The sequence below is a fragment of the Gottfriedia sp. S16(2024) genome (assembly GCF_050473765.1).
In the GTDB taxonomy this organism is placed as follows: Bacteria; Bacillota; Bacilli; order Bacillales; family Bacillaceae_G; genus Gottfriedia.
Genome location: NZ_JBFLUO010000001.1, coordinates 2,591,615 through 2,649,285 on the forward strand (window position 1 = coordinate 2,591,615; position 57,671 = coordinate 2,649,285).

The following is a 57,671-nucleotide window of genomic DNA, read 5'->3' on the forward strand; positions in this document are numbered from 1 at the left end:
TGCTGGATAAGAAACGTTTTTTCTTCAAGTGGTAAATAATTCTTTAAGTCAATATATCTTGGAATAAAATCGTGAATCCTGAATGAATTATAATTTGTTTATCGTATATATAAATTAAACAATCAGTTTCCTATTACACCAATCACCCTACCTCGTGAACAAAACTTTTCGATTGCACATAAATTGCACAGACATATTGGAAACTATAGAATTAATAGATTTATGATGAATAAATTTCATCGACCGCTTGATTTACTGGACTCTATTGACCTAAAATATTCATAAATAATGAATTATACTCGTACTCTGTAATTGACAGGGTAGGGGTCGCTGGTTCAAGTCCAGTTGGGATCATACCTAAACCTCTTGTATATCAAGAGGTTTTTTGTTTTATAACAGTACTTGATTTATAGGGAAACAGTTATATGGGGCAGAATTGGGGCAGAAAGACTTTATTTTATTAAAATTCGTAAAATTTCTTATGTAACTAAATGGCAGTTTTGTTCCGAAAGAAATTAATGGAAATTATGGCATTTTTTAAGTGTATCGAGGTTTCAAATGCAAGAAACAGGGGTGTGTAGTAGAATAGAAAATACTGGAGGGGGATTGATGAAAGAATATATTTATGTGGAAAACGAAAAAAAATCGAAATTGAAATTTGGAATTTTAAAAAAAGACATTGTATTTACCATATCACTCTTGTTAGCAATCGTTAGCTGTTTATTCCATCCACCTAAACTGGATTATATAAATTTTAAAGTATTAATCAGTTTATTTAATCTTATGCTCGTAGTTAAGGCTCTGGAAGATCTTAAACTATTGGATAAGTTCGCCATTGCTATACTGAGTAAATGTCATAATAGTAAAAGTGTTTCAGCAATCCTAATTTTATTATGCCTTTTTAGTTCCATGCTTGTAACAAATGATGTGGCATTAATAACATTTGTACCATTAACACTTATAATTAGTAAGATAATACAAGCTTCTATGTTAGATACTATTATACTAGAGACAATTGCTGCTAACATTGGAAGCAGCCTAACTCCAATGGGAAATCCACAAAATCTTTTCATATTTACTTACTACGAAATAAGGCCTATACAATTTTTTACAACAATTCTTCTATTAGTGGTTCTGGGAATTGTTCTGTTATTCTTTTTTAATCAAAGATTGAAAAGTAAAACATTGGAAATGGAACTTCCATATATTCTTATAAAAAATAAAAAAAAGGCAACAGTATGGGGAGTACTATTTGGAATCATATCTGCATCCATACTAGGGGTTTTAAACTACAAACTTGCGTTTATCATTGCATTTGGAACCGCGTGTATACTTGATATCAAATTATTGAAAAAAATTGATTATTTATTGCTTATTACTTTTATCTGTTTTTTTATATTTATAGGAAACATATCCGAATTAAAGGTAGTACACACATTTGCCAGCGAAAATCTCAAAAGTCCCACATCAATCTTCTTCAGTTCCATATTTTTAAGCCAACTGATAAGTAATGTACCAGCTGCGATCTTTTTATCAAAATTCTCCGTGAATTGGCAGCCTTTATTAGTAGGTGTAAATTTAGGTGGACTTGGTACGATTGTTGCTTCTCTCGCAAGTGTAATTTCATTTAAACTTTTTATTAAGAGAGAGCCACTAAAAAGTAAAATGTACCTTATAAGATTTAGCTTTTATAACTTTTCGATTTTAGCTCTTTTAACTCTTGTTTATTATTTTACAATGAAATATCAAAATTTCTTTTAATACAAAGTAATAGGTTTAAATAGCTTTGGATCTTATCAATATAAAAGAACCTTTAACTCAGATGCACCGGTTTATAATAGCGTTACACAGCCAAATCTCAATCTTAACGTAGACTCTGGTGTATATGAATATAACCCAGATCAACCAACGATAACACTTACAGGTTCTGTTTACGATCCAGATATAGAAAAAATGAAAGCTGGCAGTATGAATGTGTCTCAAGCCAATAATAAATTTGTCTATACGTTGCCTGGTAGAGGCGGGAAAGTATCCGTTCCATTAGACGAAAACGGTAACTTTACAACACAATTCAAAGTGAACACAGCTATGCAACCATTCCAGGTCAACATGTATGCAGAAAACATGTCAACAGTACAGAACTATTCTAGTTATAAAGTTGTAAATTTCGTGAAACAAGGCACGCCTTATGGAACTGCTATTGCCGATAAACAGAGAGTAAAAGCTGGTGATACGGTGACGATTACCCTTGCCATGAACAACATGACAAACATGAAGCAAGCAGTGTATTCCTTTTTTGATACAACTATATCCCAAGGTGCGCAACTGGTAAGTATCAAACCACACCCAACATTGGAGGGGAAATTGAATATTCAGACAGTAAGTATGGATCCAGACGGAACTGGAGTGGTCATGGAAAGGAAGATTACTGCGACATTAACTGACAAGGCAACACAAACAGGTGTATCCGGAAAAGTTCCAATGGTAGATATCACATTCAAAATGAAAGATGATGCCCCTGAAGGATATCTATCTTTTGACGAATTAAATGTATCATACACAAATACAGATGATACGTCCAACTCCACATTTGGTATCGGTGTGCCATAACTTGTGAATCGAAATTACTCGTTCATGAAACCGTGGGTTTATGCAGAAGCATTTACGCTCCTTCCAAGTCTTGATGAACCATCAACTATAAAATATGTAGAGGCGGGCGCAAAAGTCAAAGTGACAGATGAAACAGGGAAAGAATAACCAAACACACTTGAAAGCAATAGGTGGATGTTTCCTTTTTCGTTATCATCTAATCTGCCACTAACAGATAAACCATTTACACTGGAAGTAGATATGCCGGGGCATTTCACTGTAAAGAAAACCTTTACGATTGGATTGAAAGAAGATGGTGTAATTAAACCATACTCGAAAGCACTCTACTATGACTATGCACCTGCAGGAGATGTGAACAAAGATATTGTAATTGATATTCAAGATGCGCTTTTCATTCAGGCCAATTGGAAAGCAAACAATTGTGATGCCGACATCAATTTTGATCGTGTCGTAGATAAGCAAGATATGCAGTATGTGGTGAATAATTACTTAATGCAAAACCCATGGTTGCTAGACAAGGCTCCAAAACCAAACACAAAAGCGCATTTTTGAACTTGCTTCTTAGACTAAAGCAAGAGTGAGTAAGCCACCTTATAGAACAATTATGACTATAGTTAATTTACTAAATGAATTGTGATATTTGAATATATCGTTTTAATAAAAAAAGCTCAATCGAGTTGAAGTTCTTGTTCAACTACCATGGGAATACGATATAAACTTCCATTCACTGTTGTGAATCTGAGGATTCATGGATGGCTAACGCATGCAAATCAAATTTTAATTTAACAGAGCCTACTAAAAAAGAAAAAAGATGGTGAATAACCATCTTTTAAGTTTGTAGACACAGCTCTATATGGAGTATAACCATCATTTTATTGAAACTTTTTTAATTCTCTAAAAGTAGGAATTGCTTGTTTTAGCGCATGTAAAACAGCTGCACCAGTAAATGTTATAAAAGAAATAAATTCAGCTAATCCATATTCAACTTTCGATATTGGTACAATTAATGGCATTATGCCTAAGCATAGAAAAGTAGCACCAAATGCAAGCCATTTAAATTTTACAAGATCTGGATTCTGTTTATCATTTGATTCTTGTAAGGAAATAAAGAAATCTACAAAAAAATAAAAAAAGGAACTAATTGCAACTGCAATTACTATGTTATCCTGCGGATTGAAACACCAGATCATAAAGTAAGCAATAATAAAAATAGCAAATAAAAAATGCGGAGTTAAGAATACCGCCCATAATGCATCGTTTTTTAAAACTTTTTGTGAATTCTCCATCAAAAACCCTCCTTATTTTATTTTTTATAATATCAAAACAAATAAATAAAAAGTGGCTTATGCTGAATACTTAATATTTTATATATAATATTAATCTGTGTGTCTTCTAGTATAAAGAAATTTACATAGAAGTAATAGAATGCGAATTTTTTATAAATCAGATACAGTATTTTTACATAACTACCTTTTGACATGACTGTTTAATTAGAATAGAACGGTTAATTCGGATCTACACTAAATTTTATTTCTTTAACCTTCTTTGAAAATGTTGGTTTATAAACTAGTTCATATTGATCGGATTTAGAAATTAATCGTTTCCCCAGTTTTATAAATCTTATCTGTGATGACAGTTATTCCCCGGTTTTTGGTGTTCATTTACTTGGTTATACAGTATTAAATTGAGTTTTTTAAGTCTAGGATTTTTACTTCTAGATATATCTTAATTTATACAACTATCGTATGCGTTTGTTGTATAACGAATATGCTGATTTGTAGACTTTTTTATTTTACTAACGGATTTTTATCTACAAAAAACCAACGTAATTTTTGAATTGATATTATAGTTCTTAACGAGGTGATTTTTATTAAATCATGATCATAGGAGGAAGACAGAGTGTCAAATGAAATTAAGAGTTACATTGACTATCAAATGGTAAAAATTCCAGGGGGAAATATAGAATTAAGAGACGATAGAATAAAAAGTAAATGGAAAACTGAAATAAGACCATTTCTTCTTGCCCAGTATCCTGTAACTATGGGTATATACAATACTATTACAAATACATCACTTAATACTTTTGTCAGAGATCTAAAACCAGTTGTGAATGTTTCTTGGAATGATGCAATTTCTTTTTGTAATCTACTTTCACAGAAAGCAGGACTGAAAGAGTGTTATTCAATAAGTAATGATGGTGAAAACATATTTTGTGATTGGGAATCAGATGGCTATAGACTTCCTACAGAAGCAGAGTGGCAATATGCGTGTAAAGCAGGGACGACGGGTTATAGATACGGTGAACTTGATAAAATTGCCTGGTATAATGAAAATTCTGGAGATAAAATACATGAAGTAGGAAGAAAGGAAGCGAATGCATGGGGTCTGTATGATATGTTAGGAAATGTTTGGGAGTGGTGTTGGGATTTATATGATGAACAGGTCTATGGGTCATATCGAATTTTTCGAGGTGGTAGCTGGGCAGAGGTAGCAAGAGGTTGTGGCGCTTCATGTCGTCGTCGTAGCCATCCGTCATTTTGCATAGACGACCTTGGATTCCGTCTTGCACGGTCTTTTTAATTTCCTGAAAGGATGGGGACAGTTATTAGTCAATGCTTAAACGTTCTTATGCAACTGATATGAACGAAACTGTCAAACCACCAAACCAAAAAGGTTTTAATTTAGGGATTTTTAATTTTTTAGACAGACTTAAATTAAGACTACCAACCTAGAATTTAAAAATTAGATTTTCTAAGTCTGTGAATGACAACTCTATAATAGTAGATTTTTTTGTATTATGTCTTAAAAGCTTGGCACGAAGGCAAATAAATTAACGGAAATGTGAGTTCTTGTTCAACTAAAGCAATGCGATACTTCAATAGAAGGTCGCTTTTTAATTGAACTAAAAAGCAAATTATTGAAAGAAATGATTTGAGAATCTTTTGAACTACTTTAGTTTGATTTGTTACAATTACTGGAGGAACATTAGGAAGAGGTAATATTAATGATAAAATTTATGTATATTTTTTGCTTGATTGTATGGGGACTTAATTTTATTGCTGTAAAAATTCAAGGAACTCCAGTAAGCTTAGAATTATCCTTAACTTTTCGACTAGTTATGACAGCCTTTTTATTTTTAGTTCTTGTTTTGTTCATTCGACCAAAGGGGAGACCAACAACTAAAGATCTCCCGTTTGTAATGGCATTTGGTATATGTAACTTTGCATTAAGCTATCTGTGTCTTTATTACGCTACAATTTTGAGTTCTGCAGCAATCGTAACATTGGTATTTTCTTTAAAAGTGATTTTAACGCCGATTGCTCTCCGGATTTTTTTAAAAGAAAAATTACATTCGAGAGTTCTAATTGGAGGTATTCTTGGTGTAGTGGGAGTGTGTATTCTAATTTATCCGACAATGGAAAATTTTCAAGGGTTCCATGACATAAAAGGAATTATTTTCGCTTTCCTAGGTACTCTCCTAACAGCAGTTGGTGACGCATGCTCGGCAAGAAATGCAAATCGCAAGGTTGATCCCATTTATGCAAATGCAATTGGATTTACAGTGGGCAGTTTATTGATGGGAGCAATAATATTGTTTCAAGGGAAAGAATTTATTTTTCCAACATCTTTTACGTACTTATCTGCGTTGTTATATTTAACGTTGGTTGCTTCTTTTGCTGCATGGTTATTCTATTTGAAGCTAGTAGAAAAAATTGGAGGATCTCAAAGCGGCTATATGGTCGCCCTTTTCCCCGCAATTGGTGGAGTAGCCTCTGTTTTAATTGGCGAGTCTGATCCATCAGTGTATTTGTTTGCTGGTTGTTCTTTTTGCTGTATTGGCGCAGCGATTGCATTAGGTTTTGGAACGAGAAATCAGAATATGAAATTGCCTATACAGGGTTAACTAAGGCTTTTCTTGTGTAACTAATGTATTGCTTTAGTTATATACCGGTGGAAAAGACTTCCAACAAGAAAGGCGAATAACTAATACAATACATAATAATTTTTATATAATAAAGTACAGTTACATTTTTCTTTTTTACCAATATCACCTATTTTTTAGGGAAACTCTTTATCCTGTGAGTTTCTCTTTTTTGTCAGTCTAAACATAACAATTTTAATAGATAAAAATAGCCTGTATCGAAAATTACTTGGTATTTGAAGATACAGGCTTTTAATTTAAACGATTAATTGTTGTTATATAGATTAGTTGATTACAAGAAGAAGAGCTTGATCTAAAAAATCGAAAGGCTTAAGAAATGTAGTCAATGCATGCAATTTTAGTAGTCGGTGAATCTAGTCTACTCAATTTATCATGTTAAGAAAGATTATGCTACATTTGTTTGTTTACCGGAATCAAGTGATTTAATATAAGCTTGCGCTTTTTGTTTATCGAATTGACCTTCTGATTTAGAAATAACAACTGCCGCTAGCGAGTTACCTACGACGTTAACTGCTGTTCTCGCCATATCTAAAAGACGGTCAATACCTGCGATAAACGCTAATCCTTCTACCGGAATTCCAACTGTACCGAGCGTTGCCAACAATACAACAAACGACACTCCCGGAACCCCTGCAATTCCTTTAGATGTTACTATCAATACAAGTACTAATGAGATTTGGTCGCTAATCGATAAATTAATACCATACATTTGCGCAATAAAAATGGCCGCTAATGCTTGATATAACGTAGAACCATCTAAGTTGAAAGAATATCCTGTTGGGATAACGAACGATGTGATTCCTTTAGGGCATCCAAATTTCTCCATTTTATTCATAATACGAGGTAAAACAGTCTCAGAACTAGCCGTTGAATAAGCAAGGATCAGTTCATCTTTTAATAACTTAATAAAATGAATAATGTTAATGCCTGCCCATCTTGCAACAAGTCCTAAAACAACTAACACAAAGAAAATCATCGTTGAATAAACAAGAATTGTTAACTTACTTAATGGAATAAGTGATTGGACACCGAATTTTGATACCGTTATACCAATTAATGCAAATACACCAAATGGAGCAAACTTCATAATTAGATTTGTCACATAGAACATTGCTTCAGCTGTTCCCTCGAAAAACTTTATGACCGGTTTTCCTTTTTCACCGATCGCTGCCAAACCTAGTCCGAATAAAACAGAGAAGAAAATAATGGCTAACATGTTGCCTTCTGTCATTGCTGAAATGATATTTGGTGGAACGATATTGACGAAAGTTTCAGCAAAACCGTGGCTTTTCGTCATTTCGGTTGTTTGTATATAGCTTCCGATATCTGTTTTCTGTAATGATGACATATCAACGCCGCTACCGGGATGAAAGATATTTGCCGCTAGCAATCCAACAAGAATGGCAATAGTTGTGATGATTTCAAAATATAAAATCGTTTTACCACCGAGTTTACCAAGCTTTTTCATATTCCCAACGCCGGCAACACCGACAATTAAGCTTGAGACAACAATAGGAATAACAATCATTTTGATTAAACGAATAAAAATATCTCCAATCGGTTTAAGGAATCCTTCAATATTTGGATTTCCATAAAAGGCAGCTCCAACTGCGATACCTAAAATGAGACCAATTACAATCTGCCAAGCTAACCCAAGTTTTATTTTTTTCATCCCATACACCCCTTCAAGTTTATTAAGAATATGAATGTAAGCGATTCCACTCAAAATCATACCGAATCATACAAAAACCTACAAATAAAAAATAAAAAATAAATAATTTTCTCACAACTATTTCAATTTTCCAAAGGTTTGAGTAAAATGTTTAATGTTTGGAGGTGTGGAACTGAAGGAACGAATTTTAGCAGTTGTATTTTTGATGATTACCGTTCCGCTCGCTGGAGAGTTTAAATTCTATCCGTTCAATGATGCATTCCGTGTCAGCCTGGGGACACCGGCATTTTTCTTATTTTTGTTATTGGGAAGGGGCATTCACCCAAATATTGCAGGAATTTTGACTGGGACAAGTGTGTTTGTATTTCGATTTTTTTTGGCGGTCCTAATCAGTGACATACCGGTTGATGAGGCATTTTACAGTCATTTTCCAGTACTCTTTTATTACGTCGTGTTCGCTTTCATCTTTCATTTTACAAAGATGAATGAGCAGCATAACAAGCCATTTATGATTGGATTACTAGGAATGGTCATAGAAATTGGTGCAAGTTTAGTTGAAATGGTGATTCGATACTCGATAGCGGATAAAATCATTGCATTTCACTCAATCGAACAGATTATCTTTATCTCGTTTATTCGAAGTTTTTTTGTACTTGGCTTTTTTAACATTTTTAAACTGAGAGAATCAAAATTGGCAGTGGAAGAGCAGCGTAGACAAAACGAGCAAATGCTGTTGTTCATTTCGAATTTGTATGAGGAATCGGTACAGCTTAAGAAAACAATGCAAAATGCGGAAGAAATCACCCGCATAAGTTATGATTTTTATCGTAGGTTGAAATCGGAAGTTTCTCATGTCCATTTTTCCCAAACCGCACTGCAAATTGCAAGTCTCGTGCATGAAGTAAAAAAAGATAATCAGCGAATTTATGCTGGACTATCACAGTTGATTTCTACTGAAAAGCTAGAGGACTACATGGGCATTGAGTTACTGAGTAACATTATCCTTGTTTCCAATAGACGGTATGCAGAGTTATTGAATAAACACATTTCGTTTTCTATGCACGTCGAAGGGGAACATCCGCCATATCATGTCTATAGGGTATTATCTTTGATCAATAACTTGATCGCAAATGCGGTGGAAGCCATCGAGCAAGAGGGACATGTATCGTTGTATGTCATTCGAAGAGACTGGATTGTAGAATTTCATGTCTGTGATAATGGACCAGGCATTGCACCGAAGTTGAAAGAAGTCATTTTTAAAGAGGGGTTTACATCTAAGTATGATGCTTCCGGCAATCCTTCTACAGGAATTGGACTTTCATATGTGAAACTAACCGTGGACAAGCTTGGCGGACATATTAAGCTAAAAGAAAGTCATAAAGAAACAGTATTTGTTATCGAGCTCCCGATTAATGCGATGATACAGAAAGGATAAATTAAATGAATTATTTTATAATTGACGATGATCCAGCTATTAGAGCGATGCTGATAGACTTGATTGAGGATGAGGATTTAGGCAAAGTGATGGGTGAAGCAGAAGACGGATCATTGGTAGACAATGACTTGCTTGCGCTCAAAAAAGTAGACGTAGTACTTATTGATTTACTGATGCCAAAGAGGGATGGAATTGAAACAATTCGTGTTCTTTCTTCTGAATTCAAGGGGAAATTCGTGATGATTTCGCAAGTAGAGGCAAAGGAGCTCATAGGGGAAGTATATAGTTTAGGAGCAGAATACTACATCACTAAGCCGTTAAACCGCATTGAAATCTCAGGAGTGTTAAAAAAGGTTAACGAACGGGTGATTCTGGAAAAATCAATTCGAGGCATACAAGAATCGTTAACTTTATTAAAAGGTCATCAGTCGCCACCATTCGGCGCTTCTCATACAAAAAACATAATCGAAGCCGGCCGTTCATTGATTTCGGATTTAGGGATTATCGGAGAAAGCGGAAGTGAAGACTTGATGAATATTTTAGAATTCCTGCAGGACCAAAAACAAAAGTTTGGATCCTTCTACATCTTTCCGTCTCTAAAAGAAATATTTTATGGATATGCCAAAAAATCGCTTGGAGAACAGGCTACCGAGGCGGAAATACAAAAAGAATCGAAAGCCTCCGAACAACGAGTTCGCAGAGCTATTTACCATGTGCTCATCCATATTGCCTCATTAGGATTAACAGATTACACGAATCCAAAATTCGAAGCGTATTCATCCACGTTTTTCGATTTCTCGGAAGTCCGAAAGAAAATGTTAGAGCTTGAAGGTAAAAGTGAAAAAAGCACTAATCAAAGCCGAATCAACATGAAAAAATTCATTCAATCGCTCTATTTAGAATCAAAGCAGTTGGTGGATTAGCCAATAAATTTGTTTCTTCAAATCAGGGATTGTAAAAGTGTTGTAGTCAGGTTGTAACAAGGGTAGGGATAATAAGCCCATGCTGTCTTTGCTTATTTAATTTTTGCAAGTTTTATATAAAGGAGAAATTTAGTAATAAAGGATCTGAATATAGTCGTTATGCACATTTTCTGAATATTTTTTTTTGTTGAAAAATGCTCTGTATAGTTACAAATCGTATGATAAGATAAAAATCGTTTAATTCTAACAGTTAAATTTTTCTGGTTTTAGTTATCGGAATTTTCTATTTTTTACAAACAAATATGAAACTATTAAAAAATTAAAAAAGTAGTACAAGAATTTAGAGGAGGCTCATATGAATTTATTTCGAAAAAAATCAGTTTCAAGCAGTTCGCCTAGTTCACTTAAACAAGTTCTAGGAGCGTTTGATCTTACAATGTTAGGTATCGGTGCCATCATCGGTACAGGTATATTCGTTTTAACTGGTGTAGCAGCAGCTGATTACGCTGGTCCAGCACTTATTCTTTCATTTATAATTGCAGGTTTAGCCTGTACATTTGCTGCATTATGTTACTCTGAATTTGCATCAATGATTCCAGAAGCTGGTAGTGCTTACACTTATAGTTATGTTGCTTTTGGTGAAGTCATTGCTTGGATATTAGGTTGGGATATGGTACTAGAGTATGGACTTGCATCTTCAGCAGTAGCAAGTGGATGGTCTGGCTATTTCCAAAGTTTATTACATGGTTTTGGAGTAAACCTTCCAACAGCTTTAACAAGTGCATTTGATCCATCTAAACATACATTCATTGATTTACCGGCAGTAATCATTGTTTTACTAGTAACGTTCATTCTTACTAGAGGTGTTAGAGAATCAGCAAAACTTAACACAATTATGGTAATTGTAAAATTAGCAGTAGTAGCACTTTTCATCGTAGTTGGTGTTTGGTATGTTCAACCGCATAACTGGACTCCATTTATGCCAATGGGATTCCATGGGGTAACAGCTGGTGCTGCAGTAGTAGTATTTGCTTACTTTGGATTTGATGCAGTATCAACTGCAGCTGAGGAAGTTAAAAACCCTCAACGTAACTTACCAATCGGTATTATTTCTGCATTAACAATTTGTACAATCTTATATATCGTTGTTTCCTTAATTCTTACGGGTATCGTGCCGTTCGATCAACTTGGTGTTAAAGATCCTGTTGCTTTTGCACTAGCATTTATTCACCAAGATTGGGCTGCTGGTTTCATTTCTTTAGGCGCAATCATCGGTATTACAACTGTATTAATCGTAATGATGTTTGGACAAACTCGTCTATTCTATGCAATCAGTAAAGACGGTTTATTACCAGGTAAATTATCAAAAGTTAACAAGAAAACTGCAGTTCCTGTAACAAGTACTTGGGTAACTGGCGGACTAGTTGCTTTATTCGCTGGCTTAATTCCATTAAACAAATTAGCTGAATTAACAAATATCGGTACTCTATTCGCTTTCTCTGCTGTTTCTCTTGGTGTACTAGTATTAAGAAAAACTCGCCCAGACTTAAAGCGTGGATTCAAAACTCCTTGGGTACCAGTAGTACCAGTATTAGCTGTTGTATTCTGTGTATATTTAATGCTACAACTTTCAGCATTTACTTGGAAGGGATTCTTGGTTTGGTTAGTAATCGGTTTAGTAATTTATGTTACTTACGGTTATAAAAACAGTAAATTAAATCAGAGTAACAGTACTGAAGCACCACAAATAAAAATGTATAAATAAAAATTGGGCTATCCCTTAAGTTAGGAGAACTGACTTTTGGGAAGGCCTTTTAAATACAAAAAATCACCTATTACTAAGTGGATTGCACATACTCCCTATGCAAGTTCTTTCCTTCATAACAAAATAAAACTGTTTTCCCTTCAAATTAGTTCCAATATGTATTGGTCGTCCCCATAGCTGATAAGTCATAGACATTTTCCCAAATCGTATCATTGATTTTGTTTTCCTTGACTTGTTTTGGAACAGGTACATATGTTCTTGTATGATCAGTTCTTTCGAAGATTTGAGTATTTGGTAATATTATTTTTCGGAAAGAACGCCACCGAACTATGAACATAAACAAATTACAGATGTAGCCGATGAAATTGTTAACTATTCTTTTCAATTTGACTCTGTTCAATAATTTTTAGAAGATTGGTATCTGCATGTATTGTCTTCCAATCGTCCTAATTTAACAAATCCTTCCAGCATAAATGGTAAGCCCATAAAAATGTAGTCTCTTCCTTCATACCAGGCAAGGTATTGATCTAAATACTCAAGCTGTCCAAATTCAATATATGTGACTAAACGATTTCCTGTTGCAAATTCGGCATGAAGTTCACTAACTTGAGCAGACCGCTCGATAAGTTCTAATATTTCATTTAAAGTACCACCCAAACGTCTTAATACAATCGACTGGATCATTAGAGCCTCTCCATACCAAATTCCTTCTATAGCTATTTGCTCTAATATCCTTGCATAATCTAAGGCTTTGGCCCAATCTTCACGATGAACATACGACCATAAGCCGTGTTATAATCCACGTCATGTTAATGTTGGTCGATAATACACCTCCGAAAGTGACGTTAGATCGACCACCTGGTTTGTATCAAATCAGTGATGATGAATATACAGTGGAAGAGGGGTATGATCCTGCACTTTGGATTCACGGTCATATTGATTTGAGACCATGTGTTGATATTCATGTTGTCTTATTATCTGTTCAATTAATTCAAATTTCTCGGCTTTTGTTAACGTTTCTTTTTCTTCGCCGCCTGCCTTTCTAGTTCGTCGAGCTTTTTTAAAAACTCTACCTCTGCCTCAAGAAAAGCTATTCGTGCTTCAGCTTTCTTTAATTTTTCTTCAGCTGTTTGAACCTTTGAAGTAGGTCTTCCGGTTGAACCTTTCCCTCGTCTTTCAGTATAAAAACCTTCTTCTCCATAGATTTTATAAGTAGTTCTCCAGCGTTCTAAACATTGACCTGGTTTATCTTTACCTATCATTTCTATATCAAATCCATTTTCAATAAAGATTTGAAGAGGGCCTTTTCCTTTGAGATTTTCTAATACAGCCTTTAATTTAAACTCTGGTTTATAGCTTATTGAACGATCTGATACTTTAATCACATTACTATTTTTTTCAAGTTGTTTTATTTGAAAACTACTAAAAATAATTTTACTCATTTTTCCCCGACCTCATCTATTTATATTTTTATTATAAACGGGATTTGAATGTCGAGGACATAAAAATACCCGAATAATAGACCCTTTTTTTTAAGTGTCTATTATTCGGGTAACAATTCATTTTTGAAACTGCTTACTTTTTTTATTTACAAAAAGAATTATTAAACTTTCATAAACTATGAAAACAGTTTTTATCCGAATATGATAGACAGGTAACAAAACATGGGTGATTAAGATATAGTAAGCAAGGGAATTGGAACCGCTTTCTACAATTATTTGAACGATTGGTATAACAATGGATTCATTCGAGATTATAAAACTATTTTAGGAGGGTTAAAAATGCAAATTCCAATAAAGAAAACGCTTGATAAAATTCCAGGTGGTCTGATGGTTGTTCCACTTTTTTTAGGAGTATTAACGAATACCTTTTTCCCGCAATTTTTACAAATTGGAAGTTTTACAACGGCATTATTTAGTAAAGAAGCGTCATCTACTATTTTGGCGTGTTTTATGTTTTTAATTGGTTCACAAATTAATTTCAAATTGGCACCCAAGGCATTAAAAAAAGGTGCAATATTATTAACAGGAAAATTTATAGTGGGTGCAGGTATAGGTTTAACTGTAGCAATGCTTTTTGGGCCTGCCGGAATATTAGGTTTATCACCATTAGCGATCCTTGCAGCGTTATTAAATGCTAATGGTGGATTATATGCATCTCTTGCTTCATCATATGGTGACGAAACCGATGTAGGCGCATATGCGTTATTTTCTTTAAAAGATGGTCCATTTTTCACATTAGTTGCACTAGGTGCATCTGGACTTGCCACAATTCCTTTTCAAACACTTTTAGGAGTATTAATTCCAATTGTAATAGGAATGATTTTAGGAAATATTGATTCTGATATGAGAAAGTTCCTTGGAAGCAGTAAATTATTATTAATCCCATTCTTCTCATTTCCATTAGGTGCAGGAATGAATTTTTCAACTATTATAAAAGCGGGAGGTCCTGGCATATTACTAGGATTAATAGCTGCATTCACTGGAATTGGAGCTTACTTACTTTTAAAGTTATTTAAAGAAAATCCGATCGTTGGTTTAGCAACAGGGTCAACTGCAGGGAATGCTGTAGCTACACCAGCTGTTGTTGCTGCAGCAGATCCAACCTTAGCTGCAATAGCACCAGGAGCTACTGCGCAAGTTGCAGCAGCATGTGTAATATCTGCAATAGTCTGTCCTATTATTGTTAATTATGTATTTAAAATGTCCGAAAAGAATAAAGCTAATAAATCAATTGCAAGGGCATCCTGACAATAAAATAAAAATCTACTGTTTTCCTGGCTAATATGCTTCCGAAGCCTTGAAGCCAATTTGAAAATGTAACAAGTACAAAGCAGTCAGTGGTTTCACTTACTGCTTTTTTTAGTTACAAAAAAGGGTATTTAGTTAAAAAAATAATGAGATAAGGAAAATTTTATTAAAATGGTTGCGTTAGGAATAGCCATTTTAAGATAGAAGGAAGGAAACATCATGAATGTACATGAGAATGTTATTATAACTACAATAAAAGGAAAAGAAGTTCTCACCAATCCTTTTTTGAATAAAGGAACAGCTTTTACGAAAGAGGAAAGAGAAGAACTTGGACTTGAGGGTCTGTTACCGCCACAAGTAATCACCCTTGATGAACAAGTGAATAGGGTCTATGAACAATATTCATTGCGGACGACTAATCTGTTCAAAAACGGGCTGCTTTATGATTTATATAACCGTAATGTTGTCTTGTTTTACCGTCTTTTGAAAGATCATCTGGCAGAAATGCTCCCAATCATCTACACTCCTACTGTTGGCGATGCAATTCAGTCATACTCCCATAGATACCGTCGCCCAGATGGCTTATATCTTTCGATTGATAATCCTGAGGGTATTGAAAAGGCATTTAATAATCTTGGAAAGCCAAAGAATGGTATTGATTTAATCGTCGTGACCGACTCTGAAAGCATTCTTGGTATTGGGGACCAAGGGGTAGGCGGTATTAATATTGCGATTGGCAAACTTGCCGTGTACACGGCTGCAGTTGGTATTGATCCAAACCGTGTTCTACCAATCGTGTTGGATGTTGGCACGAACAATCAGGCTTTGATTGCAGATCCTATGTATATCGGTAACAAATTCGCACGTGTCCGAGGTGATCGTTATGATCAATTCATTGATTTATTCGTTCAAACTGCAAGAAAGTTCTTTCCAGAGGTTCTCATTCACTGGGAGGACCTTGGCAACGTCAATGCGCGAAAAATTATGGACAAATATGGTGACAAAATCCTTACCTTCAACGATGACATCCAGGGGACAGGTGCTGTTACTCTTGCTGCTATGATGTCTGCTTTGAAAGTAACAGGAGAATCCCTGAAGGACCAACGCATTGTTGTCTTTGGACCAGGGGCTGCCGGCATCGGTAACGCAGACCAAATGGCAGATGCCATGGTTCTAGAAGGATTAACAAGAGAAGAAGCATTAGATCGTTTCTGGGCTGTAGACTATCGGGGTCTACTAACAGATGAAACAGCAGATGTTCTGCACTTCCAGAAGCCTTATGCAAGAAAAGTAGATGAAGTTAAGGACTGGGATAAGGATGAGAAAGGGATCATTTCATTAATGGAAGTAGTTCAAAGGGTAAAGCCAACAATCCTGATTGGTACTTCTGGACAAGCCGGCGCGTTCACTGAAGAAATTATTAAAGAAATGGCCAAGCACGTTGAGCGTCCCATCATCTTGCCTATGTCCAACCCTACTGCATTGACTGAAGCAGTGCCGGAAAATCTGATTAAGTGGACCGATGGCAAGGCTCTAATTGCAACAGGCAGCCCGTTTGCCAATGTGGAATACAAAGGTGTTTCTTATGAAATTGGACAATCAAATAACGCATTTGTCTTCCCAGGCCTAGGATTGGGAGCGATTGTTGCAAAAGCTGAAGTGATCTCAAAAGGAATGTTTGCAGCGGCTGCTAATGCGGTTGCAAGTATGTCTGACACCAGTAAAGTTGGAGCATCCCTTCTGCCATCCATTGAAAAGCTTCATGAAGTCTCAAAATACGTAGCCATTGAAGTAGCCCATGCTGCAATACATGAAGGAATTGCAAAGATAGATATTCAAGATGTTGAAAATGCGATTGAAGAAGCAATGTGGAAACCTGAGTATAAAGAAATAAAAAGGGTAGCTTTAGAAGTATAGAAGTTACGGGTAATGCTAATAACAGTTAGTCCTTAATAATAAAACAGAGCCTAAATATTGGATAAAAATAAAGATGGAGCAAAGTTTTACGTTGACTCCATCTTTATTTCGTTACAATTGCATTCTTTAACCAATTGTGGCGGGGGAAATTTTACTAATAAGAGAGACTGCAAACCTCTTTCCAGAGAGCTTTGCGGTCTCTTAGTATGTAATGGATAAACCTTATTCATACTATAATTATGCAGATAACCTGGAGGAGAATATGAAAAAGGGCAGATTTAGTTTACAAGCCATCATCATTTTTTTTGTATGCCTTGTTGTCGCTTTGTCACTAGGTATAACCGATTTGCTAATCAGTAAAAGAATTACCTCCAGTGTAGAAGAGACACAGAAAGAAAAGGTACTTAATATTGCAAAGATCGTTTCTCTTAACCCGCAAGTGATTGGGTCTCTTGAGGGGAAAACAAATTCGACAGTAGTAGAGGTTATTGCTAATCAAATAAAAGATTTAACGCATGTTAACTTTATTGTCGTCATGGATATGAAAGGAATTCGGCTTTCCCATCCAGATCCCAGTGAAATTGGAAAGAGATTCAGAGGAGGAGATGAAGGCCCAGTCCTTCGAGGGAAAGAGTATGTATCTAACTCAAAGGGGATTCTCGGCCCTTCCATGCGGGCATTTACACCAATAAAGAATTCAAAAGGAAAACAAGTCGGCGCTGTTGCTGTAGGAATTTCTTTGGAAAACGTAACGAAGGCTGTACATAAAGGCCGGATGGGGATGCTGATTGGAACAATAATCGGAATATTAATCGGGGTAACCGGTGCGGTGGGTTTGGCCAGGTTTATCAAAAAAATCCTATTGGGCCTTGAGCCGTTCGCTATTGCCAGGCTGCTTGAAGAGCGGAGTTCCATGCTCCAGTCTGTGCGAGAGGGAATTATAGCCATTGACCAAGAAGGAAAAATTACCCTTGTAAATAGGGCAGCCCAAAAGCTTTTTAAAAAAGCTGGCCTAGAAGGGAATCCAAAGGGACTCAAAATAGAAGATTATTTGCCTGAGACACGCTTAACCCGTATTTTGAAATCTGGAGAAACTGAGGTTGATCAGGAACAGGATTTGCATGGGGTTACTATTTTGGTAAACAGGGTACCGGTAGTGGTGGATAATCAACCGGTTGGAGCAATTGCGACATTCCGTGATAAAACGGAAGTTCAGTTATTGGCCGAACAGCTCACAGGTGTGAAGAATTATGCGGATGCCCTCCGTGCCCATGCCCATGAATTCATGAATAAGATGCATGTTATTCTTGGCCTTGTCCGTACTGAACAATATGATACACTTGCGAACTATGTGAGTGAAACGGTTAACCACCGGGAAATGGAAATGGGTTTTGTAACCAAGAATGTCCAGGATCCGGTTCTAGCAGGATTTTTGATTGGCAAGCTAAGCTTTGCAAGAGAATCAGGTGCATCACTAACATTTGATTGCTCCAATAAGATTCCCCAACCTGTGAACCCGGGAATCACCCAAGAACTAATAACGATTATTGGAAATCTCGTCGATAATGCAATGGAAGCGATAGCGAACAGTCCTGTCAAGAAAGTTGACTTAAAGCTTGATTACGCAGAGGATATTTTAACAATCGAAGTGAAGGATACAGGTATGGGAATGACGAATGCAATGCAAAATAAAATATTCGATAAAGGCTTCTCCACGAAAGGAGATAACCGCGGGGTCGGACTGTATCTTTTAGCTCAGAGTATTGAAAGACTTGAAGGGGACCTAATCATTTCTTCTAAGCCGGGAAAAGGAACGAATTTTGCGGTGTATATACCTTATAAAGCAGAGGATGAAAAGGCATGATCAATGTAATGATAGTTGAAGATGACCCTATGGTGGCGGAAATCAATAAACGATACCTTTCTAGGATTGGTGGTTTCCGTTTGATTACAGTAGCCAATTCAGTTGATGATGCGATCCTTTTGCTTGGAAAGGAAGAGATACAGCTTATACTTCTGGATATTTTTATGCCGGGCAAACAGGGGTTAGAGCTATTAACGTACCTCCGGAAAAATGAACTTGAAATTGATGTAATCATTATTTCGGCAGCATCGGATTTAGAGCGAATCAAAAAGGCATTAAGGTATGGTGTTGTCGATTATTTAATAAAGCCTTTTGAATTTGAACGGTTCAACGCTGCTCTTGTCAGCTATCAGCAAAAGACACGGTTTACCGATAAACTGGAAGCAGTTAGCCAACAGGAGCTTGATAATTATCTTTTTCACAGAGATGAAGCTCCAATAGTTGAAGAGCTCCCAAAAGGGTTGACTAAAGATACCTTAAAGCAAGTATGGGAAGCGATTCAGGAATTGAAGGAGGTGCCATTTTCCACCGAAGAAGTGGCAAATGTTGTGGGCATTTCAAGGGTCTCAGCGAGAAAGTATCTGAACTTCTTAAAGGATTTAGGAATCCTTGATGTAAAGGTTATATATGGGACCATCGGAAGACCTGTTTACCAGCATGAATATAACCAAATTAAAGAATACTTAATAAAAAATTTTCTGTAAGTGTTTAAAGTGAGTTTAGAAGCTAGTGGTTCTCACTTATTAATAATTTGCTTAAGTAATAGCAAATAGATTAAATAGAAAATGGTAGCGTGGGTGCTTATGCCTGCGCTACCATTTTACAGATTAACCATATTTTTAGCTACGAGAAAGTTGTCTCATCCGTGAACTAGCCTACTTTTTGGCCAATCTCTTTTTTGTTTTCTATTTTTTCGTACTAACCAAATATATTATCGTTTAAAGATGGTTTTTTGGAGATTCCAATACATGGTTATGGAATGCAAACGTCAGATGAGCTTTGCTTCTAATTTAACAAAGAGAACTGATTAAATCAGCGCTAAATTTATGCATTTTGTTTACTGAAATCTCGTTGAGCTCCTCTATAACTTCCAATTATATTTTGATAACCTGGAAGATTACTAGCAAGCAAATTACCAAAACCTTCGACATCATTGCGCCAATCGCGTTGTAATTCGCACGCTACACTAAACCAGTTCAAAAGTTGCACGCCACTATGTGCCATACGCGTATTGGCCGCATCTGCAACTTGTTTGCTGAAAGTTCCTGAAGCATCAGTAACAGCAAATACTTCATACCCAGCATTTATAGCGGAAAGTGCCGGGAAAGCAACGCACACATCTGTAACTACACCCGCGATAATAAGTTGTTTTTTTCCAGTTTCTTCGATTGCTTTTACAAAATCATCATTATCCCAAGCGTTAATTTGTCCAGGACGAGCTATTTTTGGCGCGTTAGGAAAAAGATCAACTAATTCTTGCATTAATGGTCCATTAGGTCCGTTTTCAAAGCTTGTTGTTAAAATAACCGGTAAATCAAAAAACTTAGCAGTGTGAGCAAGAGCTAAAACATTGTTCTTGAATTCGTCAACACCATAATCACGAACTAGTCCAGCCATAAGACCAGTTTGATGATCCACTAAAAGAACGACAGCATCATCTTTATTAATACGAGAATAGAGATCAGACATTATGTATTCCTCCTAAAAATTAAGTAATCGAACAAAGTTTAAAACTGGAATATTATCATAAAATTCTTCGTTTGTGCACGTCAGTCAGTTTCTCAAAAATCAGAAAAAAATGCACTCCTTCTATTAATCTAAAAAAGGAGTTTTATCTATCCAATTTATAAATTGTTGTAAATAACGATGAAGATAACGTTTTGTTTTTTCGTCAGTAAGTACTTTATGATCAGAATCAATCTTTTCATGTACTTGGGAAATCAGCATTTTTTGAAATGGAAGAACATGAGCTTGCATAGTTTCTAGTATTTCTCTGATTTGTATTTGAGCATAAACAGTACCTAGTCCTCCAGGAGTTGCACCAATTAAACCAACCGGTTTTCTACTAAGAACAGCAGATTCCCGAGGTCTTGATGCCCAGTCCAATGCATTCTTTAATACGCCTGGAATTCCAGAATTGTACTCTGGACTTGCAATAATGATACCATCAACGTCTTTGATAGCAGACTTAAATGATGTCACTGCTTCTGGAACATCTGTTTCTAAATCTTCATTGAATAAAGGTAGTTCATTAATCTCGATCCAACGAAATTGATGGGAATCAGCCATCTCTGTTAATGATTGAGCAATGATTCGATTATAAGAGTTTTTTCGTAAACTACCACAAATAAGACCTATTGTTTTAACCATATACGCCCTCCTTTTGTCAAAATCATCCTAATATTACCATAATATACCATAATGGAAAATGTGGCTTTATACCTAATCTTTTGACTATTTAATTTCGATAAGTGTTTATCACAAAAAATCTAGGAACTAAGGGCAACAAGCTTATTGTTATGAAAGACAATTACCTAACTGTTAAAGAAATTAAAGGGATTCATCTCCATCACTTGATGGTACCGAGAATGGCTTATACAAATAAACTGTAATTTAAAATAGTAATTGATTTGATATATTTGGAATAATTTTACAATTTTAATAGAAGGGAATATAATCATCTTATAAACATTTTGCAAAAAAATATTTTAATGTTTTGGAGTAAAAAGTTTTTTTCATCAGAGAAGCAAGGACATAGGTTTAATAATGAAAATTCATAGGAGGAAAATTAGATGGCAAAATTTACTGTAGGTAATGAAAATCATGCTCCAATTGAACTTTATTATGAGGACCATGGTTCAGGGAAACCTGTAGTCTTAATACATGGTTGGCCTTTAAGTGGACGCTCTTGGGAGTATCAGGTACTAGCTCTTATTGAAGCAGGTTACAGAGTCATTACATATGATCGTCGAGGCTTTGGAAAATCATCACAGCCGTGGGAAGGATATGAATATGATACATTTGCTTCTGATTTACATAAACTGTTAGAACATTTAGATCTTCAAAATGTCACACTTGTTGGTTTTTCTATGGGTGGAGGCGAGGTAGCTCGATACATTAGTACGTATGGTACAGATCGTATTGAAAAGGCTGTTTTTGCTGGTGCAGTTCCTCCTTATTTATACAAAACAGAGGATCATCCAGAAGGAGCATTTGATGATGCAACAATTGAAGAATTCAAAAGTGGCGTGATAAACGACCGCCTAGCATTTCTTGACAAATTTACGAAGGGATTTTTCGCGGCGGGTAATCAAACAGATTTAGTTAGTGAGCCATTCCGTATATATAATCGGGATATTGCAGCTAGTGCCTCACCTAAGGGAACACTAGATTGTATAACGGCATTTAGTAAGACTGATTTTAGAAAGGACTTGGAAAAGTTCAATATACCTACTCTTATTATTCACGGTGACTCTGATGCAACTGTACCATTTGAGTTAAGTGGAAAACGTACATATGATTCCATTCCTAATAGTAAGCTGACTTTAATAAAAGGTGGTCCGCATGGATTAAACGCAACTCATCCAAAAGAATTTAATGAATCGTTATTAACATTTTTAAATGACTAATTAAAATAGTTTTTATATAAACGAAAACAAGCAGGTCCGCGATTATTAAGGGCCTGTTTATTTTAACGTAAAAGAGACTATAGAATATTATATTTAAAAATTCTTTTAGCCTCTTTTCTACATATATAAGTTGTTGGATCCACTTCCTCGATAGAATGTTCCTCTTTCATTACATGGTTTTATGTTTTTTAATATATAGATTTAATTTCTTAGTTAGCAACTTGAACTGCATCTAGATTGTTATCAAAATTTCTTTGACTTAATAAATTTACATATTTATTTTACGAATATGTTTATCTACGATTACTTTCTTATTAAAATAATTTACAGCAACAACCCCAAAGATAATAAGAAAACTACCGATTATATGATAATAGTGGAATGATTCTTTGAGATACAAAACACCTACTAAAATTGTAATAAGTGTAGATAGATTTTGAAATACACTTATCTGAAAAGTTGGTAATTTTGATAAAGCATAATTTGAAAGAAAGGATGTACCTAAAGAAGAAAAAATCCCTAAATATAATATAGCAATTATAAAATCATTGTGTTTAAGAGGCAGGATAAATTGTTGAATTGTTCCGTTCCTTAAATGCAAATATAGAGTAATTCCATTAAATACAATAAACCCAATAAGAGTAATGAAATATGTGATCGTAAATAATGAATATTGTTGAATGAGTTTTTTTGTTAAAACATTATATATTGAATTTGCAAGCGCTGATAGTAAGATTAACATACTACCTACAATACTAGTATTAATGTTCTTAACTCCATTCATATACATAATATACATGACCCCAAGTACGGAAATGAATATCGCAATTTTTTGTACAATTGTTGATGATTCATTTAATAGTAAGCTGGCTAGTATCAAAGTAAATATTGGAACTGTTGCCTGTATAACACCTGCTTCAGAGGAGGTTGTATGCATTAGTCCAAAAATTTGCAATGAGAAAAATAGTACTGGATAAAATGTGGCAAGAAATGAAATTTTAATTAAATCACCTTTCTTAATCCTGATACTTTCTTTTTTACAGATTAAAATGATCGTGGCAACAAGCCAAGCAATTGTAAAACGATGTGCTAAGGTATCAAGTGGTGATGCTATTGTTAACGTTTGTTTTACAAAAAGAAATGATAACCCAATGATTAATGAACAAATAGTAATCGCTAAATAAGCTTTTCTATTATCTGTCATAATGTTTTCCCCCTATTAATCAGAACTGTTAATGCTAATTTTATGTAAAAAAGTAACCCTTATCGAGGTAAATAATTTGTATCTGTATCGGTACAGGAGGATTCAAACATAAGGGAGAAAGGAGCAGGTTTAAAAAGCCTGCTCCTTCTTATTAATGAAAAGTAATAATTTTATTTAAATCAAAACGATGATGTTCATAACCATCTGAGTCTGGGTGGCCAAATGGTACCATTGCAGCAAAAGCTACATGCTCGGGAAGACCTAACAGTTCTTTAACTTTCGCTTGATCAAAACCCAACATTGGCACGCTTGAATAACCAAGACCTTGAATTGCTAGTAAAAGAAAACCAAGTGCAATATTTGCCTGTGTTAGACCCCATGCTATTTGTTCTCCTTTACTCATCTTTTCAAATACAGATGTAAGATTAGCTACTTCAATTTGTTTTCGATCTTCAGAAATACCAGGATGAATTGTTTCGGATAAACGGCTAATCGAATTCTCCATATCAACTGAAATAATTACAACAGCTGGAGCAGAGGTTACTTGTCTCTGACCATAAGCTGCTTCTTGAAGTTTTTCCTTAAGTTGAATATCCTTGATAATATGAAAATGCCATGGTTGAATATTCCATGCACTAGGTGTTAATCTAACAAGGTTGAAAATTTCTTGGATTTCTTCGTCTTGAATTGTTTCTTGAATAAATTTTCGAATACTACGACGTGATTCGATTGAATCTTTCAATGAAAGAGTTTGTTTTGATTTTTGAATTCGCAAAATACATCTCTCCCTATACTAAATTTTGAACCGGCCAATGCTTATATTTTATGTGCATTTTAAAATTGTAACGTTTAAAAATTAGACATCTGTACCGATACAGGAAAAATACAGGATCCTTTAAAGGAGTTATATAATGCTCAAATATGAATATGTATATCAATCTTTACTTACTCAAATTCAAACTGGAGAGTTAAAAGCGGGATCAAAGATTCCATCAATACGAAACTTAGCGAAACATTTTTCTTGTAGTAATAGTAGTATCCTTACTGCACTTGAGAAATTAGAAAATCAACACCTTATTTATGCAAGACCCAAAAGTGGTTTTTATGTAGTTGAGCATAAGATGTTTAAACAACCATTTAAAACGAGTAAAATTGATTTTGCGACTTCAGCTCCTAATTGGCATTCGTTTCCGTATCAAGATTTCCAACATTGTTTAAATAAAGCAGCTGATACGTTTCAAGCGGACTTATTTCGATACGGTACCGATAAGGGCTTACCGTCTTTAATAAATGAGGTTGAAAAATTATTAAAATCATATCAAGTATTTGCTCAAAAAAAACAAATATTTATAACTTCAGGCGTTCAGCAAGCTCTTTTTTTACTGAGTACTATGCCTTTTTCAAATAATAAAACTAAGATTTTAGTAGAGCAGCCAAGTTATCATTTATACATTGACTTAGTAAAACTATATAAATTACCTGTAATAGGGATAAAGCGAACAATAGAGGGGATTAATCTACAAGAACTCGAACAAATTTTCCGTGAGGGTGATATAAAATTTTTTTACACTATGCCTAGATTTCAAAACCCATTAGGAACTTCCTATAATAAAAAAGAAAAATTAGAAATCTTAAAATTAGCTTATAAATACAATGTTTATATAGTAGAGGATGATTATTTAGCAGATTTTGAATATATGAATAAAAATGATCCTATGTTTGCAAATGATCTGCATGGTCGTGTTATTTACTTGAAAAGTTTTTCAAAAATTATGTTCCCAGGTTTACGTATTGGTATAGCAGTTTTACCTGATTCGTTAATAGAAACTTTTCAGCAATTTAAAACAGTAATTGATATAGATAGTTCAATGATTTCACAAGCAGCTATAGAGTTGTATTTAAAAAGTGGTATGTTTGAACACTATCAAAAACAAGTCAGAGATAAATATCTAGCTCGTGCTCAAATACTTCAAACGTCGTTAAAAACTCATCTAATAAATTTCAAGTACGCAACCGAACTCGTAATGCACAGTCATATTGTTTTGCCCAAGCAAGTTGATATGACTGCATTAATTAAACAATTAAATGAACATAATATTCAGGTTAAATCAATTAAGCAAAACTATTTAGATAATTTTTTTCAAGAAAAAATATTAAAAATCAACGTTTCAAATTGTGAACCTACAGATATTGAAAAAGGAATAAAACAAATTGCTAGGTCATTAAATAACACTAACAATTACTTTGTATGAAAAATGATACTTATCGGTTAAGTAATCTATTAAATTACAAAAAGCACCAATTAGTAGACTGTACCCCTTATAGTAGATGATAAAAAAAATAGTCCAGAGAATCTAAATGATTCGATGGACTATTCAATATTATTAATAACATGAGGATATATGTGATGGCTAAGTGAATATATAATGATGTTTTTTAACTTATATAATATTGTAATTCAGATTTAATAAACTGGATTAAGTGTTTCTCTATTTTTGAAGGACTTCTATTCTTTCCATGAATAATTCCAAGTGCAACATTTACAGGTTCATAGTTTATAAGGTCAATTTCAACAATCTTGTTTTCAATAACATAAGGGTTACTTTTAGTAGCAAAATCTGGGGCAAAGCCAATTGCAAATCCTTCGGAGATTAATCGTGATAATTCTTCCGTTTGATTGGATGATAAAAGAATATTCATTTTTCCAAATTTAAGTTGAAAATTATTAACAAACCAATTGATATAATCACCATTGTATAATACTACTGCCTGCTGAAGGACTTCCTCTGGTGTAATTTTTTTCTTTTTAGCAAAAGGAGAATCGCTACTTACATAAACCTTTAGTTTCCCCTCGAGAATCCTTTCAAAATTTAAAAGCCCAATATTTTTCAAAATATTTTCATATATACATATAAGTCCGATCTCTGCTTTATTTTGTTGAACCGCTTCAACTGTATGTTCAGTTATATTTTCTAAAATTTCTATGTTTAAATTTGCATATAAATTCTTAAATTCAATTAATGGTTTTAATAAATAAGTAAAGAAAGCAGGTATAGTTGAAACTCTTAGATTTCCAGAATGTATTTCTAGAATCATTCTTGCTTCTTCAAACATTTCTTCATATTTTAACAATACCTCATTTGCTTTATTTACAATTTTGGCTCCTTCATTTGATAGAACAACCCCATATCGAGAGCGATCGAAAATTTTTATTCCTAATTCATCTTCTATTTTTTTTATATCCTGACTAATACCAGATTGGGTTATATGAAGATTTTGACCTGCAATAGAAAAAGATCCAGTTTTAGCAACTTCAGAAAGTATCTTAAGTTTTTGAATGTGCATATGGTGACCACCTTTTTAAAGATTACTATATTAGAAATAAGTTTGGATAATAAAAAACCTCTATTTTTAGATATTAAAAAATGCGAACAAGGTATTACAAATCCTAATTTTACTTAGTGATTGTGAAGTTATACAATCAATTCAGATAATTCTTAATTTTTAAATTAAGACAAGTCCTTAAGATTATTTTCTAAGTATTTCTTTTAATTTGCAAGCGTTTTCTCAAAAGGGGGTCAGGTATAACTGTATTTCCTACTTAACTAATTTAATAACTATTTTAGGAGGTTTTTAAATGCAAACGACTCAAAAATTATTGGAATTTCCGCTTTATATTGATGGTAGATGGACACCTGCAAAAAGTGGTGAAACGTTTAGTGTGAAAAATCCAGCAACAGGGGAAGTAGTCGCTCTAGTAGCTAAAGCTGGAAGAGAAGATACCGAAGCAGCTATTACTTCTGCTCGTAATGCTTTTGATTCAGGAGTTTGGTCAAAAAAATCTCCAAAAGAAAGAGCTCAAATCTTAATTAATTTCGGGAATAAGATTGTTGAACATTCGGTGGAACTTGCATTCTTGGAATCTGTTAGTTCTGGAGCTACTGTAAGACGAATCTCAAATTTGGATATTTTATATTTAGTAGATTTACTACAGCAAACAGCCAAATTTACTGTTGAGTATCCATTTGTTGAGTCTTTGCCAATTCTACCTTTTCCAGGACCAAGCAACAATCAAGTATGGCGAGAAGGCGTTGGTGTCGTAGCTGCAATTACACCTTGGAATCTACCAATGCTTTTAGCAATGTGGAAAATTGCACCTGCGCTAGCAATGGGAAATTCAATTGTTGTTAAACCTGCATCAAATACACCACTTTCCGCTTTGAAACTAGCAGAATTAGCTACTGAAGCTGGAATCCCGGCAGGAGTTTTCAATGTTGTTTCAGGACCGGGAGCTACTGTTGGCGAAGTGCTAGCAACTCATCCACATGTAGATAAGGTAGCATTTACGGGATCTACTGAAGTAGGAAGACGGATTATGGAGTTAGCTTCTGGAACAGTTAAAAGAGTCACTCTAGAATTAGGAGGAAAATCACCATCGATCGTATTACCTGATGCTGATTTAGATATTACTATTCCAGGTAGTTTATTCGGTTTCTGTCTTCATTCTGGACAACTATGTGAATCAGGAACGCGCCTTTTAGTACATGATTCGATTTATGATGAAGTAGTTGAGCGATTAGCGAATTTAGCCTCTTCAATTACGATTGGAAACCAGCTTGATATGACGACTGGAATGGGGCCAATGGCTTCAGAACAACAACTAAACACTGTTTTATCTTATATTGATGCTGGAATCCAAGAAGGAGCTCGTTTAGTTTGTGGTGGTAAACGTTTAATAGGTAAGGGATATGATAATGGATATTTTGTTGAACCAACGATATTCGCGGATGTTAATAATAAAATGAAAATCGCTCAAGAAGAGATTTTTGGACCTGTTCTTTGTGTCATTCGATATTCGACGATTGAAGAAGCGATTGAAATTGCTAATGATACGATTTATGGGTTAGCAGCTGGTATTTGGTCTAAAGATGTAAATAAAGCTCTTAAAATATCAAAAGATTTAAAGGCGGGAACAGTTTGGATTAATGACTGGCATATGTTAAGAAGCGACGCACCATTTGGAGGATATAAACAAAGTGGATTTGGTCGTGAGCTTGGTCGGTATGCGTTAGACGAGTACACGCAAGTAAAACATGTTCATTGCTCACTTACTCCTGAACTAAGTCAAAAACCTTGGTATGGCATCTTATTATAAAAATAGAAAAAAACAAATGAATATAGATTAGATTAAACAAACTTAAACAGAAAAGAGAAGGTGATTTCATGATAACATCATTTTTCCAGTTTTCGGTTCGAACAGTTGTAAACAGTGGAGCTGGAGCTCGCTCTTTGTTACCTGAAATGATTAAAGGGCTTGGTGGTAAAAGAGCTGTTCTTTATGTGGATAAAGGAATAACACAAGCAGGAATTACAGATAAAATTAAGGAGTTATTTGAAACAATACCTAGCGATGTACAAATAGTGGGTGTTTTTGAGGACATAGAACAGGATGCTAAAGGTGAAATCATAAACCGCGGAGCTAAGTTCTATAAAGAATGTAATGGAGATGCATTAATTGCTGTTGGTGGCGGAAGTGTTTTAGATACAGTAAAAGCAATTAAATGGATGCTACATAATAAAGTTCATGACATTCGTGAAGAACTTCTTGTAGGAAATGTAATGGAATTTTGGCCAAAAGCTCAGTATATTCCAATTCCACATGTTGCAATTGCAACGACTGCAGGTACTGGAGCGGAAGTGTCACCTATCGCTGTAGTATTCAATGAAAAGGTCGGAATTAAAACGAATATCCTAAACACATTTATAAGCCCTGATATGGCGATATTAGATCCAGAACTTACAATTGGTTTACCACCGAAAATTACAGCTTTTACAGGATTTGATGCATTAACTCATGCGATTGAGGCCTATTTCTCACCTCAGTCGAATCCAATGACAGATGCATATGCAATTCAAGCGATTCGTATGATTGTAGATAATTTACCTACTGCTGTTCATGAAGGACATAATCTTGCTTCACGATCAAATATGTTAATGGCTAGTTCGATGGCAATTTCTGCTTTCAGTCTTTCAGTTAATGCAATTCCAGTTCACAATATTGCTCATGTATTTGGAGCGAAATTTGGAATTCCACATGGACTAGCAAATGCAGTGTTATTACCAAATGTAATGGAATCACTAGCACCATATTATTTGAAACGAATTCAGGGTTTTGCACAAGCTTTAGGTTTAAAAGATATACCGGAAAAAACAGAAGAGTGCCTTGCAGAAGTCGTTTTATTCATCCGTAATTTACGTGAAAAAGTTGGTCTTCCTAGTACATTTGCTGATTTTGAGGTGAATGTCGATAATATGGCATACATTGTAGCGATGGTTCATAGTGATCCTTGCGGAATATTCTTCAAAATTCCACCTGAAGTAATAGCAAAAGTTTCCAATGAAGTTGCAGGTTCTGGCTTAGTAATTTCATAATTTTTATTTATAGTTACCAGGCACCGTCAAAATTTTTGATGGTGCCTCAATTATATTTTAATTTTATGTATAAAGTTGGAACGAAATAATAAAAGAGTCTATCTTTAGTATAACAATTTCAATCTAGCTCTCTTAATTCAGTAATTTACTAGAATGTAGCCTACTAATGGTATGTAGTTATCAGGAGGAGAAATTTTTATGAATTGGAATTTAAATGAAGTACTAAGAAAAAGTGCAGAAAAATATCCAAATCGTAATGCAATTACATTTGAAAATAAAAATATAACGTATAGTGAATTATATTCAAAAGTTGAATGTGTAGCTTCTAGTTTAGCACATGATGGAATTAGAAAAGGTGATAAAGTAGCCTTGGTATTAGGGAATTGTCCGGAATTTGTCATCGCTTATTATGGAATTCTTCGTGCAGGTGGTGTAGTTGTACCAGTTAACCCGATCTTTACGAAAGATGAAATTTCATATATTTTATCGAATAGCCAAGCAAAAGCTGTCATCGCTAATTTTACAATGGAACCAATCATTGCTTCGATTAAATTAGAATTAAAACAGATCGAAATGCATTATTACGTGGGATCGAAAAAAGCTGAATTCAATTGGCAGCAGTTGATTGTAAATAACTCAAAAAACTATGACACTGCTTTAGTTATGGAAGAAGATCTTGCTGTTATTTTATATACTTCTGGAACAACAGGAAGACCAAAAGGAGCTATGCTAAGTCACAGAAATATGGCATCAAATGCAGAGTCAATTATTAAATTAGTAGAGTTTAATGAAGACGATCGCATGTTAGCTGCCCTTCCAATGTTCCATGTATTTAGCATGACAGTTTGTATTAATACACCAATTATGAGTGGTGCTAATATCGTAATAGTTCAAAAATTTAATCCTATTGAAGTCATTCATACTATTTTTAATGAGAAAGTGACATTATTTGCTGGTGTTCCAACGATGTTTAACTTTTTATTACAATTAAAAGATTATTCAACTGAGTACTTCGCATCTATGCGAGTCTGTTTATCAGGTGGAGCATCATTACCAGTTGAATTACTTCAACGATTTGAAGAAAAATATAAGACTACTATAGCTGAAGGATTTGGACTTTCTGAAACAGCTCCTGTAACGGCATTTAACCCTATAAAAGGAATAAGAAAAATTGGGTCTGTCGGAGTAGATATTCCAGGCGTCATAAATAGGGTTGTCGACAAATTTGGAAATGAAGTTCCAAGGGGTGAGATAGGTGAACTAATTGTAAAAGGTCCAAACGTCATGATTGGCTATCTAGGTATGCACGAGGCAACAGCTAACGCCATTAAAAATGATTGGTTTTATACTGGTGACTTAGCAAAAATGGATAAAGACGGATATATCTATATTGTTGATCGAATAAAGGACATGATTATTGTAAATGGATACAATGTATATCCAAGAGAAGTAGAGGAAGTAATCTATCAACACCCAGCGATTGTTGAAGTAGCTGTATTAGGAATAAGTGATCAAGATTACGGAGAAATCGTAAAGGCTTTCGTTGTATCAAATGATGAAAGCTTAACAGAGGACGACATCTTACATTTCTGCAAGGACAAGCTTGCAAAATACAAGTTACCTAAACAAATAGAATTTAAGAATGAATTACCTAAGAATAGTACAGGTAAGATTTTAAAAAGAGCTTTAAATGTTGAACAAGTGAAGGTTAATTAGTTTAATAGAGTATTTTTCTGATAATAGCTTTTGAATTTATATCAAATCATGGAGGTTCTTATGACAAATAACATTTTAACTCAATCGATGGCGGCAACATCTTTTACAAAAAAAGCAAATTTAGCAGTATATGATTCTCTAAATTTTGATGATCGGCAGGACTTCTTGGATGCAAATAGAGGATTGATTGCACCACTAGAAGCCAAAATTATTAAAGATGATTCTGGAGAAGCTGTTTGGGACATCGAAAAGTTAAACTATTTAAATGACGCTGCTCCTGAGACTGTGAACCCTAGCTTATGGAGAAATGCACAATTACAGGCTATTTCTGGTTTGTTTGAAGTTGTAGAAGGAGTATATCAAGTTCGTGGACAATCATTTGTAACTAACTTTTTTATTGAAGGAAAACAGGGAGTGATTGTCGTTGATGCTTTAGGAAGTAATGAATCAGCTAAAGCCGCGATGGAATTATATTATAAGCATCGACCACAAAAGCCAGTAACGGCCATTATAATCAGTCAAAGTCATGCTGATCATTTTGGCGGTATTCAAGCTGTGCTTAATTATGCTGAGAATCCTAATATTCCGATTATAGTTCCTCAATATTTTACAGAAGAAGCTTTAAGTGAGAATGCACTTTTAGGTACAATCATGGCGCGTCGTGCGGAATATCAGTTTGGGAAAGATTTACCAGACGGTACAAAAGGCTCAGTATCAGTGGGACTTGGACCAACAATGGGTTCAGGTACTATGAGTTTTCAGTTACCAAATGTTGAAATAGAAAATGAAATCCAATCGATGGAGGTCGATGGTGTAACTTTTGAATTTTTATTAACGCCAAACACCGAAGCACCAGCTGAAATGCATTTTTATATTAGGGATTACAAATTATTATTTGTATCAGAGAATGCTAATAAATTTATGCATCAAATTTATACTGTAAGAGGAGCAAAAACGAGAGATGCATTACATTGGGCTAATTCACTAGATAAAACAATCGAATTATTTGAAAATGAAGAGATTGATGCATTACTAATGATTCATGCATGGCCTGTATGGGAGAAAGATAATGCAATCAATCATTTAAAATTGCAACGTGATTTATATAAATATATGCACGATCAGACAGTGCGATTAGCCAATCATGGATATACGATGGATGAGATAGCTGAAACAATCAAACTTCCAACAGAATTGGATACTTACTGGGGAAATCGAGGGTATTATGGAACTTTAAAGCATAATTCAAAAGGTATTTACAATTATTATTTAGGTTATTATAGTGCTCATCCTTCCGATTTAGATCCACTACCACAAGTGGAAACTGGCCAAAAATATGTTGAATACATGGGTGGATCAACAAATATTTTGAGACAAGCAAAAGCTGATATTGAAAAAGGTGAATATCGTTGGGTCGCTCAAGTATTAAAAAATGTCATTATGGCTGAACCAGAAAATTCAGATGCTAAACATTTATTAGCAGATGCATTTGAGCAATTAGGGTATCAAGCTGAATCAGCTAATTGGCGAAATATTTATCTTGTAGGTGCATCTGAACTAAGAAATGGAATTAATAAAGAAAATGCACCACTAGATGTCTCGGGAATCATTAAGAATATGCCAGTCAACGAATTCTTAAAATTAATAGCCGTTAAATTAAATGGTCCAAAAGCAGAAGGCAAAAAAATAACGATAAATGTAATATTATCAGACACTAAGCAAGTATACGCTTTATATTTGGAAAATTCTGTTTTATTTTCGAGAGCAAAAAAGTTAGATGACAATGCAGATGTTTCATTAACAATTGATCAATTTGCATTTTATGGAACTTTACTAGGACTTCTTTCACCCGAACAAGCAGTGGGAGCAGGAAAATTGATCATTTCTGGTGATCAAACAAAATTGAATGAATTTTTATCACTTTTAGATGAGTTCGAACGCTGTATAAATATCGTAACTCCTTAATTAACAGAAAAAATAATGAATGATTCAATTTTAAAAAAAAGCATCTGCTCAATCATGTAGGAAAAAATATAGATTGTGCAGATGTTTTTCCAAAAGTATGTTTACTAAGGATTAGCGAAAAAGGATAGATTTGTTGAGAGGCAGGAGTTTGGATGAAAAGCTTGGCGAAATGGATCATATTATTTTCACTTTTTATTATGGCTATTATTAATTTTGCTGACAAATCAATTTTAGGTTTAGCTGGAATTCATATTACGAAAGATTTGAACTTAACCTCTACCGAGTTTGGTATTTTAGGTAGTAGCTTTTTTTGGTTATTTTCAATATTTGGAATAATAGGTGGCTCATTATCAGATCGTATTGGTACTGGTAAATCACTTGCTATTATGGCAATTGTTTGGACAATCGCACAATCTTTGGCTTTGTTTGCATCAAGTCTACCGGTTCTAATTATCAGTAGATTACTATTAGGTGCAGGAGAAGGCGCATTTCTGGCAACTGCAATTAGTCATATTAGTAATTGGTTTAAGCCAGAATCACGTGGGTTAGCCATATCCATCATTAATTTTGGAAATGTTGTTGGAATAGCTGTTACAGCTCCTATTATCGTTTCCCTAATATCAAATTATGGTTGGAGACAAGCATTTTTTATTTCTGGCATTTTTAGCTTTGTCTGGTTCATTTGTTGGCTTTGGTTAGGAAGAATGAAACCAACTGTTACTTTTGAAGAAGAAGTTAGTACGATGGAAAACATAAAAGAGAATAATAGAAAAGATGTTTGGAAAGCTTTACGATCTCCTATTTTCATCTTTACAACTTTAATTGCATTTATTGCTTACTCCTTCATTGTCTTTGGACTTACGTTTAATCCTTCGTATTTAATAAAAGTAAAGGGGTTATCTGAACAACAGTCAGCATCGGTTATTGCTATTTCTGGATTAATTGGGGCTATTTTAGCAATCGTACTATCGATTATTTCAGATCGTTTATACAAAAAAACACATAGTTTATGGAAATCGCGCATTTTATTTTCTGCTATCAGTGTTTTACTAGCAGGGATTTTGTACTTATTATATCCACTAATGAATGGGTCGGGTTCAATTATCATCGTACTTTCATTAGTAAATACACTGGTGATTACTGTAAACACACTTAGTCCAGCTATTGTAGTTAGTATACTTCCACAGCAAAGAGGTGTTATGACAGGAACGTATTTTGGAATAATGACTTCATCGGGAATTATTACTCCGATTATTTTTGGGAAACTTATTCAAAATTCTGGTGCAAATGCAGCAGATGGATATAGCATCGCAATTTATGGAATGTCAATTGCGATGGTAATTGCAGCGCTATTAATATTCCTTTTTGGAAACCGAAATAAACAAGTATCAACAAGAAAGGATAATAAGTTAGTGAACCTTTAATGAGAGTCGAGGTTATATTGAAGAAAGATATAGAAACAGAGGTATGTATATGAATAATGCATTAGAAAAGCAGAAAGAAACAATTGATTCTAAATATATACAACAGCATTTAGCAAATGAAAGAACTTATCTTGCTTGGGTAAGAACAAGTATAACCATTATGGGGGTTGGTTTTTTAATCACTAATCTTCATTTTTCAACTCTGGCTTCTAATGCAAATATAGGAGGCGTATTATCAAAAATCATTGGATTATCATCGATTATAGTTGGAATTTTTGCTTTAATCATTTCAACGATCAGTTATTTTATCAAGGGAAATGATATTAATAATCAGACGTTTAAATTTTCAAGGATCTTGGTTGTTTATTTATCGATAGCTTCAATCCTTATTTTTCTTATTTTCGGTGCGTATTATTTAGATGTTTGGGGCTTGTTTTAAATTTTATAAGCATTGTTATCAAGAACTAAAAAAAATGATCTTCTACAAGAGGATCATTTTTTTCATGCTGTTAAAAAAAGAATTTGTAAAAAAATAATATAGTCACCTAAATCACTTGTTTATCAATAAGATTAGTTTTATTAATGATGATGATGATGATGAGCGGATGGTTCATTCTTTATTTGACAAAGTATGGAATTATCGTGTTTATGAGCAGCAGTTTCTAATTGAATTGTGACATGCATAATACCTTTATGTTCGAGGTCATGTTCAATTTTACGTAAAATTATTTCGCTTTCTTCAATTGTTAATTGATCATCCACCACAGCGTGACAAGAAAGGGCATTTAGACCACTTGTAATCGTCCAAAGATGTAAATCATGTACGCTTTGAATCCCATCTGTTTTTTCTATTAATTGAATCACTTCGTTTAGATTGACTTCTTTTGGTGTTCCTTCCATCAACACATGAATAGAGGCTTTTGTGACATAATAACCACTTCTCAGTACTAAAGCGGCTACAATCACGCTCGCCAACGGATCTGCCCATCCCCACCCAAAGAAAATCATTAATAATGCAGCAATAATCGCACCAACTGAACCAAGCATATCACTTAAGACATGTAAATAAGCACCGCGCATATTTATATTTTCTTCGGTGTCTGCACCACGCATCATAATCCAGGCCACCAGTATATTGACTAATAAACCAATTACACTGATTATTAGCATATCCGTTGAGGCTATTTTAGGTGGATTTGTGAAACGATTGATCGACTCGTAGAATATATAGAGTGCAATCAAAATTAACGTGACACCATTTAATACTGCTGCAAGTATTTCGAATCGTTTATAGCCAAATGTTTTACTTTTGCTTGCGGCTTTTTCACCTAATTTAAATGCGACTAACGCGATTGCTAGGGAGATTGAATCACTTAACATATGACCAGCATCCGATAATAGTGCAAGACTATTCGTTAGATAACCGCCAATTGCCTCAATAATCATATACCCTGTAATAATGATAAATGAAATTAGTAATACTTTTTTATTTGTATTGTGGGTATGAGTATGTTCATGATTATGCCCCATTTTCATTCCCCCTATTTAAAAATGTCATTTTAGGTATGTGTAGCATGCTCAATTGACTGTTTTAATAAATTCATAATGTGGTCATCGTCATGTGAATAGAAGAGTGTAGTACCTTCACGTCTAAACTTGACTAGTCGTAAATTTTTTAAAAATCGCAATTGATGTGAAACTGTCGATTGACCCAAATCTAAAATGTCTGCAATCTCATTTACGGAATGTTCTTTCGTACATAATAAATTTAAGATCCGTATTCTAGTAGGGTCACTTAAAGCTTTAAATGTTTGAGATACCATGAACACTGTTTCTTCATCGAGATGTTGTTCGCATGGTTGAATATTTTCATTCGTCAAATAGAGTTCCTCCATTTTTCTGTCAAATTATACACGTGTATATATGAGCATCTATTCATATATATAACATTATTATATGAGCATATATTCATATAAGTCAAATGTTTTTCTATTTCTATTTTTGTGATCTCCACAACATTTTATAACAGGAAGAATAATCCTTTACTTCAAAAGTACAGTTGATCTGTATAACTTATTTTTATTTCTGTCCGTATAAAAAAGATAGCATTTTAGTGCTATCTTTTTATAATATATTATTGCTCGTGTTTCCAACTTGTTGGATGACCAGATGAAGGACAATTTGGGAATGTTTGTCCTGCTTTTAATTCAATATGTTCGCCATCTGCGTCAATATAATGACCTGTTTCCATTACTGGTTCACCTGTTTTATGAGAATGCTGATGTTGTGTCATAAGTATTTTCCTCCTATTATATGTTAGTGAAAATTTAATACTAAAATTTCAACAATAGTTAGAATGCCCTCTCATTGAGCCTGTATTCAAACGGTGGATTACTTTTGCAAAGCCCTATCTTCAATAATATGTAAGAAGTTGATAACATTTAGATATACGCCATGTAAGTAGTTAGTTAATAAATGCCTCTTTGATTCGTTTACATTACCATTCACTTTAATTGGTAAAACAAAACAACTTTAATTTTTTTTAACAACTTGATAATTAGCACTACTTAGTGTTACTATGTAATGGTATTAAGTAATACTGAATATCTGTAATACTAAATAGTAGGAAATGTTTATAAAATTTTTTTTATAAAATGGTTCACATTTTCTCTACTTAGTAATACAATATACTATTACTAAGTAACACTGAATATCAGTCACGCTAGATAGCTGAAAAGAGTTCATGTAAAAATTATCATTTGAAATCCTTGATCCATTGGCTATTTTAGATATTTTTTTATCCGGTACTAAGTGAGACTGAATATCTGTATTACTAATTAGCTTGAAAAACGGTTTTATCTATTCAATATAGACCGAAAACTAATTTAACCAACGAATAGAGGAGGTGTAAGCAATGGAAAATTTAACAGAAATGCTCAAAGGTTCATTAGAAGGTTGTGTACTGGAAATCATTAGTCGAGGTGATACTTACGGCTATGAAATTACGCGTCTCCTTAATGATCTAGGTTTTACAGAGGTTGTCGAAGGTACGGTCTACACAATTTTGATAAGGCTCGAAAAGAAAGAATTAGTAAATATTGAGAAAAAACGTTCTGAAATGGGTCCACCTCGAAAGTTTTATTCATTAACCGAAGCTGGACTTGAGGAATTACAGCAATTTTGGAAAAAATGGGACTTTGTTTCATCAAAAATAAATATCCTAAAAGGGGAGAAGTAATTATGAAGAAATTTATAGAGCTAATCATTGGCGATTTAGAAAGCAAGAAAGAATATAAAGCATTTATGAAAAAAGTCAATTCTCTACCGAGCGATTACGCTTTTGTGTTTAAAAAGATTCAAAAATACATGTGGAATTTCGGTTATGGATTTGGTGAAGAAATCATCAATTTGTATGAACTGTTTGAAGCAAGTTCAGCAGAAGGCAAGCATGTACTAGATGTTACCGGTGAAGACGTGGCGGCATTTGCTGACGAATTAATGGCTCTTTCAAAATTAGATGGAGAATCAGCGAGTATATTTGGAGGGCAAGTAGATTTGAAAAAAGACATTGAGAGTAGAGTTGAGCAGCAAGTAAAAATTTGGACGAATAAAAAATAAATTAGGGGGCTAAAAATCATGATAAATTTTATCAAAAAGATACTTGATGACAAAAAAGAATACAAAGAAATGATGGCGCGTGTGGAAGCTTTGCCTGAAAACTACTCAGAAGCATACAAAACAATCTGTAACTATATGTGGAGTTTCGCCTCTGGAAGTGGCATGGATATGCTGAGAATCCAATATGATCTCATTGATTTGTTTGAAGATGGTGCGGCAGATGGCAAAGACGTATTGGAATTGACAGGTGAAGACTTGACAGCATTCGCTAATGGGCTTACCGATCAAGCGAAAAGATGGGATGATAAGTTACGCAATAATTTGAACAAAAGCGTTCTAGATCGTGTGGGTAAGAAAAAATAAGCGCTAGATTAATTGTCATTCAATATAGAAAAAACAGTTGCAGGCGCTACTACGCTGTTGAGAACGCGCCTTCAACTTCATATATGGGAGGGAAATAATTATGAATAGTACAGCAATTTCAGTGAAAGGACTGAAAAAATCCTTCAAAGAAATTGAGGTTCTCAAGGGTGTAGATTTTGAAGTGGAAAAAGGCAGTGTTTTCGCTTTACTTGGGTCAAATGGTGCCGGTAAAACAACTATTATAAAAATTTTGACTACACTATCGCAAGCAGATCAGGGTGAAATTGAAGTTTGTAATGCCAACCTTCAAACAAACCCACAACAAGTACGTGAGAAAATCAGCCTAACCGGACAAAACGTTGCAGTAGATGATATTTTGACAGGGCGCGAAAACCTCGAGCTAGTAGCAAAACTTCGCCATTTGCCTAATCGGAAAGAAGCAGTAGAAGAAAGTCTACGTCGCTTTGATTTAGTCGAAGCTGGTAATCGTGCTCTTGCTACTTATTCAGGCGGTATGAAACGACGCTTGGATTTAGCAATGACAGTACTTGGGTCACCTGAACTTGTTTTTCTTGATGAGCCTTCAGTTGGACTTGATCCTGAAGCACGTTTAGCTTTGTGGGAAGTGATTCGTGATATGGCGAAAGCTGGTATTACCGTTTTTCTCACTACTCAATATTTAGAAGAAGCCGAACAACTAGCAGACCGTATTGCGATTTTACATGAAGGAAAGATTCTCGTTCAAGGAACATTGGATGAATTAAAAGCAATTCTTCCACCTAAAAAAGTGGAATACGTAGAAAAGCAACCGAACCTTGAGGAAATTTTCCTCGCTGTTACCGGAAAGAAAGGAGAATAGTAATGAGTGGAAACCATTTTTTCAGCGATACAATTACAATGAGCAGTCGGGTGATGAAGCATTCACTAAGAAGTATTGACACAATTATCACAACAATTCTCATGCCGATTATGCTAATGCTTGCTTTTGTCTATATTTTCGGTAGTGCCATGACAATGGATAAAGTAGATTATGTGAATTTTATCGTTCCAGGTGTGTTGCTTATGTGTATTGGAATGGGGATTTCATATACAGCAGTTCGAGTGAACACAGACATGACTAGAGGTATCTTTGATCGATTTCATTCCATGCCAATCGCTAAATCATCGATATTGGGAGGGCATGTCATCTCAACTTTAATATTAAACATTTTATCAGTTGCTGCCGTGATTCTCATTTCTTTTATCATGGGATTCCGTCCTCACGCTAATTTCGTGGAATGGCTATTAGCAGCTGGTATGATCCTGCTTACCGTATTTTCTTTCACTTGGATAGCAGTAGCATGCGGGCTAATGTCAAAATCGTATGAAGGTGCGAGCGTGTTCTCTTATCTACTAATGGGCTTAATGTTTGTAAGTTCTGCCTTTGTCCCAACAAATAATATGGGTAACAAGCTTCGTGCTTTTGCAGAAAATCAGCCAATGACCCCAATCGCCGAAAGTGTGCGTTCCCTTTTAGCTGGTCAGCCGGATTATGGTACGATTGTAACAGCAGTGTTATGGTTAGTGGGAATTGGGATATTGTTTTATATGATTTCGATGAAGGTATATAAAAAACGAATGAAATAAAAATGGCGTAGTACAGGTTGGGGGATTATTTCAGTCTGTACTTTTTTCTTGGTTTATATTTTCAAAGATATTAAATAAAAAAAGAGAAACCTAAGTTTCTCTTTCGAAAAGGTAAATTTTGGTAAAAAAGTAAATGCTTAATATAATATATTAAAATTGATGAAAATGTATTTAGATTATCGACTATTTTTTAAAATCCCTCTGTAATAAAGATTATTTTTTGCGCTAGTTTTTAAAGTTTAATTAGTCAAAGTTTCATATTCTTCATCTGAAACAGGGGCCAACCACTCTGGTGTACCTGAAGTTATTGCAATGTGTTCAAACCAACTATCCTTTGTAGCACCATGCCTAAAGGGAACTGGAACGATGTATTAAATACTTCGTAATATTGTTAATTCCTTTTTAAAATAAATAATTATAAAATTTTATTTTTTCTAACAAATACAACAATGAAAGCGCTATCTTTGTAAAAATATTTAAATCCCTTTATTGACAATCTGTTTACTAGGATTTATGATTCAGTTAATGAAATTACATAACACAAACTTATCGAGAGTGACCGAGGGATCAGGCCCTATGACGTCCGGCAACCTCCTTATTAAGAAAAGGTGCCACTTCCTGCAGAATGAAATCATTCTGATAGATAAGTCGAAAACAATTGTTTTTGATGCCTCTTTCTGAATGAAAGAGGCTTTTTTTTATTTATTTACGTTGGAGGTTAAACATAACTGAATTATATTAAATATAAACCCAACTTAACCAATGCGAAAACTAGACAATTTTAATGATAAAGGAGAGAATAGAAATGAAATATGGTTTTTGGTTACCGATTTTTGGAGGATGGTTACGTAATGTGGATGACGAAAGAATGCCACCAACATTTGAATATGCTAAAGAGGTCATTCAATCGGCTGAAAAATGGGGATACTCGACTACTTTAATAGCTGAATTATATTTAAACGACATTAAAGGGCCGGAGCATGATTCACTTGAAGCTTGGTCAACAGCAGCGGCACTTGCTGCAGTGACGGAAAAAATCGAAATTATGACTGCGATTCGTCCAGGTTTTCATAATCCTGCAGTAACAGCAAAAATGGCTGCTAATATTGATCAAATCAGTAACGGCCGTTTTACGCTAAACGTCGTTTCTGCATGGTGGGCAGAAGAAGCTCGTCAATATGGCGGTATTTTTACAGAACATGATGAGCGTTATGCTCGGACAGAGGAGTTTATTGATGTTCTTAAAGGCTTATGGACAGAAGAAACGTTCAATTATTCAGGTAAATATTACGACTTAAAGGATACAAAGCTTGCTCCAAAACCAGTTCAAAGACCAAATCCGATTCTATATGCAGGCGGAGAAAGTGAAAAAGGAAAGCAAACGATTGTAGAAAAGTGCGACGCATATGTGATGCACGGTGGAACAGTTGAAGAAATTAATCAGAAAGTAACAGATATGAAGGTGCGTCGTGAACAAACAGGAAATGAACCATTAAGTTCTTTCGGTATGGCCGCTTATATTATTTGTAGAGATACAGAAGAAGAGGCTTTGGCTGAGCTAGAAAATATTACGACTGTGAAAGATTCAAGCGGGTATGCAGGCTTTAAAGACTTCACTACAAAATCACAATTAGAACAACAAATCCAATTACAAGATTACTCAGTTTCAAATCGTGGTCTTAGACCGAATCTAGTAGGAACACCAGAGCAAATTGCAGACCGAATTTTACAATTTGAAGAAGCTGGCCTAGACTTATTATTATTACAATTTTCACCTCAACTTGAGGAAATGGAACGCTTTTCAAAACAAGTTATGCCATTAGTAGAACAAAAACGTAGTTTAGTAAAGAACTAGAAAGGGGATTTAAAGATGAGCAAAGTATACGTAATTCATGAAAATAGTGAGTGGACTGTGCATTTAACAAAAAGATTAGAGGAGCTTGGAGTTCCTTATGAGGAATGGCATTTAGACGAAGGTACGGTAGATTTATCAACTGCACCACCAGAAGGGATCTTTTATAGCCGAATGAGTGCTTCCTCTCATACACGTGATCATCGTTTTGCAGCCGAATTTACTGGTCAAGTATTAGCTTGGCTTGAAGCTCATGGTCGTACGGTGTTGAATGGAACGAATGCCTTGAAGCTAGAAGTTAGTAAGGTTTTACAATATTTAGAGCTAAACAAGTATGGTGTGAAGACTCCTAAAACGATCGCAGCAGTTGGAAAACAAAACATTATTAAGGCAGCTAATATCTTTGCTGGACAGTCATTTATTACGAAACATAATCGTGCTGGTAAAGGATTAGGGGTTCAACTATTCCATAGTATCGAAGCTTTAAAGGCTTATGTGGAAGGATCGACTTTTGAAGAACCCGTTGATGGAATTACACTGATTCAGGAATACATCCAATCACCTGAGAGCTACATCACTCGTTGTGAATTTGTAGGAGGAAACTTTGTTTATGCAGTTAAAGTTGATACTTCGGAAGGTTTTGAACTTTGCCCAGCTGATGCGTGCCAAATTGGTGATTTATTCTGCCCAGTAGGAGAAGAAGTAGAAGAGAAACCTAAGTTCCAAATCATTGAAGGCTTCGAGGACGAAATTATTGATAAATATAAAGAGGTTCTAGCTAAAAATAATGTCCAAGTTGCAGGAATCGAATTTATCAGAAATGCTGAAGGTACAATTTTTACTTATGATATCAATACAAACACCAACTATAACTCAGATGCAGAAGAAAAAGCTGGAAAATTCGGAATGCTCGAATTAGCTTCATTTTTAAAGAAGACTTTGGAAGAAAAATACACTACAGCAGCAAAGTCTTAAGAAAATCTATTTAGAATAACGGTAAAAAGCTCAGACCTACACGTAACAAAGGTTTGGGCTTTTTTGTGTTCAGTTTGTTAAATTTTTTCTTGAACTAAGAGTAATAGGCAATTATTTGAGAGGAATATGCTAACGATTAAAATTAATATATTGATAATATAAGATTGTAAGTTGTTATTAAGTTTTGAGGATATAAAAGGTCAAATGAATTCGAACCACCTGATTTTTAAAATGTACTTTTAAGACTCAAAAAGGGGGATACAAATGAAAAAGACTTTTTATTTAATGAGACATGGGCAAACATTATTTAATAAAAGAAGGAAAATTCAAGGTTGGTGTGACTCACCACTAACAGAATTAGGAATTAAACAGGCAGAGGCTGCTGCAAAGTATTTTAAAGAACAAAATATTATTTTCGATCATGCCTATTGTTCTACATCAGAAAGAGCGAGTGATACGTTAGAAATCGTGACAGAATTACCGTATACAAGATTAAAAGGATTAAAAGAATGGAATTTTGGAACGTTTGAAGGTGAAAGTGAAGATTTAAATCCACCACTACCTTATGGTGACTTTTTTGTTAAGTTTGGCGGAGAAGACCAAAAAGAATTGCAACAACGAATTGCTACTACATGTCAAAAAATAATGGATGAAGATAATGAAGTGGTATTAGCTGTTTCACACGGAGCAGCATTGAGAAATTTTATGAGGTACTGGGAACACAAAAGCTCTATCACACAACAAAATCGAATTGGAAATTGTTGCATTTTGAAGTTTGAATATGAGAAGAGGGAATTTAAATTAGTTGAGATTATCAATCATAATTTTAGTGATGTAGTCCAAGTATAGTTTTATAAGATTAATAGATTACATATTTTTGAAAGTGAGGAAATTAAAATGGAATATACAAAGCTTGGGAATACAGGATTAGAAATATCTAGACTTTGCCTTGGCTGTATGGGATTTGGAGATGCAAAACGTTGGATCCATCCATGGGTAATCGATGAGGAGAGCAGCCGTACAATTATTAAAAAAGCACTAGACCTAGGTATCAACTTTTTTGATACGGCGAATGTCTATTCAGATGGTACTAGTGAAGAATTTGTTGGTAGAGCTTTAAAAGATTATGCCAATCGAGATGAAATAGTACTAGCTACGAAGGTTTATTTCCCTATGCACAAAGGTCCGAACGGTTCCGGACTTTCCCGAAAGCATATTATGAGTGAAATTGATAAAAGTCTTAAGCGCCTTGGAACAGATTATGTGGATTTATATCAAATCCATCGTTGGGATTATAACACACCAATCGAAGAAACAATGGAGGCACTTCATGATTTAGTGAAGGCTGGTAAGGTAAGATATATCGGTGCTTCTGCTATGTATGCTTGGCAGTTTTTGAAGGCTTTACATGTTGCAGAGAAAAATGGATGGACCAAATTTGTCTCAATGCAAAATCATCTCAACCTCATATACCGTGAAGAGGAAAGGGAGATGCTGCCTCTTTGTAAGGAAGAAAAAATCGGCGTAATTCCATATAGCCCACTTGCATCAGGAAGATTGACACGTGATTGGTCAAATACGACGCTAAGATCTGAAACGGATGAAACTCAAAAATCTAAATATGGTGCAACTGAAAATACAGACAGACTTGTTGTGGAGCGAGTTGCAGAGATTGCTGAAAAACATGGAGTAACAAAATCAAACATTGCTCTTGCTTGGTTACTGCAGAAAGAACCAGTTAGTGCGCCTATTATTGGAGCTACTAAAACATCTCATCTTGAAGATTCAGTGGGGGCTTTGTCAGTTAAATTGTCGACTGAAGAAGTTGCGTATTTGGAAGAGCCTTATGTTCCACATCCGGTAGTTGGTGCTTTAGGCGCTAATTAATGTCAATTTTAGTATAATGTGTTGATCCCCTACTTTCCTTAAGTGTGAAAAGGGGGTTTTTTTGGTACTTTCCACTATCAAAAGCTCTAGATTATAAAGTATGACTTAGTATATATATCGTGCATATTGCTTTTCTAAGACTTACTTGTAGTACAATTCATAAATCAACTGTTCAAACTGTACCGTTTCCAACCTTTTAATTGGAAAATGCTTTTGTAAGAGCGCTACACTAAAAAACGATTGAAGTAGGAAATCATCACATGTTTTTTTGTATCATGGTGATATATGTTGCAATATGCCGAAAAATCCTTCATATTTGTTAAAAAGGAGGTCCGTTATGCGAAGTGATATACAACCGAATGAACGAGCTTTTTCTTCCAAGGAAGTCGCAGAAGAACTGGGTATTGCAGCACCTACTGTTCGAAAGTATGGCCAAATCTTAGAGCGAAATGGATATGAGTTCTTGAAAGATGGAGATCGGCGTATATTTGTTCAATCTGATATTAGAGTGCTTATAGCGTTACGCGATTCAGAAAAGCCCCTGGAAGATACTGCAAAAGACCTCGTATTTCAACAAAAAGAAAGATTAGAAGGTTTCGATGAAACACAAATTGCGATATCTGATACATATGAAAATTTTCCACATGACCCAAATCAATTAAAAGAGTTTTTAAGGTTTTTAGTCAGTGAACTCGCAGCTGCACGTGAAATGAATGTTCAACTGAAAAATGATATGTCAGAACTTAAAACGGCAGTTTCAAGGCTTCAACAAGACCATCATGATATAAGTGCAAATATTGGAAATTCATCCAACAAAACTAATACCAAAATTGAAAAATTAGCCGAACAACAAAAAATCCAATACGAGACATTACTGGAACAAGAAAAACAAAAAATGGATTTTTTACAAGAAGAAATACAAAACATCCGAGATGAACAGAGAATAGAGTGGCAATCACAGGATAATTTTAATAAACGTTTAGAAGTTGTGATACAGAAGCCTAAAGAAAAATGGGGATGGCTTTTCTCTTTATTTAGAAAATAAAGGATCTATTAAAATTTTTTTTTGCTAATCTTGTAAAAATTTGATTAAAACTTTTGAAAATGAACACTTTAATAAGTACTTTCAGGCCGATACTTCCACAAGGATGTATCGGCTTTTTTGTTTCGTATCGTTGGCCGATACAAATAGCAATTAATTTAAAAGTTTTTTTAATAGGGAAAATTCGTACGCGATACAAAAAAGTCTCTGAACGATAGATGTCCTTTGAAATAAAAAAAGTAACATATAACTGAACGAATGTATCGCTATGCGATATCCGATCGGTATCGGATTTTTAGAGATATAAGTTAATTGGGTAGTTAGATTATTATGAAAATGAACTCTTACTCACCAGTAGAATGAAAATTCAACTGATATATGTTTATTTCAGCTTAAAATAATACTTTGGATATTGGATTTTATATCAATTTTTTACAAATTCCCGGGAAATATCTACAAATTTCTTGGATATAAGAAATAAATTCTTAGTGTGATACTATGTCCGTTATGACTAGTAGAGATCTATTAATAAAACCTCATCATAACAATGCAAGGAGATAGATTTTTAAAAGGGAATACCAAATCTTTTTGGGATTTTTATTTTTAATAAAAGGAGTAAGAAATTAAATTTAAAGACTATGTTATATTTAATTGTTGATTTTTGAACTAGAAAAGGTTGTCTAAATAGACAACCTCCTAATAAGGATAAGTTTTCCTTCTCATTCCGACATCATTAATTTGAACGTCGACACTTATTGTAACTTTTGCTTTTTTAAATGTATCATTCCAATTACCCTCATATTTTTTATAAATTTTTGGATTAACCATGTATAATTTTTCACCAAATCCAAATGCATCTCCACCGAGTTTTTTTACTTCAGAAATCCCTTTTTCTATTGATTGTTTTATAACATTTTCAGCTGATCTTTCATATTTATTGAGAGTTTTTGCTTTATCGAAATTGGCATTACAAAAAACCTCGTCAATATGGCCAATTGATTTGATATTTATATTTATAATTGGAATATTACCCTTGATTTTAATTTCCGTTTTAGATTTTACCCGAGTAAGCTCCATCGAATCATAATCTTTTTTATTGCATGGTATTTGCACATTCGTTTCTTTGATCAGATTATCAATAATTTGTATTGATTTTGCCGGTGGTCCATCTAGCCAGCCAACTAATTTTCCATCTCTAAAAATCCCTATGCCATTTATCTTATCATAACTAGAATTGACTTTATTAGCATTTTCAAGAGTTTGTGATGTTTCACTTTCATTTTCTAAGCTCACGCCATTTATTACTGGTTCTCTTCCACTACTAGAAATTGCAGAAATTGCCTCACGCATTAATGTTTCTTGATTTTCACCTAAAAGAGCTGATGTATTTTTAATTTTACCTACAATTGATTTTGCAGATATTTTATCAAGTGATGCTAAGTTATCCATTATTTCATCAACACTTTTATTTCTTGCAATAATAACTGGAATATTTACACGAATTTTAGAATCTCTTTCAAATACATCGAAAATATAATTCAATGATTTTTCTTTTGCTAATGTTTCTCCTATTATGACAAGAGCAACATGAGAATATATATTTTGACGAGATCCTTTCTTAGACACATTTCGTACAGCTTCTGAAATGGTTTTACCTTTTTCATCTATCGCAATTACTGGAACAGCTTGCGAACCTGACTGTGTTGCAGTTGCAATTGCACTAGGATTAAAAATTTGAGTGATTACATGATATTTTTTTTCTTTTGGGAAGTAATCAATTCCCATTGCAACGACAATCGATACTTGATTTAATTCTTTATAGTTAGAGCAACCACCTAAAAGCATACTTACAATAAGAAATGAAATAAAAAATTTCTTTTTCACATTTTTTCTCCAATATCTTGGCCTTTTTGTAATTATAAAATTTAAAAAGCAATATTCCACAAAGAGTTCTGTTTCATATTATACTTTTCCATTTTTTTGCAATTCAATGTACCATTTTCCAAAATTCGAAGCATTAAATTTTCCCGTAACTAAATTTTTTTAAAAATTTTCTGCAATCCTGCTGTACTAATTGGATAGAATTTGAGATTGATTATTTAAGTAAATAAAATGATCTTAATGAGAAAAGACCCTTTTTAAAAAATGTAATTGAGTCTAAAATAAATGAATTGAGTAGATTTTAAAATAAATCAGTTGTTTTTAGATTTAAAGAATGGCTAATAGGTTGGTTTATTCGTGTTTTTTTTGTTGGCATGAATTTTGCTTAAGAATAGTGAGAAGAGGAGAAAGTTATTTCCGATTTTAGATGGGCAGAAATAGGAGGTGTTTTAGAAGATTTTAATTTCTTATTCATTTTCACTATTTAGATTGTATGTTGAGTAAGAGCAATCTGTTTAGTTCTGTGGCGATTTTTGAGATTATCAGAAATTGTAAATGTTTATAAAGGTTTATTCTATTTTAGTAGTTCTATTTTTTCTCTTATTACGTTTTGTTTTTTCTGAATATTCTAAAATAAAGGTGGGGCATTTATGGATTCTACTAATGAAAAAGGTCAGTTACAACGTTCCATGAAAAGTCGGCATTTGTTCATGATTTCACTCGGAGGAGTAATCGGTACAGGTTTATTTTTAGGGTCAGGTCTAACGATTAATCAAGCTGGTCCAGGGGGAGCGGTTGTTGCCTATTTATTCGGTGGATTGGTGATGTATCTTGTAATGGTTTGTTTAGGTGAACTATCTATTACAATGCCAGTTACAGGTTCATTTAAGACTTATGCTACAAAGTACATAGGTCCTGGTACTGGGTTTACGATTGGCTGGATGTATTGGCTGAGTTGGGCAACAACAGTTGGATTAGAATTCACTGCGGCCGGAATATTGATGCAAAGATGGTTTCCACATGTACCTGTTTGGATCTGGTGTCTTGTGTTTATCGTTCTGTTGTTAGGTTTAAATATTCTTAGTGTAAAAGGTTATGCAGAGGCAGAGTTTTGGTTTGCGGGAATTAAAGTATTTGCAGTTATAGCTTTTATACTGATTGGAGCAGCAACTATATTTGGGTTTGGTCATAAAGGGAGTTCAGCACCTTTGTTTACTAATTTTACAAAAGATGGTGGGCTTTTCCCGCATGGGTTTTCAGCTATATTTTCAACTATGATGGCAGTAGTATTTGCATTTCAGGGTGCAGAAGTTGTTGGAATTGCAGCTGGTGAAAGTGAAGCACCAGAAAAGACTCTTCCGAAAGCAATAAGAAGTATCATTTTTCGTGTTCTAATTTTTTATGTGTTAGCCATTTTAGTTTTAGCTGCTTTGATTCCGTGGAGACATGCAGGAGTAGTAGAAAGTCCATTTGTTGCAGTATTTGATAGCGTAGGGATTCCGTACGCAGCTGATATTATGAATCTAGTTATTTTAACGGCTTTGCTATCTGTAGGTAATTCGGGATTATATGTATGTTCTCGGATGCTTTGGTCACTTTCCAAAAGCGGAATGGCACCTAAAGCTTTAGGTAAAGTAAATTCTCGTGGTGTCCCGTTTAATGCAGTATTGTTTAGTCTTCTTTTTGCATTAGTATCATTACTTACTAGTGTAGTATCTGCACAAACAGTTTTTGTCGTTCTGCTGTCTGTAACTGGACTAGCTGGTACATTCAGTTGGATGGCAATTGCCTTGTCGCAATATAACTTTAGAAGACAATTTATTAAAAATGGTGGAAATGTTAAGGACTTAAAGTACAAAGTTCCACTATTCCCATTAATACCTATTCTATGTCTTGTTTTATGTGGAATATCCATAGTATTTATGGCTTTTGATCCTACTCAACGCTCTTCCTTAATGGGTGGTTTAGGCTTTATGGGTGTAAGTTATCTTTATTACTTTTTACGTCATGGAAAAAATAAAGGTAAGATTGGCATGAAGAAAAAACACGGAGATATACGGACTCAACAGAGTATTTGATCAGTATACAAACAACTTTTAGATACTAACACAAGTAATCCAATATAAGACATGATCTAAAAAGGAGGCTATTAAGAATGAAAAAACCTTACCTAGTTGTAGAGTGGAATGATAGTGAAACAGATGCAAAAGGGTGGTTAGTGGTACATAACTTTGTCAAAGGGTATGCTGGTGGTGGGACAAGAATGCATCCAACAGTGACAAGGGAAGAAGTAGAACGTTTGGCAGAGGCAATGGCTTATAAATATATGGCTTCAGAAAGTATCACTACAGGTGGATGTAAAGCTGGTATTGCTTATGATTATAAAGCCCCGGATGCATATGACGTATTAAGAAGATTTTTGATTGCGATGATGCCATATGTAGAAGCAGGAGTTTCTTTAGGTAGTGATTTAGGTACGAAGTATGAGGACGTACTAAGAGTATTTGATGAATTCAATGTAGGAATACCTTTAACAAAATCGATGAAGGAGGATGCAAGTGTTCAAAATGGAATAAAAGATTTTAATAATCTGCTTTCTACTAAAATAGATTGTTTCCTTTTAAATGATGCTGTAACAGGCTACGGTGTTGCATTTTGCGCGGATGAAGCATGGAAGTTTAAAGGTGTAAATAAAGAAGCGAAAGTAGTTATCCAAGGATTTGGCTGTGTAGGAGCAAGCTGTGCGTTGAAATTATCACAGTTAGGCTATAAAATCGTCGGCATATCGGATGCAAATCTACTAGTTACGTGTGAAGAGGGGTTAGATGTTCAAAAATTAATTGACCACAAAAATTCACATGGAGAAATGAGTCGGGAGTTTTTTGAACCGAACTATGTGGTAAGAAGTAACACTGAATGGCTTGAGGTAGATTGTGACATCTTGATTCCGGCAGCTTTAGAGGATGTTATTAATGTATCAAACGCTAATCAAGTGAAGGGTAGTTTAATTGTAGAGGCTGCAAATATCCCAATCTCTGCGGAGGGTGACCGGATCATCAAACAAAGAGGGATTGATGTGGTAAATGACTTTGTAGCGAACTTAGGAGCAATTAGATTTTATGATGCAGTTATTTTTGGATTAGTGAAACCTGAACCTCAGGCAGTTATTGATGATATAGAAAGATTAAGCAGAAAGAATACTTTTAACTTGTTTACAGAAGCTAAAAAGCAAAAACGATATCAAAGAGATATTGCTTGTGAACTGTTTGAGCCCACAGTTAGAGATTTGATAGAGTGTTAAAAGAAGTTAAATAATACTTAAAACTCACAAAGATTTCTTTGTGGGTTTTTAACATTTATAAGCTATTTCGATAGCTCTTTTTATTTATGAACTAGATTAATAGATTCACTTTTGTAGCAAATATTTTTATGAGTTAAAAATGACGGTTTTGAGTGGGTTTTACTTTTATTTTTCACTAATTAGATCCGTAAATATAGCAAAGGTTTAATAATAATAGGATTTTCTAAGTTGGCATGAGTTTTGCATTATAAAGAGTATAACGGAAATGAAGGTCAAACATACCTTGAGTTTTCTTATTACATGCAAAAGCACAGTGATAACCATTTTAATTGCCTAATGGAAACTAGTAAATTAGCGAAAGAAAAGCAGATGAAGAGGTGATCAAATTGCCAGGGGCATTACATGGTATCAAAATTATTGATTTAACTCGAGTGCTAGCCGGCCCCTTTTGTACGATGATCCTTGGGGATCTTGGGGCTGAGGTAATCAAAATTGAAAGTATTAGCGGTGGGGATGAGACAAGGGGTTGGGGGCCTCCTTTTGTAGAAGGAGAAAGTGCATATTATTTATGTGCTAATCGAAATAAACAAGGGATTACTTTGAATTTGAAGGATGATAAGGGCAAAGAGGTTTTAAAAAAACTTATTTCAGAAGCGGATGTTGTTGTGCAAAACTTTAAACCAGGAACTTTATCAAAACTAGGTTTTTCCTTTGAAGAAATGAAAGTGATGAAAAAAGATATTATTCTTGCATCAATTAGTGGATTTGGTAGCAAGGGACCTAACTCTTCACTTCCTGGATATGATTATATCATTCAGGCGATGTCTGGTTTAATGAGCATTACTGGAGAGAAGGATGGCGAGCCAACAAAAGTGGGAGTAGCTATTTCAGACGTATTAACAGGGTTATTTACATGTATTGGGATTCTTGCTTCATTACAGCATCGAAATCGTACAGGGGAAGGACAAGAAATTGACATCTCGCTATTTGACTCTCAATTAGCTGCTTTAGTAAATGTGGCTAGCAATTATTTATGTAGTGGTGCTATTCCGGAGAGATTAGGAAATTATCACCCTAATATTGTTCCGTATCAAGTTTTTTCAGCAAGTGATGGTGAGATGGTGATCGCCGTCGGTAATGATCATCAATTTAATCGATTTGCGTTACTTATTGAAGAACCGATTTTATTAGATGAATTATATAGAACGAATGCTGGTCGATTGCAGTATAGAAAAGAGATTGAGGAAATAATCTCAAATAAAATAAAAACAAAAAGTAAAAATGAGTGGAAAGTTCTCTTAGATAAAGTTGGTATTCCAAATGGACCGATTTATAACGTAAGTGAAGCCTTGCAGTCTGAACAAGCTAGATCAAGGGATATGGTGCTAGAAGTAAATCATCCATTCATCAATGATCTAAAGTTAATTGGTTCACCATTAAAATTATCAAAAACTCCAGTTGAAGTAGTAAGACATCCCCCATTGCATGGAGAACATACTGAAGAAGTAATGAGTAAACTTGGTTATTCTCAATTAGAAATAGAAGAAATGAAACGAAATAATACAATTTGAGGAGGAAATAAAATGAATTTTTCATTAACAGAAGAGCAAAAAAGTGTAAGAAAGGTAGTTAGATCATTTGTAGATCGTGAAATTATTCCATTTATTAAGGAATGGGATGAAAAAGGACATTTTGAAGTAAATATTCTAAAACGACTTTCTGAGTTGGAACTAATGGGTGTATGTATTCCTGAACAATATGGTGGAGTTGGAATGGACTATAATACTTTAGCAATCGTATGTGAGGAACTAGAGCGCGGAGATACAGCTTTCCGTACGGCTGTTTCAGTACATACGGGATTAAATAGTATGACATTACTACAATGGGGAACTGAAGAACAAAAGAAAAAGTATCTTGTTCCTCAAGCGCGAGGGAAGAAAATTGGTGCATTCGGATTAACAGAGCCAAATGCAGGATCTGATGTAGTAGCAATGGCGACAACAGCCGTAAAAGATGGTGATAGTTATATCTTAAACGGATCAAAAACATGGATTTCTCTATGTGATGTCGCTGATCATTTCTTAATTTTTGCAAAAACAAATCATGACTTAAAACACCACGGAATTTCTTGTTTTATCGTAGAACGTACTTTTGAAGGAGTTTCTACAAAAGCAATTAAAGGGAAAATGGGAATTAGAGCTGGAAACACTGGTGAAGTATTTTTAGATGATGTAAGAGTATCAGCAGAAAACTTATTAGGCTTTGAAGGTGAAGGGTTTAAAATTGCGATGTCTGCGCTTGATAATGGACGATTTACAGTTGCAGCTGGTGCATGTGGATTAATTCAGGCATCACTTGAAGCAAGCGTAAAATATTGTCATGAGCGAAAAACATTTGGTAAAGAAATCGGAAAACATCAATTAGTACAACAAATGATCGCTAAAATGTCTTCAAATCTAGAAATCTCCCGCCTACTAGTCTATAAAGCTGGCTGGTTAAAAAATAGTGGAAAACGTAACACTAGAGAAACGTCACTAGCAAAATGGATTTCTTGTAATGCAGCAAACGAGGCAGCTAATGATGCTGTACAAATTCATGGTGCATATGGGTTTTCAAATGAGTTCCCAGTAGAGCGTTATTTAAGAAACTCAAAAGCACCAGTCATTTATGAAGGAACAAGAGAGGTTCATACAATTATGCAGGCTGAATATGACCTAGGTTATAGGGAAGATAAAGTTTTAAGAAAAATGCTTCCAGCTTGGCCATTCGAAGAGGTTAACGTAGAAACTGTTAAATCTTAATAAAAAATTTGAGTAGAAAATAGATCACTTGTAAGGGTTTCAATGTAATCGCATAAGAGAAGGGAGTGTTTCGTAATGAAAATTAGCGGTGGAAAAGCAGTCGTTAATGTTATGGCAAAAGAAGGGGTAAATAAAGTTTTTTGTGTACCCGGTGAGAGTTATCTAGGAGTTATGGATGCGTTATATGAACATCCAGAAATTAGTTTGATTTCTGCCCGACATGAAGGTGGAGCTTCATTTATGGCGGAAGGTTATGCAAAAGCATCGGGTGAAGTAGGTGTGTGTATGGCAACTCGTGGTGTTGGAGCTTCAAACTTGGCGATTGGAATTCATACTGCCAGCCAAGATTCCACTCCACTAGTTGCACTTATTGGACAAGTAGAGCGGCCTTTTAAAGAAAAGGAAGCATTTCAAGAGGTTAATCTTGTAGGGATGTTTAGTCATTTATGCAAATGGACAGTGGAGATTGACCGAGTAGAACGAATTCCAGAGCTTTTACATCGTGCATTTCATATTGCCCGTTCAGGTCGTCCTGGTCCTGTGTTAGTTGCATTACCTCATGACATGCTAGAAGATGCAGCCGAAATGGTAGAAATTCCAGTCTATCAGACTCAGCCGGCTCGTCCACATAAAGAGAGCGTTCAGCAAGTAGTAGAAATGATTCAAAATGCCAAACGACCGATTCTTATAGCTGGTGGGGGAGTCATTCGTTCACAAGCTGTTCCTTTATTAGTAAAATTCGCTGAAACAGTTCAAATACCTGTCGTGACTGCATTCCGTCGTTTCGATGCATTTCCAAACTCACATCCTTGTTATGCAGGCTGGCTTGGTTTTGGAACACCAAAGTATTTACTTGAAGCGATCGACAATGCAGACTTAGTGATTGCATTAGGTACAAGATTCTCCCAAGTAGGAACACAAGATTATTCATTGCTTTCAGGAAAAGGAAAACTGATTCACATTGATATTTCGGAGGATGTATTTGGAAAAGTTTATCCACCTTCATTGGCAGTTACAGCAGATGTGAAAGCCTTTTTAGCGGAAGCATTATCAATTGCTTTATCTACGCCATTAAATTCAGATGAACTGCGTGTAGAAAAACTTCATAACGAATACATGGACTTTTCAAAGGTGAAGGAAGATTACTCGGATGAATTTGTAGACATGGATGGTTTTATGCATGATATCGTCTCGCATCTACCAAAAGATACGATTATTACAAATGATGCAGGAAACTTCTTTGGGTGGCTTTCTCGATATTATCGCTTTGAGCATGAAAATACATATGTCGGACCAACATCTGGAGCGATGGGGTATGGGCTACCGGCTGCTATTGGAGCAAAGCTAGCCCAGCCACATAAAACAGTTGTTTCCTTCTCAGGTGATGGAGGCTTCATGATGACGCTTCAGGAAATCGAGACAGCGGTACGTTATAACATTCCTGTCATTTCAATTGTAGTAAACAACAATATGTATGGAACAATTCGAACACATCAAGAAAAGCATTTTCCAGATCGAGTAATCGGTACGGAGCTGTCTAATCCAAACTTTGCTGAGTTAGCAGGCTTATTCGGTGCATACGGTCAGAAGGTCGAAAAAAATACTGATTTTGCTCCAGCACTTGAGAGGGCCTTATCATCAGGGCGTCCAGCTGTTATCGAAGTTGTAACAAATCCACGGATTTTATCTGCTAGTCAAGATAAATCTAAAATGAATCTACTTTATAGCAAATAATGGACTCTTTATTTAATTAGTAAAAAAAATCTAATTGGGGGAAACGATATGCGTTATGCAAACTATATTAATGGACAATGGAAACAACCTACGTTAGGTGAATATCGGGAAAATTACAGTCCACATAATGGAGAGTCTTTAGGAGAGTTTCCTTCAAGTACAGAAGAGGATGCACGACAAGCCATTCTTGCAGCCAAAACAGCCTTTCAATCTTGGAGGAAACTTTCGTACCAACAAAGGGCTTCTTACCTCCAAAAAGCAGCAGATCTATTAAAAGCAAAAGTCCATGAAGTAGGACGTGATTTAACACTAGAAGAAGGGAAAACACTTGCTGAAGGTATTGGAGAAACACAGCGTGCCATCAGTATCCTTGAATACTTTGCTGGAGAAGCAAGACAGCCAGTCGGAGAAGTGATTCCTTCTGGTAATACAAATACATTCTTATATACGACTCGAACGCCAATTGGGCCAATTGGATTAATTACGCCTTGGAATTTTCCAATAGCAATTCCTGTATGGAAAATGGCTCCTGCACTTGTTTACGGAAATACGGTCGTTATTAAACCAGCGGATCTGACTCCAAAATCTGTTTACCATGTTATAAAAGCGCTTGATGAGGCCGGTATTCCGGCAGGGGTTGTAAACTGTGTATTTGGTAGAGGATCTGTCGTTGGAACAGAATTAGTAGAACATCCTTATATTAAAGCTATTTCATTTACAGGATCCAATCAGGTTGGAAATCAGATTCAGCAGAAGGCGACAGCAAAAGGAAAGAAAGTACAAATGGAATTAGGTGGGAAGAATCCACTAATCGTACTTGCTGATGCAGATATAGAAAAAGCAATTGAAATTGCCGTGAGCGGTGCTTTCAGATCTACTGGTCAAAAGTGTACAGCAACGAGCAGGGTAATTGTAGAAGAACCGATTTATGAAGCATTTCGGGACCGACTTGTAGAACGGACAAATACATTAAAAGTCGGAAATCCACTTCATGACGATACATTTGTAGGTCCAGCTGTTTCTCAATCTCAACTCGAAGGTGTACTTGCTATGATTGAAGCTGGAAAGGACGAGGCAACTCTATTATGCGGTGGAGAAGTTCCTGCTGATGAAGAACTAAAAAATGGTTTCTATGTACAACCAACAATCTTTGAAAATGTCTCCCCGGATGCTCGTATTGCCCATGAAGAAATATTCGGACCCGTAATAGCGCTTTTTAAAGTAAAAAACTATGAGGAAGCAGTAGGGATGGCTAATGATACTGAATATGGTTTAAGTGCAGCAATTTGTACAAATAATTTTACAATCGCACAGCGTTTCGTTGAAGACATTGAAGTTGGTC

At 34.8% G+C, this 57,671-nt stretch carries 50 protein-coding genes, 1 pseudogene and 1 riboswitch (1 of these 52 cut by a window edge); of the genes and pseudogenes, 37 read left to right on the plus strand and 14 right to left on the minus strand.

Annotated elements, in window-relative coordinates; genetic code table 11:
• The first annotated feature begins 609 nt into the window (after window positions 1-609).
• From AB1282_RS12155 to AB1282_RS12170, 4 genes are all read left to right on the plus strand, one after another.
• On the plus strand, window positions 610-1,761 hold the full coding sequence (locus AB1282_RS12155) for an SLC13 family permease (protein WP_056473728.1): 1,152 nt from the start codon (window positions 610-612) through the stop codon (window positions 1,759-1,761).
• 192 nt (window positions 1,762-1,953) lie between these two features.
• Window positions 1,954-2,610: a hypothetical protein gene (locus AB1282_RS12160; RefSeq protein ID WP_156339707.1), complete on the plus strand. Its 657-nt coding sequence runs from the start codon at window positions 1,954-1,956 to the stop codon at window positions 2,608-2,610.
• A 3-nt stretch (window positions 2,611-2,613) separates the two neighbouring features.
• Window positions 2,614-2,757: a hypothetical protein gene (locus tag AB1282_RS12165; protein WP_156339708.1), complete on the plus strand. Its 144-nt coding sequence runs from the start codon at window positions 2,614-2,616 to the stop codon at window positions 2,755-2,757.
• Between the two features lie 27 nt (window positions 2,758-2,784).
• Complete coding sequence (locus tag AB1282_RS12170; protein ID WP_056473730.1) at window positions 2,785-3,162, plus strand: hypothetical protein; 378 nt, start codon at window positions 2,785-2,787, stop codon at window positions 3,160-3,162.
• 320 nt (window positions 3,163-3,482) lie between these two features.
• On the opposite strand, the gene AB1282_RS12175 is transcribed toward AB1282_RS12170, so the two are convergent.
• Window positions 3,483-3,896: a hypothetical protein gene (locus AB1282_RS12175; RefSeq protein ID WP_056473732.1), complete on the minus strand. Its 414-nt coding sequence runs from the start codon at window positions 3,894-3,896 to the stop codon at window positions 3,483-3,485.
• Window positions 3,897-4,545: 649 nt separating this feature from the next.
• Between AB1282_RS12175 and AB1282_RS12180 the strand changes: the two genes are divergently transcribed.
• Together AB1282_RS12180 and AB1282_RS12185 are read left to right on the plus strand one after the other, a co-directional pair.
• On the plus strand, window positions 4,546-5,190 hold the full coding sequence (locus tag AB1282_RS12180) for a formylglycine-generating enzyme family protein (RefSeq protein ID WP_172795435.1): 645 nt from the start codon (window positions 4,546-4,548) through the stop codon (window positions 5,188-5,190).
• A gap of 424 nt (window positions 5,191-5,614) precedes the next feature.
• Window positions 5,615-6,514, plus strand: a complete 900-nt coding sequence (locus AB1282_RS12185; protein ID WP_429899172.1) for a DMT family transporter — start codon at window positions 5,615-5,617, stop codon at window positions 6,512-6,514.
• Window positions 6,515-6,938: 424 nt separating this feature from the next.
• Here the strand turns inward: AB1282_RS12185 and gltP are convergent, their stop codons facing one another.
• Window positions 6,939-8,225: a glutamate/aspartate:proton symporter GltP gene (gltP, locus tag AB1282_RS12190; RefSeq protein ID WP_429899173.1), complete on the minus strand. Its 1,287-nt coding sequence runs from the start codon at window positions 8,223-8,225 to the stop codon at window positions 6,939-6,941.
• Window positions 8,226-8,391: 166 nt separating this feature from the next.
• Between gltP and AB1282_RS12195 the strand changes: the two genes are divergently transcribed.
• From AB1282_RS12195 to AB1282_RS12205, 3 genes are all read left to right on the plus strand, one after another.
• On the plus strand, window positions 8,392-9,660 hold the full coding sequence (locus tag AB1282_RS12195; RefSeq protein ID WP_390311076.1) for an ATP-binding protein: 1,269 nt from the start codon (window positions 8,392-8,394) through the stop codon (window positions 9,658-9,660).
• Window positions 9,661-9,665: 5 nt separating this feature from the next.
• A complete protein-coding gene (locus AB1282_RS12200) occupies window positions 9,666-10,583 on the plus strand; it encodes a response regulator (protein WP_056473739.1) in 918 nt (305 codons plus the stop codon).
• A gap of 355 nt (window positions 10,584-10,938) precedes the next feature.
• Window positions 10,939-12,348: an amino acid permease gene (locus AB1282_RS12205; RefSeq protein WP_429899174.1), complete on the plus strand. Its 1,410-nt coding sequence runs from the start codon at window positions 10,939-10,941 to the stop codon at window positions 12,346-12,348.
• Between the two features lie 396 nt (window positions 12,349-12,744).
• Here the strand turns inward: AB1282_RS12205 and AB1282_RS12210 are convergent, their stop codons facing one another.
• A complete protein-coding gene (locus AB1282_RS12210; protein WP_056473743.1) occupies window positions 12,745-13,032 on the minus strand; it encodes a hypothetical protein in 288 nt (95 codons plus the stop codon).
• 326 nt (window positions 13,033-13,358) lie between these two features.
• Window positions 13,359-13,790, minus strand: coding sequence for an HTH domain-containing protein (locus AB1282_RS12215; RefSeq protein ID WP_390311083.1), 432 nt, complete (start codon window positions 13,788-13,790; stop codon window positions 13,359-13,361).
• 339 nt (window positions 13,791-14,129) lie between these two features.
• Here AB1282_RS12215 and AB1282_RS12220 point away from each other — a divergent pair, with 339 nt between their 5' ends.
• From AB1282_RS12220 to AB1282_RS12235, 4 genes are all read left to right on the plus strand, one after another.
• Window positions 14,130-15,098 (plus strand): 2-keto-3-deoxygluconate permease, encoded by a 969-nt coding sequence (locus tag AB1282_RS12220; RefSeq protein WP_429899175.1) that lies wholly within the window; start codon window positions 14,130-14,132, stop codon window positions 15,096-15,098.
• A gap of 219 nt (window positions 15,099-15,317) precedes the next feature.
• On the plus strand, window positions 15,318-17,015 hold the full coding sequence (locus AB1282_RS12225) for an NAD-dependent malic enzyme (RefSeq protein ID WP_429899176.1): 1,698 nt from the start codon (window positions 15,318-15,320) through the stop codon (window positions 17,013-17,015).
• A gap of 262 nt (window positions 17,016-17,277) precedes the next feature.
• A complete protein-coding gene (gene dcuS, locus AB1282_RS12230) occupies window positions 17,278-18,879 on the plus strand; it encodes a DcuS/MalK family sensor histidine kinase (RefSeq protein ID WP_056473750.1) in 1,602 nt (533 codons plus the stop codon).
• Window positions 18,876-19,583, plus strand: a complete 708-nt coding sequence (locus AB1282_RS12235; RefSeq protein WP_429899177.1) for a response regulator — start codon at window positions 18,876-18,878, stop codon at window positions 19,581-19,583. Before dcuS ends, AB1282_RS12235 begins: the two co-directional genes overlap by 4 nt.
• A gap of 340 nt (window positions 19,584-19,923) precedes the next feature.
• Here AB1282_RS12235 and ycaC read toward each other — a convergent pair whose 3' ends face one another.
• A complete protein-coding gene (ycaC, locus tag AB1282_RS12240; RefSeq protein WP_056473755.1) occupies window positions 19,924-20,568 on the minus strand; it encodes an isochorismate family cysteine hydrolase YcaC in 645 nt (214 codons plus the stop codon).
• Between the two features lie 123 nt (window positions 20,569-20,691).
• Window positions 20,692-21,249: an NADPH-dependent FMN reductase gene (locus tag AB1282_RS12245; RefSeq protein WP_429899178.1), complete on the minus strand. Its 558-nt coding sequence runs from the start codon at window positions 21,247-21,249 to the stop codon at window positions 20,692-20,694.
• 422 nt (window positions 21,250-21,671) lie between these two features.
• Between AB1282_RS12245 and AB1282_RS12250 the strand changes: the two genes are divergently transcribed.
• A complete protein-coding gene (locus tag AB1282_RS12250; protein WP_429899179.1) occupies window positions 21,672-22,508 on the plus strand; it encodes an alpha/beta fold hydrolase in 837 nt (278 codons plus the stop codon).
• Window positions 22,509-22,776: 268 nt separating this feature from the next.
• Here the strand turns inward: AB1282_RS12250 and AB1282_RS12255 are convergent, their stop codons facing one another.
• Both AB1282_RS12255 and AB1282_RS12260 read right to left on the minus strand, forming a co-directional pair.
• The gene (locus tag AB1282_RS12255) at window positions 22,777-23,712 is read right to left on the minus strand and encodes a DMT family transporter (protein WP_429899180.1); all 936 of its coding nucleotides are present in this window, start codon (window positions 23,710-23,712) and stop codon (window positions 22,777-22,779) included.
• A gap of 151 nt (window positions 23,713-23,863) precedes the next feature.
• Entirely contained in the window at window positions 23,864-24,487 is a 624-nt protein-coding gene (locus AB1282_RS12260; protein WP_056473762.1) for a nitroreductase family protein, read from the minus strand.
• 136 nt (window positions 24,488-24,623) lie between these two features.
• On the opposite strand from AB1282_RS12260, the gene AB1282_RS12265 reads away from it, so the two are divergent.
• Window positions 24,624-25,964: a PLP-dependent aminotransferase family protein gene (locus AB1282_RS12265; RefSeq protein WP_429899181.1), complete on the plus strand. Its 1,341-nt coding sequence runs from the start codon at window positions 24,624-24,626 to the stop codon at window positions 25,962-25,964.
• 184 nt (window positions 25,965-26,148) lie between these two features.
• Here the strand turns inward: AB1282_RS12265 and AB1282_RS12270 are convergent, their stop codons facing one another.
• Window positions 26,149-27,057 carry a LysR family transcriptional regulator gene (locus AB1282_RS12270; protein WP_056473765.1) on the minus strand — a complete coding sequence of 303 codons (909 nt, stop codon included), beginning with the start codon at window positions 27,055-27,057 and terminating at the stop codon, window positions 26,149-26,151.
• Between the two features lie 292 nt (window positions 27,058-27,349).
• On the opposite strand from AB1282_RS12270, the gene AB1282_RS12275 reads away from it, so the two are divergent.
• From AB1282_RS12275 to AB1282_RS12300, 6 genes are all read left to right on the plus strand, one after another.
• Window positions 27,350-28,867 carry an aldehyde dehydrogenase family protein gene (locus AB1282_RS12275; RefSeq protein WP_056473768.1) on the plus strand — a complete coding sequence of 506 codons (1,518 nt, stop codon included), beginning with the start codon at window positions 27,350-27,352 and terminating at the stop codon, window positions 28,865-28,867.
• Between the two features lie 68 nt (window positions 28,868-28,935).
• Window positions 28,936-30,144 carry an iron-containing alcohol dehydrogenase gene (locus AB1282_RS12280; RefSeq protein WP_056473769.1) on the plus strand — a complete coding sequence of 403 codons (1,209 nt, stop codon included), beginning with the start codon at window positions 28,936-28,938 and terminating at the stop codon, window positions 30,142-30,144.
• A gap of 198 nt (window positions 30,145-30,342) precedes the next feature.
• Window positions 30,343-31,860: a long-chain-fatty-acid--CoA ligase gene (locus AB1282_RS12285; RefSeq protein ID WP_429899182.1), complete on the plus strand. Its 1,518-nt coding sequence runs from the start codon at window positions 30,343-30,345 to the stop codon at window positions 31,858-31,860.
• Window positions 31,861-31,920: 60 nt separating this feature from the next.
• Window positions 31,921-33,825 (plus strand): alkyl/aryl-sulfatase, encoded by a 1,905-nt coding sequence (locus tag AB1282_RS12290; RefSeq protein WP_429899183.1) that lies wholly within the window; start codon window positions 31,921-31,923, stop codon window positions 33,823-33,825.
• 152 nt (window positions 33,826-33,977) lie between these two features.
• Window positions 33,978-35,249 (plus strand): MFS transporter, encoded by a 1,272-nt coding sequence (locus AB1282_RS12295; protein ID WP_429899184.1) that lies wholly within the window; start codon window positions 33,978-33,980, stop codon window positions 35,247-35,249.
• Between the two features lie 49 nt (window positions 35,250-35,298).
• Complete coding sequence (locus AB1282_RS12300; protein ID WP_056473777.1) at window positions 35,299-35,688, plus strand: YidH family protein; 390 nt, start codon at window positions 35,299-35,301, stop codon at window positions 35,686-35,688.
• Between the two features lie 140 nt (window positions 35,689-35,828).
• Here AB1282_RS12300 and AB1282_RS12305 read toward each other — a convergent pair whose 3' ends face one another.
• The 3 genes from AB1282_RS12305 to AB1282_RS12315 all read right to left on the minus strand — a co-directional run bounded on the left by AB1282_RS12305 (window position 35,829) and on the right by AB1282_RS12315 (window position 37,542).
• Complete coding sequence (locus AB1282_RS12305) at window positions 35,829-36,779, minus strand: cation diffusion facilitator family transporter (protein ID WP_056473779.1); 951 nt, start codon at window positions 36,777-36,779, stop codon at window positions 35,829-35,831.
• 29 nt (window positions 36,780-36,808) lie between these two features.
• Window positions 36,809-37,072 carry an ArsR/SmtB family transcription factor gene (locus AB1282_RS12310; protein WP_335473489.1) on the minus strand — a complete coding sequence of 88 codons (264 nt, stop codon included), beginning with the start codon at window positions 37,070-37,072 and terminating at the stop codon, window positions 36,809-36,811.
• Between the two features lie 311 nt (window positions 37,073-37,383).
• Window positions 37,384-37,542: a hypothetical protein gene (locus AB1282_RS12315; protein ID WP_156339709.1), complete on the minus strand. Its 159-nt coding sequence runs from the start codon at window positions 37,540-37,542 to the stop codon at window positions 37,384-37,386.
• Between the two features lie 621 nt (window positions 37,543-38,163).
• On the opposite strand from AB1282_RS12315, the gene AB1282_RS12320 reads away from it, so the two are divergent.
• From AB1282_RS12320 to AB1282_RS12340, 5 genes are all read left to right on the plus strand, one after another.
• A complete protein-coding gene (locus tag AB1282_RS12320) occupies window positions 38,164-38,487 on the plus strand; it encodes a PadR family transcriptional regulator (RefSeq protein ID WP_056473783.1) in 324 nt (107 codons plus the stop codon).
• Window positions 38,488-38,489: 2 nt separating this feature from the next.
• Window positions 38,490-38,867, plus strand: coding sequence for a DUF1048 domain-containing protein (locus AB1282_RS12325; RefSeq protein ID WP_056473784.1), 378 nt, complete (start codon window positions 38,490-38,492; stop codon window positions 38,865-38,867).
• Between the two features lie 18 nt (window positions 38,868-38,885).
• Window positions 38,886-39,230 carry a DUF1048 domain-containing protein gene (locus tag AB1282_RS12330; protein WP_056473786.1) on the plus strand — a complete coding sequence of 115 codons (345 nt, stop codon included), beginning with the start codon at window positions 38,886-38,888 and terminating at the stop codon, window positions 39,228-39,230.
• Window positions 39,231-39,330: 100 nt separating this feature from the next.
• The gene (locus tag AB1282_RS12335) at window positions 39,331-40,089 is read left to right on the plus strand and encodes an ABC transporter ATP-binding protein (protein WP_056473788.1); all 759 of its coding nucleotides are present in this window, start codon (window positions 39,331-39,333) and stop codon (window positions 40,087-40,089) included.
• Window positions 40,090-40,091: 2 nt separating this feature from the next.
• Window positions 40,092-40,856: an ABC transporter permease gene (locus tag AB1282_RS12340; RefSeq protein ID WP_429899185.1), complete on the plus strand. Its 765-nt coding sequence runs from the start codon at window positions 40,092-40,094 to the stop codon at window positions 40,854-40,856.
• Window positions 40,857-41,095: 239 nt separating this feature from the next.
• Here the strand turns inward: AB1282_RS12340 and AB1282_RS12345 are convergent.
• Window positions 41,096-41,203: pseudogene (locus tag AB1282_RS12345) on the minus strand (cupin domain-containing protein); the annotation flags it as partial.
• 196 nt (window positions 41,204-41,399) lie between these two features.
• Window positions 41,400-41,506, plus strand: a riboswitch (SAM riboswitch).
• A gap of 155 nt (window positions 41,507-41,661) precedes the next feature.
• On the opposite strand from AB1282_RS12345, the gene AB1282_RS12350 reads away from it, so the two are divergent.
• From AB1282_RS12350 to AB1282_RS12370, 5 genes are all read left to right on the plus strand, one after another.
• Window positions 41,662-42,711, plus strand: a complete 1,050-nt coding sequence (locus tag AB1282_RS12350) for an LLM class flavin-dependent oxidoreductase (RefSeq protein ID WP_429899186.1) — start codon at window positions 41,662-41,664, stop codon at window positions 42,709-42,711.
• Window positions 42,712-42,726: 15 nt separating this feature from the next.
• Window positions 42,727-43,683 carry an ATP-grasp domain-containing protein gene (locus tag AB1282_RS12355; RefSeq protein ID WP_429899187.1) on the plus strand — a complete coding sequence of 319 codons (957 nt, stop codon included), beginning with the start codon at window positions 42,727-42,729 and terminating at the stop codon, window positions 43,681-43,683.
• Between the two features lie 264 nt (window positions 43,684-43,947).
• Complete coding sequence (locus tag AB1282_RS12360; RefSeq protein ID WP_390312621.1) at window positions 43,948-44,532, plus strand: histidine phosphatase family protein; 585 nt, start codon at window positions 43,948-43,950, stop codon at window positions 44,530-44,532.
• Between the two features lie 48 nt (window positions 44,533-44,580).
• Window positions 44,581-45,570, plus strand: coding sequence for an aldo/keto reductase (locus tag AB1282_RS12365; protein WP_429899188.1), 990 nt, complete (start codon window positions 44,581-44,583; stop codon window positions 45,568-45,570).
• A 337-nt stretch (window positions 45,571-45,907) separates the two neighbouring features.
• The gene (locus AB1282_RS12370; RefSeq protein ID WP_429899189.1) at window positions 45,908-46,615 is read left to right on the plus strand and encodes a hypothetical protein; all 708 of its coding nucleotides are present in this window, start codon (window positions 45,908-45,910) and stop codon (window positions 46,613-46,615) included.
• A gap of 693 nt (window positions 46,616-47,308) precedes the next feature.
• On the opposite strand, the gene AB1282_RS12375 is transcribed toward AB1282_RS12370, so the two are convergent.
• Window positions 47,309-48,496, minus strand: coding sequence for a Ger(x)C family spore germination protein (locus AB1282_RS12375; RefSeq protein WP_429899190.1), 1,188 nt, complete (start codon window positions 48,494-48,496; stop codon window positions 47,309-47,311).
• A gap of 647 nt (window positions 48,497-49,143) precedes the next feature.
• Here AB1282_RS12375 and AB1282_RS12380 point away from each other — a divergent pair.
• The 6 genes from AB1282_RS12380 to AB1282_RS12405 form a co-directional block, all read left to right on the plus strand.
• Window positions 49,144-50,571 carry an amino acid permease gene (locus AB1282_RS12380; RefSeq protein WP_429899191.1) on the plus strand — a complete coding sequence of 476 codons (1,428 nt, stop codon included), beginning with the start codon at window positions 49,144-49,146 and terminating at the stop codon, window positions 50,569-50,571.
• 77 nt (window positions 50,572-50,648) lie between these two features.
• On the plus strand, window positions 50,649-51,794 hold the full coding sequence (locus tag AB1282_RS12385) for a Glu/Leu/Phe/Val family dehydrogenase (RefSeq protein ID WP_429899192.1): 1,146 nt from the start codon (window positions 50,649-50,651) through the stop codon (window positions 51,792-51,794).
• A gap of 386 nt (window positions 51,795-52,180) precedes the next feature.
• Window positions 52,181-53,365: a CaiB/BaiF CoA transferase family protein gene (locus AB1282_RS12390; RefSeq protein WP_429899193.1), complete on the plus strand. Its 1,185-nt coding sequence runs from the start codon at window positions 52,181-52,183 to the stop codon at window positions 53,363-53,365.
• 12 nt (window positions 53,366-53,377) lie between these two features.
• Entirely contained in the window at window positions 53,378-54,595 is a 1,218-nt protein-coding gene (locus AB1282_RS12395) for an acyl-CoA dehydrogenase family protein (protein WP_429899194.1), read from the plus strand.
• 75 nt (window positions 54,596-54,670) lie between these two features.
• A complete protein-coding gene (locus AB1282_RS12400; protein WP_429899195.1) occupies window positions 54,671-56,329 on the plus strand; it encodes a thiamine pyrophosphate-dependent enzyme in 1,659 nt (552 codons plus the stop codon).
• A 48-nt stretch (window positions 56,330-56,377) separates the two neighbouring features.
• On the plus strand, window positions 56,378-57,671 hold the 5' portion of the coding sequence (locus tag AB1282_RS12405; RefSeq protein ID WP_429899196.1) for an aldehyde dehydrogenase family protein. 149 nt of this gene lie beyond the right edge of the window; the window shows 1,294 of its 1,443 coding nt (coding positions 1-1,294); the start codon lies at window positions 56,378-56,380; the stop codon falls past the right edge of the window.

Excerpts from the sequence above, each read along its gene's own strand:
- AB1282_RS12155 (WP_056473728.1), top strand. The coding sequence starts at position 610 with ATGAAAGAATATATTTATGTGGAAAACGAAAAAAAATCGAAATTGAAA.
- AB1282_RS12160 (WP_156339707.1), top strand. The coding sequence starts at position 1,954 with ATGAAAGCTGGCAGTATGAATGTGTCTCAAGCCAATAATAAATTTGTC.
- AB1282_RS12170 (WP_056473730.1), top strand. The coding sequence starts at position 2,785 with ATGTTTCCTTTTTCGTTATCATCTAATCTGCCACTAACAGATAAACCA.
- AB1282_RS12175 (WP_056473732.1), bottom strand. The coding sequence starts at position 3,896 with ATGGAGAATTCACAAAAAGTTTTAAAAAACGATGCATTATGGGCGGTA.
- AB1282_RS12180 (WP_172795435.1), top strand. The coding sequence starts at position 4,546 with ATGGTAAAAATTCCAGGGGGAAATATAGAATTAAGAGACGATAGAATA.
- AB1282_RS12185 (WP_429899172.1), top strand. The coding sequence starts at position 5,615 with ATGATAAAATTTATGTATATTTTTTGCTTGATTGTATGGGGACTTAAT.
- gltP (WP_429899173.1), bottom strand. The coding sequence starts at position 8,225 with ATGAAAAAAATAAAACTTGGGTTAGCTTGGCAGATTGTAATTGGTCTC.
- AB1282_RS12200 (WP_056473739.1), top strand. The coding sequence starts at position 9,666 with ATGAATTATTTTATAATTGACGATGATCCAGCTATTAGAGCGATGCTG.
- AB1282_RS12205 (WP_429899174.1), top strand. The coding sequence starts at position 10,939 with ATGAATTTATTTCGAAAAAAATCAGTTTCAAGCAGTTCGCCTAGTTCA.
- AB1282_RS12210 (WP_056473743.1), bottom strand. The coding sequence starts at position 13,032 with ATGATCCAGTCGATTGTATTAAGACGTTTGGGTGGTACTTTAAATGAA.
- AB1282_RS12215 (WP_390311083.1), bottom strand. The coding sequence starts at position 13,790 with ATGAGTAAAATTATTTTTAGTAGTTTTCAAATAAAACAACTTGAAAAA.
- AB1282_RS12220 (WP_429899175.1), top strand. The coding sequence starts at position 14,130 with ATGCAAATTCCAATAAAGAAAACGCTTGATAAAATTCCAGGTGGTCTG.
- AB1282_RS12225 (WP_429899176.1), top strand. The coding sequence starts at position 15,318 with ATGAATGTACATGAGAATGTTATTATAACTACAATAAAAGGAAAAGAA.
- dcuS (WP_056473750.1), top strand. The coding sequence starts at position 17,278 with ATGAAAAAGGGCAGATTTAGTTTACAAGCCATCATCATTTTTTTTGTA.
- AB1282_RS12235 (WP_429899177.1), top strand. The coding sequence starts at position 18,876 with ATGATCAATGTAATGATAGTTGAAGATGACCCTATGGTGGCGGAAATC.
- ycaC (WP_056473755.1), bottom strand. The coding sequence starts at position 20,568 with ATGTCTGATCTCTATTCTCGTATTAATAAAGATGATGCTGTCGTTCTT.
- AB1282_RS12245 (WP_429899178.1), bottom strand. The coding sequence starts at position 21,249 with ATGGTTAAAACAATAGGTCTTATTTGTGGTAGTTTACGAAAAAACTCT.
- AB1282_RS12250 (WP_429899179.1), top strand. The coding sequence starts at position 21,672 with ATGGCAAAATTTACTGTAGGTAATGAAAATCATGCTCCAATTGAACTT.
- AB1282_RS12255 (WP_429899180.1), bottom strand. The coding sequence starts at position 23,712 with ATGACAGATAATAGAAAAGCTTATTTAGCGATTACTATTTGTTCATTA.
- AB1282_RS12265 (WP_429899181.1), top strand. The coding sequence starts at position 24,624 with ATGCTCAAATATGAATATGTATATCAATCTTTACTTACTCAAATTCAA.
- AB1282_RS12270 (WP_056473765.1), bottom strand. The coding sequence starts at position 27,057 with ATGCACATTCAAAAACTTAAGATACTTTCTGAAGTTGCTAAAACTGGA.
- AB1282_RS12275 (WP_056473768.1), top strand. The coding sequence starts at position 27,350 with ATGCAAACGACTCAAAAATTATTGGAATTTCCGCTTTATATTGATGGT.
- AB1282_RS12280 (WP_056473769.1), top strand. The coding sequence starts at position 28,936 with ATGATAACATCATTTTTCCAGTTTTCGGTTCGAACAGTTGTAAACAGT.
- AB1282_RS12285 (WP_429899182.1), top strand. The coding sequence starts at position 30,343 with ATGAATTGGAATTTAAATGAAGTACTAAGAAAAAGTGCAGAAAAATAT.
- AB1282_RS12290 (WP_429899183.1), top strand. The coding sequence starts at position 31,921 with ATGACAAATAACATTTTAACTCAATCGATGGCGGCAACATCTTTTACA.
- AB1282_RS12295 (WP_429899184.1), top strand. The coding sequence starts at position 33,978 with ATGAAAAGCTTGGCGAAATGGATCATATTATTTTCACTTTTTATTATG.
- AB1282_RS12300 (WP_056473777.1), top strand. The coding sequence starts at position 35,299 with ATGAATAATGCATTAGAAAAGCAGAAAGAAACAATTGATTCTAAATAT.
- AB1282_RS12305 (WP_056473779.1), bottom strand. The coding sequence starts at position 36,779 with ATGGGGCATAATCATGAACATACTCATACCCACAATACAAATAAAAAA.
- AB1282_RS12310 (WP_335473489.1), bottom strand. The coding sequence starts at position 37,072 with ATGGTATCTCAAACATTTAAAGCTTTAAGTGACCCTACTAGAATACGG.
- AB1282_RS12315 (WP_156339709.1), bottom strand. The coding sequence starts at position 37,542 with ATGACACAACATCAGCATTCTCATAAAACAGGTGAACCAGTAATGGAA.
- AB1282_RS12320 (WP_056473783.1), top strand. The coding sequence starts at position 38,164 with ATGGAAAATTTAACAGAAATGCTCAAAGGTTCATTAGAAGGTTGTGTA.
- AB1282_RS12325 (WP_056473784.1), top strand. The coding sequence starts at position 38,490 with ATGAAGAAATTTATAGAGCTAATCATTGGCGATTTAGAAAGCAAGAAA.
- AB1282_RS12330 (WP_056473786.1), top strand. The coding sequence starts at position 38,886 with ATGATAAATTTTATCAAAAAGATACTTGATGACAAAAAAGAATACAAA.
- AB1282_RS12335 (WP_056473788.1), top strand. The coding sequence starts at position 39,331 with ATGAATAGTACAGCAATTTCAGTGAAAGGACTGAAAAAATCCTTCAAA.
- AB1282_RS12340 (WP_429899185.1), top strand. The coding sequence starts at position 40,092 with ATGAGTGGAAACCATTTTTTCAGCGATACAATTACAATGAGCAGTCGG.
- AB1282_RS12350 (WP_429899186.1), top strand. The coding sequence starts at position 41,662 with ATGAAATATGGTTTTTGGTTACCGATTTTTGGAGGATGGTTACGTAAT.
- AB1282_RS12355 (WP_429899187.1), top strand. The coding sequence starts at position 42,727 with ATGAGCAAAGTATACGTAATTCATGAAAATAGTGAGTGGACTGTGCAT.
- AB1282_RS12360 (WP_390312621.1), top strand. The coding sequence starts at position 43,948 with ATGAAAAAGACTTTTTATTTAATGAGACATGGGCAAACATTATTTAAT.
- AB1282_RS12365 (WP_429899188.1), top strand. The coding sequence starts at position 44,581 with ATGGAATATACAAAGCTTGGGAATACAGGATTAGAAATATCTAGACTT.
- AB1282_RS12370 (WP_429899189.1), top strand. The coding sequence starts at position 45,908 with ATGCGAAGTGATATACAACCGAATGAACGAGCTTTTTCTTCCAAGGAA.
- AB1282_RS12380 (WP_429899191.1), top strand. The coding sequence starts at position 49,144 with ATGGATTCTACTAATGAAAAAGGTCAGTTACAACGTTCCATGAAAAGT.
- AB1282_RS12385 (WP_429899192.1), top strand. The coding sequence starts at position 50,649 with ATGAAAAAACCTTACCTAGTTGTAGAGTGGAATGATAGTGAAACAGAT.
- AB1282_RS12395 (WP_429899194.1), top strand. The coding sequence starts at position 53,378 with ATGAATTTTTCATTAACAGAAGAGCAAAAAAGTGTAAGAAAGGTAGTT.
- AB1282_RS12400 (WP_429899195.1), top strand. The coding sequence starts at position 54,671 with ATGAAAATTAGCGGTGGAAAAGCAGTCGTTAATGTTATGGCAAAAGAA.